Source organism: Allosalinactinospora lopnorensis (assembly GCF_000981225.1).
In the GTDB taxonomy this organism is placed as follows: domain Bacteria; phylum Actinomycetota; class Actinomycetes; order Streptosporangiales; family Streptosporangiaceae; genus Allosalinactinospora; species Allosalinactinospora lopnorensis.
Genome location: NZ_LAJC01000028.1, coordinates 1 through 54633, shown reverse-complemented (window position 1 = coordinate 54633; position 54633 = coordinate 1). Strand labels below are relative to the sequence as shown.

Genomic DNA, 54633 nt, shown 5'->3' with positions numbered 1-54633 from the left:
ACAAGGGCGAAGAGCTCAAGGGCCAGGCCAAGGAAGCCGCCGGCAAGGCCACGGGCAACGAGCAGTGGCAGGCCGAAGGCGCCTACGAGCAGACCAAGAGCAAGCTCAAACAGGCCGGGGAGAAGGTCAAGGAGGCCTTCACCGACGGTGACAAGGAAAGAAAGGACCGGGAGGACCGGTAGCGCTGTCCGCGCCCGGCGCCGTGTGCCCGGATCCTGGTACAGGACTGCCGGGTCGCGCGGCTCCCGGTGCGGCGAAACCCCCGCTCGGCCGCGGTCCGATACGGGCCGGGGCCACCGCTTGTCCGGGTCCTTTCGGGGTATCGACGGGGAAAGGGCCGCGCGGGCACCGAAGGGGGTGGACCTCATGGGCCTGCCGGAACCGGCGCTGCGGTTGACCGTCTACGTCACCGACAGCGACACCTGGCACCACAAGCCTCTGTACACCGAGATCGTCCACCGGGCCCACGCCGCCGGACTGGCCGGGGCCAGTGTGTTCCACGGAGTGGAGGGGTTCGGGACCTCCAACCGGATCCACACCTCGCGGCTGCTGTCGCTCACCCAGGACCTGCCCGTGTCCGTGGTGATCGTGGACGCCCCCGAACGCGTCCGCGCGTTCCTGCCCCAGCTCGAAGAGGTCATCGGCGAGGGACACGCGGTGCTCGACGAGGTGGAGGTCATCCACTACTCGGGCCGCGGCAGCAAGCAGTCGGCCTGACCACCGCCGCCATCGCGGCCGGTACGTGCGGTGCTCCCCGCGCGGGCGGGCGTCTTTCGTGCGAAGCCGGTCGCTGAAGAGGGCTGTCGGTGCGCATCACTAGGATGCACCGCATGATCGTGGTTCTCGACGCACCGTCGAATCTCGGATTGCGACCTCCGGCCCCCGGGCTGGAGCCCGGCTGCCGGAGGATGGCCGACGCCCTGCGGACGTGCGGCCTCCCTGATCGCCTGGAAGCGGAGGACGCCGGGCGGGTCGAGCCGCCGCCGTACTCCCCGGAGCGGGATCCGCGGACCGGTCTGCTCAACGCGGCGGGCATCGCGGAGTACACGGTCACGCTGGCCGACCGGGTGGCGGCCCTGTTGGACGGGCCGAAGCTTCCGGTCCTGCTGGGCGGGGACTGCTCGATCCTGCTGGGTCCCATGCTGGCCATGCGCCGGGCGGGTACGTACGGCCTGGTCGCCATCGACGGCAGCGTGGATTTCCGGCATCCCGGCAACTCCGCCAAGGTCGGCGCGGTCGCCGGGGAGGCGCTGGCGGTCGGCACCGGACGCGGGCACCCGGCGCTCACCGACCTTGAGGGGCGCCGCCCGTACGTCCGCGACGAGCACGTCGTGGCCCTGGGCCACCGCTCCGATCTGCGCGAGTACGCACCCGACATCCCGGACAGCGCCATTACCGAGTACGACGTCTCCGCGATCCGGCGCCTCGGCCCGGAGGCGGTCGCGGCCGGCGCGGTCGGCTACCTGGCGGCCCAGGGGGTGGACGGCTTCTGGCTGCACGTGGACGTGGACAGCCTCGACCCGGCCGTGATGCCCGCCGTCGACGCGCCCGATCCGGACGGGCTCAGCTTCGGGGAGCTCATCTCGATCGTGCAGGTGCTGGTCACCTCGCCGCTGGCCGCCGGCGCGCAGTTCGTGATCTTCGACCCTGACCTGGACCCGGACGGGCGGCTCGCCGCCGAACTGACCGAGGCGATCGCGACCGCGCTGCGTCCCCGGACCGACCGGTGACCACAGGCGTGCCGAAGGCGCGGCCGGCGTGCCCTGCGGTCCGCCCGTTCTCAGGTGGCGACCGAGACGGCGGTCCGGAACGTCGCCTTGTCGTCCACGGTCTCCAGGACGGCGTGGGCGAGGTCGGCGCGCGGGATCTGGAAGCCGCCCCGGACGTTGCCCCCCGTACGGGCCCGGTAGTTCGCGGTCGGCGGCTTGTCGGTGAGCTGGGGCGGGCGCATGATGGTCCAGTCCAGGGAGCTGCGGCTGACCACCTCCTCCATGCCGAGCATGTCGGTGAAGGCGTGCCGGAGGATCCGCCGCAGGATCGGCTTCACCAGGCACGGACGAGGAGTCCGTCGCCGTCGGTGTGCGGCCCGCTGGCACTGACCACGACGAGACGTGAGACGCCGGCCCGTTCCATGGCCCGGACGATCGATCCGGCGCTGTCGGTGCACACGGTGGTGGGGACGTTGCCCGGAGGGCCGATCGCCGACACCACGGCCTCGTGGCCGCTGAATTCGGCGGCGAGCGCTTCCGGATCCATGACATCGGTCCGCACGATCCGCAGTCGCGGATCGGCCGTGCCGTCGAGCTTGGCCGGGTCGCGGACCAGCGCCGTGACCGTGTGACCGCGTTCGAGTGTCTGCTCGACCACATGGCGGCCGGTCCGCCCGGTCGCGCCGAGAATCGCGAGCTTCATCGGTCTCCTCCACTGGGAAGCGCCTCGAAGAATGGGTGAGTAAGTACTCACTCACTCTTACTATGGTGAGTGGACACTCACCTGTCAAGGAAGGCGGAGCCGTGAGCACACGCGACCGGATCCTGGACGCCGCGGCGGAGATCATGCGCACCGATGGCATAGCGCGGGCGACGACCAAGGAGATCGCGGCCCGCGCGGGATACTCCGAGGCAACGTTGTACAAGCACTTCACCGACAAGCCGGAGATCTTCGTCGCGGTCCTGCGGGAACGGCTCCCGCAACTGAGCGAGGTGCTCAGGCTGCTGCACGCGCGGGTCGGTCAGAGCAGCGTCCGGCGCAACCTTGAGGGAGCGGTCGCGGCCGCGCTGGCCTTCTACGATGAGAGCTTCCCCATGGCGGCGGGCGTCTTCTCCGAACGGCGTCTGCTTGAGGCGCACCGAGCGGGGATCCGCCGGCTGGGGACCGGCCCCGAGCACGTGAACCGGGAACTCGGTGCCTACCTGCGCGCCGAGCAGGAGCAGGGGCGGATCAGTCGGGACGCCGACCCCGAGGCCGTGGCGTCCCTGCTGTTCGGGGCGTGCCTGCAGCGCTCGTTCTTGCGCCACTTCTCCGGCGAGCCGGCCCCGGAGGAGTTCGCGACCACCGCGTCGACGCTGGTCCGGATCGTCATCACCGGGATCGAATCCGAACGTTGACCGGCATGACCGACCCCTGCAGGGCTCCCACGCCCGTGTCACAGCCGGCGGGCCCGGCCACGTCTCCCTGGCGAGCGCGGGAGACCGCGCCGAAGAGCCGTACGCGGTCTTCGTCCTGGAGGTGGACCCGGACAGCGGCCGGGTGGAGACGATCCGGCTGATCGGCAACCCGGACGAGCTCACCGGGATCAGCCTGCCGTCCGGCGGGTAGGGAGTTCTCCGGCGCCGCCGGCGACCCGGCTCGCCGTCAGACGGTGCAGGCCGGCGCGAAATCCGGGTCGGCTGGGCCGGTGCGTTCGAGCGCGTTGAGCACCCACTGGTGGACGACCTGGTCGTTGGGGCTCTGATCGTGCTCGACCAGGGTCAGTGGGCAGCGGTCCTGCAGGGTGATGTTCGTGACCCGCTCCGCCGGGCCGGCGAGGAACGAACTCGTGTAGGGCGTGACGACCAGGTCGTACTTCGTAGCGATGACCGTGTAGTCGGGGCCCTCGGGCGCCTCGTCGCCGGCGTTCAGCTCGGTCAGGAAGTCCGAGCCGGCGCGCTGTTCCTCGCAGGCGGGGCAGAGCCCGATGTCGGACCAGGGAAGGTCAGTGATCGGGCTCTCCGTGCCGTGGTTGGACGGGACGATCCCGACCAGGTTCTCGACCTTCGCCTCGCCGCCGAGGAACTTGATGTAGTAGCGGGGCATCATGCCGCCCTGGCTGTGCCCCACGAGGTCGACCTTGTCCGCTCCGGTCGCCCCGCGCACCCGCTCGACGAACGAGGCGAGTTCCCCGGCCGAGTCGGGGATGGAGCCGGTCGCGTTGTTGCCGTAGTCCAGCGCGAAGACGCAGTATCCCCGGCTCCTCAGTCGCGTGCTGAGGGTCGTCCAGCTCTTCGCCATGTTCTCCATCGTCCCGTGGACGAGCACCACCGGGTTGGGGCGCTCGTCCGTGGGGGTGCAGGACCAGTCGTTGGCCCCGGGCGGCGAGATGCCGCTGGTGCCCGCGGTCGCGAGTGGGGGGCCGGCGACGACCACGAGAACGGTGGCCAGGAGCAGCAGCACGAGACGCGGGCGCATGGTCTTCCTCTGGAGCGGGGTCGGGGCCACAGGGCGGTCGAAGCCGGAGGGGGCGACTCTCGGGGCACCGCCCGGCCGGCCGAGCGCAGGGTGTGGCCTGCGGGGGGCTCCGAAACACGATATTACTCGCGAGTACCAGCGAAGAACAGTTTGCGCAGGCGCAACGACTCTGTCAACCCCGCACGCGAGGCGGTGTCCGGATGCGTCGGGCCCATCCGCGACCGGGGACGCTAGCAGGGCGAGTCGCGCTCGACCAGGGCCGCGACCCCGTCGAGTACGCGCCGCAGGCCGAACTCGAAGGCCTGCTCCGGATCGTAGGTGCCCTGGTAGTACTCACTTGAGGCGGCTCCGACCCGAGCGGCCACCGAGTAGCGCTCGGCGTCGAAGACCTTCTCCAGCGACGGGGCGACGGCCGTCCACCACTCGTCGTCGGTCTGGCCGCTGCGCTCCTGGAAGAGCCTCCACTCGACCAGGCCGGCCGCGGCCTCGCGCGCGTAGCCGAGCACCAGCGTCAGCACCTGGTCCATCTCGACGTCGGTGAGCCCGACGCCCTCGACGCTCCGGAGCTCGTAGTCGTACTTCGCCACGATGCCGGGGCCCAGCGGAGGGCGGAAGGAGAAGACCCGCAGCAGCCACGGGTGCCGCTCGTAGAGCCGGCGGTTCTCGCGGGCCACCTGCTCCAGCCGGGCGCGCCAGCCGCCGGGGACGTCGCTCGGCCGGTCGGTCTCGCCGCTGACCCGGTCGACCATCAGGTCCAGCAGTTCGGCCTTGCCCGGCACGTAGCGGTACAGCGACATGGCTCCCACGCCCAGCCGCTCCGCGACCCGGCGCATCGACAGACCCGTGATGCCCTCGGCGTCGGCGAGCCCGACGGCCGCGGTCACGATCCGGTCGACGGTGAGACCGGGCTTGGGCCCGCGGGTGGCGCGTTCGCGGAGGCCCCAGAGCAGCTCGATGCTGCGCGCGGGGTCGCCGCCGCCGGAGTACTCGATGGGCATTGCCTTCTCCCCTCAACTGCGTGTACCGTACCCAGAAATAAATCGAGTACGGCGTACCCATATTGGGGTGATGGGAGTGGCACAGCGACCGTTCCGGGTGAGCCTGCGGGTCGGCGACGTCCAGGCCGCCACGGAGTTCTACCGCGGTCTCGGCTTCGAGGAGGTCGGCCTGGTGCCCGACCCCGGCGGACGGACGGTGTTCGCGATCCTGCAGCGCGGCGACGTGCACCTCTGCGTCGACGCCCTGGTCGGCCTGCCGTTTCCGGACACCGAACGCGAGCAGCGGGTCCGGCAGGGCCCGCGCGGGCTCGGGGTGGTGATCGGGATCGAGGTGGACGACCTGGAGGCGACCTACGCGTACTGCCGGGAGACCGGCTGCGAGATCACCCGCGAACCCATGGACGAGGCGTGGGGGGACCGCGTCTTCGAATGCGTCGACCCCTTCGGTTACGTCTGGGAGTTCTCGCGTCCGATCGCGGAGAAGGCGGGCTGGCCGCTGTCCGGGCGAGCTGGTTCGGCGGCGCCTGAGCGCCCGCGGGCCGCCGCACCGGCCGCGGCGGCCCCAACGTCCCCGCCGGCGCCCCGGAGAGCAAGCTCGCCCAGGCGCTGCGGAACGCGATCGTGCTCGGCGAGTCCAAGGGCGCCCCCCGCCAGGCGGCCAGGATCCTCGACGCGACGCTGGCGCGGCACGGCGATTCGGCGTGCACCGTCGATCGGGTGGAAGCGCTCGTCTACCGGGCCGAGCTCGCTCTCGCGCTGCGCGACGGCGGCCGCGCGGACACGCTCCTGGCCGAGGTGAGCGGTACGACCATGAACGACACCGACCGCGAGCGGCTGGCCGACGCGCTGGCCAACGCGAGCGAACTCGAACGGACCCGCCGCGCCGAAACAGAGGGAGCCTGGCACCGGCGGTCCGCCGGCGCGGGCGGACCGGCCACCGGGAGACGACGCGGGGGCTATGATTCGACGCGTGTCCCAGCCCGATCACGACTGCCTGTTCTGCGCCATCGCCGCGGGCGACCGGCCCGGGCACATCGTCCTCGCCGATGGGGTCGCGGTGGCGTTCCTGGACGTCCGCCCCCTGTTCAAGGGCCATGTCCTGGTGGCCTCCCCCGGACACGTGGAGACGCTCGCCGACCTGCCCGCCGACCAGGTGGGCCCCTTCTTCGGCCGGGTCCAGGCCATGGCGGTGGCCGTCGAGCGGGCCATGGACGCCGCGGGGACCTTCGTGGCGGTGAACAACAAGGTCAGCCAGAGCGTCCCGCACCTGCATGTGCACGTGGTCCCGCGCAACCGCAAGGACGGCCTGCGCGGGTTCTTCTGGCCCCGCACCAGCTACACCGACGAGGCCGAGGCCGCGGACTACGCCGCCCGGATCCGCGACGCCCTGTAGAACGGACCCCCGGGGCCGCCCACCAGCGGGCGCGCCGGGCGGGGCGCGGCTACCTCCGGATCCTGTAGCGCAGCCAGACGAGGCCGTCGTCGAAGGTCTCGCCCGCCAGAAGGTCGAGCGCGCGGGCCATGGCGGGGGCCGATCCGTACCAGTGGCGGTCGGCCCGGGCACCGGCCATGTAGGGATGGACGAGGAGGCTCATCTCGTCCAGCAGTCCCGCGCCCAGCAGCACGCCGATGAGCGAGCCCCCGCTGTCGACGCGCACCACCCCGACTCCGCCGCGCCGGCCGAGGGCGTCCAGCACGGCGGCGAGGTCGACACGCTCAGCGCCGAGAACCAACTCCTCCACGGTCCTGTCCACCGGCCGCGGCGGAGTGGACTCGGCATGCAGGGCGAGGACACCTGACCAGTGCCCGACGTCGCGCAGCGCCTCCCATTGCCGGACGCGTCCCCGCCCGTCGACGACCGCGAGCAGCGGCCCGCTCCGGGCAGGCCCGGGGCGCGGAGCCGCGGCCAGCGCCCGCTCCTGCGCGAGGATCGTATCGGCTCCGGCCAGGGTGACGTCCTCCCGCCAGGTGGCGGCGAGCTCGTAGAAGCGCTCCACGTTCGGCACGAAGCCTGAGGTGGCTCCGTCGATGGAAACGGCCGCGTGCGCCAGTACGTAAGGACGCCGCCTCGGGTTGTGCGCATCTGACGGCATGTTCGCAATCTAGCGCGCGCACCGGAGTGCGGACCGACCGCAACACGGTCCCTTCACGCGGTCCCGGTGCCGCCCGTTCCTGCTACGGCGTGTGTATCCTCCGCCGGAACCGGGGTTTCCGCACTGCCGCCGGCGGCCGCCTCGACCGCGCCCAGCACCCGGGTGAACTCCCGGGTGGACAGCCACAGCTTGTAGACGATCAGCAGCTCGAACGCCATCATCGCCGCCGCCGAAAGCGCGATCACCCACAGCATGGCGTTCACCGACACCGCGCCGACCAGTGGAGCGACGACGAACGTCCCCATTTGGAACTCGATACCGCTCACCAGGTGCGGGCGCACCCGGTGCCGCTGCAGCATGTCCCTGAAGCGGGAGTACCAGGGAAAACGCGAGTTGAACCGGCGCTGCAGCTCGGTGGCCTGCACCTGCCGGGCACGCGCCCGCGGAGTGGGGGCGCCGACCGCGTCGCCCCCCGCGTCCTCCGCCTCATCGCGCTGCTGCAGGTCGCTGCTGAACCGATGGCCGGCTTCCACGGCCAGCGCCGCCTGCTCACATGCCTCCTGCTCCAGGTCGTTCTCCCGGATCGCGCGGACGAGGCTCTTGCGCATCCCGGAGCGGACCTTGGCTATCTGCGGGGCGTTGAGGTAGCGGAACATGTCCGTGAACACGATCCCCAGGGCGAACCAGATGAAGACCTGCTGCCCGCTCGCGGCGTACTGGCCGCCCATCAGCGCGACCGCGCACACCAGCACCCGCAGCCGGTCGAAGACGTAGTCCAGCCAGCTCCCGAAGACCGATCCGTTGCTCTTCAACCGGGCGACCTTGCCGTCCATGCAGTCCAGCACGAAGCTGAGATGGAACAGCAGCGCGCCCGCGACCAGCCACGGCCACGACGCCATCGCGAAGCACAGGGCGGCCCCGAGCCCGAGGCCCAGCGCCGCGAGGGTGAGGTGGTTGGGGGTGATCGAGGTCCGGTTCGCCGTCACCAGCACCAGACGCGCCGCCAGCGGGTCGACGAGATACACCGTCCACCACGAATCCCGCGCCTTGTACGTATGCTCTCGGACATCCTGCAGAGTGAAGACGGACATGTCAGGTACCTCCATGGGGATCGGGGGAAGAGCAGGGCTGTGGAAAGGTCACCCGGCCAAAGGGGCGAACCCGACCAGCGGCTGGTCGGCTCGTGAACGCCGGGCGGCTCAGAGGTGAACCGGAGGTGACTCGTCGCAGCACGTCCCCTAGGACGTCGTCCCGGGCACTCGGGTTGTCCGCGCGTCCGGTCATCCCACTTCGTTAGATACGTTGAGTCTCCTGAAAACAGCACTCAGCGAGCGCAATCGCGGTGATCCGATACTTTCGAAACAGATCCGCCCACCCGAGGAGAAGGAACGCGGACCGGACGCCCCGCCATTGGTCGCATCCGGAATCGCTCGTGCGGGGGAGGCGGCCGATCATCGCCGCTCCCGAGCCGCCGGAACGCCCCGCCCCCCAACACCGGTCTTGAGAGAACGGGGTCAGAATCACAAATAAGATCCCGCTTTCACCGAGACCGACGAAGGCAACGGAGGCACGGTGTACACCGAGCAGACCGCACACGGCGGGGCGCCCCCGGCCCCGGAGCTCCGCCAGGCGACCCGCGAGGACATCCCCGCGCTGACCGCCCTGGTCGAATCGGCCTACAGGGGGGAGCGGTCGCGCGAGGGCTGGACGACCGAGGCCGACCTCCTCGACGGCCAGCGCGTCGACCCCGCCATGCTGGCCGAGACGCTGGAACGCCCCGCCACCGCCGTCGTGGTGGCCGAACGGCACGGCGAACTGCTGGCCTGTTGCGAACTGGAGTGGGGCGGCGGTGACGGCTACTTCGGCATGTTCGCGGTGCGGCCCACCCAGCAGGGCACCGGCCTGGGCGGCCGCATGCTGGACCACGCCGAGCGGCTCGCCGCCGCCCGGGGCTGCCGCCGGATGCGGATGAAGGTGCTGCGCCAGCGCACCGACCTCATCGCCTGGTACGAGCGCCGCGGCTACCGGCCTACCGGAGAGACGTTCCCGTTCCCCTACGGCGACAAGCGGTTCGGCATCCCCAAACGCCCCGACCTGGAGTTCGTCGAACTGGTCGTACCACTGCCCCCTGCCGAGGACGGCGCACACTAGCGCCCCCGGCCCGTGAGGGTGGGGGCGCCTTACTGAGGTCTACAGGTCGTCGGTTTGGAGGTCCGCGAGGAATGCGGACCATTCGACGGGAGGGAATGACAGATGCCCGGCGGCGCGGTTCTGGGTGTCGCGGACCTGCACTTCCGCGTCTGTGGTGCGGAATTCGACGCAGTTAGTTGCGCCACCCTGACTATACGTACTCTTCCGCCACTGGTCGTTGACCATCGTCGAAGTCTCTCCTTATCGCAGCTATAAGCCTGCGTGAGCCGCTCGGGGGCAGTGCGGTAATGCCCAGTTCCCCGAACACCCCCACGTAACCACCCACGACGTCCCGGTCATCGGTCGGGGTACCGCTAACGCGCGTCTCTGTGTAAGCGACAACCCCCTGTTCAGGAACGGTGAACAGCAGGAACGGCCCATCCTGTCCCGGGTGTGTTTCCGTGCTCATCGGGACCACGTACACACCGACGTGAGGCCGGGCGGAGACGTCAAGCAGGTGGTCCAACTGGGCTTTCATCGTGTCGCGACCCCCAATAGGCCGCCGCAGCACGTGTTCCTCTATGACCGCTCGCAACAACGGGGGACGTTCTGCGGTGAGGATGGACTGCCGTTCCACGCGGGCGCGAACTCTCTCGTCCAGCTCTCCCTCGGTAGCTGGTCGGCCTCCCCTGCCGAAGACTGGCACGGGCGTATTCGAGTGTCTGGAGCAGCCCGGGAACGAGCAACGGTGCGTACTCCCGGATCTCGGACGCCTGGCGCTCCACAGCGACCACGCCAGCGAACCAGGACGGGAACCCCCGCCCGTCCTGCTGTAGATCCTCCCATCTCCGAATCAGCGCACCACCGGTGGTAAGAACCTGATCGAATCTTCGTATTTGTGCGGGTGTGGTGCCTTTGTTGCCACGCTCAATAGCGCTTACCTGCGACTGGGATATTGGGATAGCGCGTGCCAGTTTCGGCTGCGACATACCGGCGTGTTCTCGCCATTTGCGAAGCTCGACGCCGAACCGCCGCCGCACATGTTCGGGGGTTATAGCCATGGGATCACTATCTACCTCCGAGTGAACGTTGAGCAATCCCTCCTATCCGGGAGTTTTTCCTATCCAACGCTATCTCTGGTTTCTGTTTTCCAGAGATAGGACGGTAGTGAAGCGAACACGACAAGACCCCCGCGACGCGGCCGGCGTCCGGGGGCGTGGCCACCACTCACCGGAGGAGTGATGACGTTGTCCATCCTGCCAGCACGGCACAACCGCCGTATTCGCCCCTACCTGTTCTGCCTGGAACGCGCCCGGGCCACCCACCAGGCCGCTTTCGGCCGGTCCGCCTCGCCCGCGCTCCGCACCGGCCTGGAGGTGATCCGGTGAGCGACATCCACCCCAGCCTGTACCTCCTGAACGGCGAGGCGGCGAAGAGCCTGAGCCTCCCCCTCCACGATGCGGGCGTGGGCCCGCCAGGGTCGCATCGGCTACCTGACCGCCCCCAACGGCTGGCGCTACTTCCGCGCCGATGACGTCTACGCGCTGCGCGACTCCCTACGGGAGGTGCCGGGCGAGTGACCACCGTCTGCGAGATCCGCCAAGTGCCCGACATGGACACCCTTCGGTACTGGGCGCGCGCCATGGGGGTGACCGTTGAACAGCGCGGGATCACACTGGAGGGCAACGACATCTACGGCGCGACCTACGGCGTGACCACGCTCGTGTGCGTGGTGGTCCCCACGGACCGCCCCCGACGGCCGCCCCTGCACTGGGAATCGCCACTCGAACACATGTGAACCCCACGCCGGACCCGACCACAACCAAGCGGAAGACAGCCCTTACGGGCCACCGCCACCGCGCCCAACCCCGCGCGCCTTCACCGCCCCTCCCACACCCCCGTGAAGGCGCGCGGTCGCCGTGCCCGGGCCCCTCCGAAAACGCCGCGGCCGCGGGGAAAGCGGCGCGGATCCGGGTCGGCGCCCTCTCTATCGCGGAAGGAATCCGACCACAATCCTCCCTATGGTCTGGCACAGGAAAGAATCGGAGCCCGAGAATCACATAGGTCCAAGAAGGGCAGCGCCATGACCCCACCTGCTCCCGCTGCGGCCCGCGGCGCCACCCCCACAGCGGAGCGCAAGCTCGCTCCCGACCTGGCACGGGGGGTGATGCTGCTGCTGATCGCCATGGCTTACGCCGGGGTCTATGCGGGAGTGGCCTTCGGTGTCCCGGCCGCGGAGGCCTCGCCCGTGGACGGCGTGTCCCGGTTCCTGACCGTCCTCTTCCTGGACAACCGCGCCTTCCCGATGTTCGCGATTCTCTACGGTTACGGCATGGGCTGGCTCGTCGTCCGCCAGCTCAGTGCCGGGACCGGCGAGCGCGAGGCGCGGCGACTGCTGCGGCGGCGCAGCCTGTACCTCATCCTGTTCGGCTCAGCGCACACGTTCCTGGTCTTCCCCGGCGAGATTCTGGCCTCCTACGGTCTGGCCGGTCTCATTCTGGGCTGGCTGCTGTTCCGCTCCGACGGCGCGATCAGTCGCGCGATCGCGATCCTCACCCCGATCTACGCACTGACCGTGACACTGGCCATGCTCGGATTCGCGTTCATGGGGGAGGACGACAGCGCCGAGCAGTGGGGGCCGGCCGGCTACACCACGACCGATGACTGGGTGGAGCGCCTGCTCGGTGTGCCGTTCACCCCGCTGTTCATCGCGTTCGCCTACCCGTTGCTGCTGCTCGTCGTGCTCGGGTTCCGGGCCGGTCGCCGCAAGCTGCTGGACGCCCCCGAGGCGCACCGCGGCCTGTTGACCCGCATCGCGGTCGTCGGGATCGCCGTCTCCGTGCTCGGTGCGCTGCCCGCGGCCCTGGTCACCGTGGGCGCACTGTCCCCCGGTGCGGTGTCCACCGGGCTCCTGCTCGCCCTGCAGGTGCTCACCGGTGTGCTCGGCGGCGCCGGCTACGCGGCTCTGTTCGGCCTGCTCAGCATCCGGCTCACCGAACGGCGCGGGCCGGTCGTCCGCGCTGTCGCCGCGGCGGGGCAGCGGTCGCTGACCTTCTACCTGTTCAACTCGGTGCTGGTGGCCGCGATCCTGCACCCGGAACTGGGCGGGCTCGGGGCGCGTGTGGATTCCTTCGGCGCACTGTGCACCGCGTTCGCGGTGTGGCTGCTCGGTGTCGGCATCGCGGCCTGGCTGGACCGCACCGGCCGCCGGGGGCCGGCGGACGCCCTGCTGCGCATGCTCGTCTACCGAGGCGCGACGAAACAGGAGCGTGAAAGGTGAGGTATCCGCTGCCTGCGCACCATCTTCCGCCGCCTCCAGGTGCGCTCCCGTGCCGAGCTGTCCCGGCTGGTCTCCCGGCTTCCCTCCGATCACGGTTGACCCGGCACCCGCTGGTGGGGCCGCCGTTCTCCGTTCCAGGCCGGGCCCGTTCCGGCCGATGTCCCACGCTTTTGCGGGAAACCGAAATCGATGGGATAAACGGGGTTGCCCGCGGCTTGCCCTGGGTGTCCCGTCTCTAGGAGCTCTGCACGATATGGCCGGTTATCCGCCCGTTCCACCGCCCGGACAGCCGGGACCACAGGTCCGTACGGGCCCCAGGGCCCCGCTGGTCCGCCCCCCGGCTACGGCCCTCCCCCTCCGTGGCCGCCTCCGCACGGGTACCCGCCGCAGCCGCCCGGAGCCCCGGGCGGGGGTTTCCCCGGCCCTCCGGGCGGGCCCATGCCGCCGAACCCGTACCAGCAGCCGCAGCCTCCGCGGCGCAACGGGTGGCTCATCGGCGGTCTCGCGGCCGGACTGGTCGTACTGCTCATCGGCGGCGCCATCGTGACGTGGGTCGTTTTCGGCTCCTCGGCCCCCTACGCGTCGTTCGGCGACTGCGAGGAACTGCTGGCCGAGGATGTCCTCGACGGCGTCCCCGGCGCGGAGGGCAGCTCGGTCGAGCAGGCGGACACCATCGACGGGGCCGACATCGACGAGGCGAACTTCCAGGAGGGGCAGGAGTGCCAGGCCGCCGGGGATCTCGACAACCCGTACGGCACCGACGAAACGCTGGTGAACGTGTTCATGTACTGGCACGCCACCGAGACCGAGGAGGAGGACTACTCCAAGGTGCAGCGGGATCTCGGGAGAACCCTCGACGAGTTCGAGGAGACCTTCCAGATCGATTTCGCGGAGGACGGGGGCACCGCGGCCTCCGCCGACACCAACGCCGAGTTCGAGATGCGGGAATCCTCAACTGGGGACGGCGGGCACGTGGTGCTGGCCAACGACCCGGACGACGAACTGGGGTTCCTCCACGAGAACGGCGTGTGGGCCACCTCGGCGTTCACCACCCGGAACCTGGAGGTGTACGTCACGTACTCGGGCACCTCCGATGTCTCCGCTGAGGAGCACCTGGAGATCGCGGCCGACCTCGGGGACGCGGTGCACCGGCAGGTCTCCCGGACGGTCGAGACGGAGTAGTGCCCCCGGGCGCGGATGGCGCCGGTCCGCACCGCGCCTGCACGCCCTCCTCGGTCGGTGACCTCGGTCCTGCCGCGTGAAGCGGGCCGGAGCAAAGGGCGGCCCGTCCCGCCGCATTCACCCGGACCGCGTTTCGGTACATCCCGGGAGGAGCGGCCGGAGCTCTCTCCGTCCGCTCCCGCGCCCTACCCGCCACGGCTCATACGGCGCTTTCGCTCTTAAGGCTCTGGGCGACCTCGGCGAGGCGGTCCATGCTCTCTCGCGCTCCGTGCTCCATGCCGGACTGGACCATGCCGTCCCGGTCCTCGACAGACTGGAAAACGGACAGCTCCGTCAGTCTCGTCCCGCCGTCGGCCATCTCGAAGGTGACCGTCGAGAGGAGCACGTGCCCCGGAGCGCCCTCGAACTCGAAGGTGGAGACGACCCTCTCGGGAGCCACGACGTCGTGGTAGACGCCCTTGAAGGCGTACTCGTTGCCGTCGGCGCCGCGGTTGATGAAGCGCCAGAGGCCGCCGGGCCTGACGTCCATGCGGTCGACCTCGGTGGTGAGCGAATGAGGCCCGCACCAGTTGGGAACGAGCTCGGGGTCGGTGTAGGCCCTGAACACCACCTCGCGCGGGGCGTCGAAGACCCGCGTCATGACGATGTCCTGCCGGCCCGGTTCGATGACGAATTCGGTCTCAGCCATGGTCGTGCCCTCCTGTGCGTGCTTGATCCTCTGGATCTCCTGGTCGAGTCGGTCGAACCGGTCCTTCGCGACCTCCCGGTACCGCTCGATCCATGTGGATGCGGTGTCCAGAGGCGCCGTTTCGAGGCGGCAGGGCCGCCACTGGGCGTCCCGGCCCCGAGTGATCAGGCCGGCTCGTTCGAGCACCTTCAGGTGTTTGGAGATCGCCTGGAGGCTGATGTCGAACGGTTCGGCCAGCTCGTTGACCGTCGCCTCCCCGTCCGCCAGCCGAGTCAGGATCGCCCTGCGCGTCGGGTCGGCCAGCGCCGCGAAAGTGAGGCTGAGCTGATCGTCCGCCATCCCATATTCAACCTTCTCGTTTAACAACCAATAGGTTGATTGTGCGCGCAGCGAGCACCCGAGTCAAGCGCGGACCGATACCCGGGCGGAGAAGAGCAGTGCGCCGCCGAGTACGGCGAAGCCCCGGGACCGCCGCAGGGCGGCTCAACCCGAAGGAGGAGGCGCCGGGGCCCCATTGCCGATAGCGGCGTGGCCGGCGCCCGCCGGCCCCGGCCGCCCGGGCCGGGGCACCACCTAGCCTGCGGGTGGCCGGCGGGCTCGGCCACGGGTGCCTCCCAGTCGATGTGGTGGCCGAACAGCCACCGGTCCGCTTCGCCTCCCTTGCGGGACATGCCCTTGAAGAGGAGCGGCAGCATCAGGTCGCGCAGCACGCGGCCGACCGGCCCGGGGGCCTTCTGGTCGCCGTTGCGTTTGCCATAGGCGACGACGCGCTCCACCCGTTCTCGCCGCCCGCCTTCGAACGCGGCGAAAGCCTCCTCAGCAGTGGGCAGGTCACGCAGGCATTTCGCCATCACCACGGAATCCTCCAGCGCCATCGAGGCCCCCTGACCGGACGCGGGGGACATCGCGTGCACGGCGTCGCCGATCAGGGCCATCCGGCCCCGGTGCCAGATTGGCACCGACGGGAAGTCGTAGGTGTTCCAGCCGGCGAAGATCTCGTCGGTGGCCTTGAGGATCCGCAGCGCGGGCGAGTCGTCCGCGGCCAGCAGGTCCGTCAGCCGGGCCCGCCACTGCTCCGGCGTGGTCGCGGCGAGTTGTTCCCGGGTGGGTTCGGTGGGCTCCGGCGGGTTCGCGAACCACCAGACCGCGCCGTTCGGGTGTTTCGTCCAGCAGAAGAAGCAGCGCCGACCGAAGACCATGTGCATCACACCGGGGTCGCCGGGCACGTCCACCTCGTGAGCGAATCCGCCGGCGTTGCCCAGCCCCAGGTACCGGGCCCGCGGCGCGTCCGGGTCGATGATCTCTCGGGTGCGCGACCGGAGGCCGTCCGCCCCGATCAGCAGGTCCCCTTCCGCCTCGGTGCCGTCGGTGAAGGCGGCCCGCACACCGCCGGGGGTGGCGGCCGCGTCGGCGAGCCGCTTGCCGTACTCGATCCGGACACCGCGGCGCAGCGCCTCCTCGTGGAGTGCGGCGTACAGGTCGGCCCGCTTGACGGTCTGGCTGATCTCCCCGCTGGGTCCGGCACCTGACCGCAGCCCGCCCAGCCGCTTGCCGGTGCCGCTGTAGAACTCCATGGCGGGGGTGTCGAACCCCAGGTGCTGAACGGTGGTGTCGAGATCGAGGGCACGCAGGGCGTCCATACCGTTGACCGCGAAGGTCAGGAACGCGCCGATGCCGTGCGCGGTGCGATCGTGCGCCTCGTGGACCACGGCGTCGATGCCCGCTTTGCGTAGCGCGATCGCGGCCACCGGACCGGCGATTCCTCCTCCGATGATCAGCGCCTTGGCCATCGCCCCCACCTCCACGCTTCATAGTTATATGATGACTATACATACAATGACTATGGAGTCAACCAACTCTCGACGCCCTGGGAGGCGATCCATGACGGCGCGGACGTACCGGCGCTCACCGCTGGCGGTGGTGCTCCTGGTCCTGCTCGCCGAGGAACCGATGCACGCCTACCGGATGCAGCGGTTGATCAGGGAGCGGAACAAGGACCAGATCGTCAATATCGCGCAGCGCAACAGCGTCTACCAGACGCTGGACCGGCTGCTCAGGGCGGGGATGATCGAGGTGCGCGCCACCACCCGGGAGGAGAATCGGCCCGAACGCACCGTCTACCAGATCACCGACGAGGGCCGGCGCACCCTCCGCACGTGGCTGCGCACCATGCTCTCCGCCCCGGCCCGCGAGTTCCCCGAGTTCCCGGTCGCGCTGGCGTCACTGCCGATGCTGCCGCCGCAGGAGGTCGCCGGCCTGCTCGAACAGCGCGCGGCGGCACTGGAGGACAGCCTCGCCGAACTCGACGCCGGCGCGGAAACCGCCGCCCGGATCGGGCTGCCGAGGCTGTTCGTAGTCGAGGACGAGTACCAACGCGCGATCACCGCCGCCGAGCTGCGCTGGGTGCGCTCACTCCTGGACGACCTGCGGGAGGGCCGCCTGGACTGGGACGAGGAGTGGCTGCGCGGCACCGCGGAACGCCTGGAGCGCCCCGAGTAGCCGATTACCGGATATGTCCTCGTGACCCGGATCGAAACATTTCTCTGGCATCCTCGCGCCGCAGGAGAACTTCGGCCGCTCGACCAGGGCAGGAGCTGGGCAGACATGGCAGAGGCAACAGCGTCGCGGTCCCTCATCGACAGGCTCTTCAAGATCAGCGAGCGCGGCTCGACCCCCGGACGCGAGATCCGCGGCGGGCTGGTCACGTTCTTCACGATGGCCTACATCATCGTCCTCAACCCGCTGATCATCGGCACCGTGCCGGACGCCACCGGAACCTACCTCGGCGGCGGCACAGAGCCCGACCTGGCCAAGATCGCCGCGGCGACCGCTCTGGTGGCCGGCGTGGTCACGATCCTGATGGGGGCGATCGCGAACTTCCCGCTGGCGCTCGCGACGGGGCTCGGGCTCAACGCGTTCGTCGCGTTCGGAATCGCCACCCAGATGACCTGGGACGACGCGATGGGGCTGGTGGTCATCGAGGGCTTCATCATGCTGGTGCTCGTGCTCACCGGCTTCCGCAAAGCCGTCTTCAGAGCGGTCCCCCGGGAGCTCAAGACCGGCATCAGTGTCGGGATCGGGCTGTTCATCGCCTTCATCGGCCTGGTCAACGGCGGCTTCATCAGCGCCACGCTGCTGCCCTCCCCGCCCGTCGAACTCGGCGTCGGCGGGACGCTGACGGGATGGCCGGTGCTGGTGTTCTGCATCGGGCTGCTGACCGTGATCGTCCTCTACGCGCTCAGGGTGCGGGGCGCCATCCTCTGGGCGATCGTCGGCACCAGCGTCGTCGCCGTCATCGTCGAGGAGGTCGGCCGGATCGGCCCCCGCGACCCGGAGACCAACCCGACCGGGTGGACGCTGAACGCCCCCGAGATCCCCGAGCGGGTCGCCCAGCTACCGGACCTGTCGCTGCTCGGCCAGTTCACCCTGCTGGGGTCGTGGGAGCACGTCGGCGTCGTCGTGGTCGTCCTGCTCGTCTTCAGCCTGCTGCTCACCGACTTCTTCGACACCATGGGAACGATGGTCGCGGTCGGTTCCGAGGGCGGGCTGCTCGACGAGGAGGGAAACCCGCTGAACTCCCAGCGCATCCTGGTCGTCGACTCGCTCGGCACCCTCGCCGGCGGGGCCGGTTCGGTGTCGACCAACACCTCCTACATCGAGTCCGCCGCCGGGGTGGGGGACGGCGCCCGGACCGGGCTGGCCAGCATCGTGACGGGTGTGTGCTTCCTGCTGGCGACGTTCCTGTCCCCGCTGGTGGCCATGGTGCCGAACGAAGCCGCGGCCCCCGCCCTGGTCATCGTCGGATTCCTGATGATGACCCAGATCCGGGCCATCAGATGGGACGACACCGAGCTCGCCATCCCCGCGTTCCTGACGATCGCGCTGATGCCGTTCGCGTACTCGATCAGCGTCGGGATCGGCGCCGGGTTCGTCTCCTATGTGGTGCTCAAGGCGGTCCGCGGCAAGGCCGGGGAGGTCCACCCGCTGATGTGGCTGGTGGCGGCACTGTTCGCGGTCTACTTCGCGGTCGAGCCGCTCCAGAGGCTGCTCGGCGTCTCCTGACGCCCCGGGCCCGGGAGACGGAGCGGGCCCGTACGGCCGCCCGGCGGTCAGAAAGGGTGCCGCTCGGGTCCGGAGCCGGTGGGGGTTGGTCGTCCGGCCCCACCGCTCTCCCGGCCCGTGTCACCTCTCGCCGGTTTCCCGGCCCTCCCCGGCCTCGTCGTCCTCGGCGAGGATCCGGTACAGCCCGCGCTTGCTCTCGGCCACCAGCTTCCTGGCCCGCTCCAGCTGCTGTTCCGTACCGACCCGAGCCACCTGGTCCGCCGCGGTCGAGAACTGCGCCGCCACCTCCTGGAATCGCGGTGCCGCCTCCCCGGACGGCGCACCCACCTCCCGGAGGTGTCTCGCCGGAGCGTGGACCTTGATCTGCCTGGGCTGAGCCTCTTCGGGCTTTTCGGGCTCTTCGGCGGCCGCGGCCGGGGCCGGGGCCGGAACCGGTGTCTCCCACGGCGGGGCCAGTTCGGCGGCGTGCTCCTCGACGTACCTGCTGCCGGCGTGGGTCAGCTCGAACGGGCGCTGCCTGCTGCCTCCGCCGCCGGCCTCCGAGAGCCGCACCAGCCCCTCGTCGTCCAGTCGGTCCAGCACCGGGTAGATCGTCCCGGACGTGGCACGCCGGCGGCCGTTGCTGCGTTCGGTGACCTCGTTGATGATCTCGTAGCCGCTGAGCGGCCCTTCCGCCAGCAGCATCAGGATCCCGGCCCGGAGGTCGTCGTGCTCCGGGCCGGGATCGTTCACCGATGTCGCTGTCATGTGGCCCTCCTTGGTCTCTGCCGGCCTGCGCGATCCCCACGAGGAACGCTCCGCGCGGGAGCTCCGCACGACGACGGCCCAGTGTTCCAGAGACGCCGCGGAGGACTCGATCGCGCCGATCGTCCGGGACACGGCCGCCGCGCTTCACATCCGCACCACTCCGGGAGATAATCGAACCTGTGATCGATGATCCGCTCGACCTGCTCCGCACCCGGTGCCTGGCGCTGCCCGAGACCAACGAACGGCTGAGCCACGGTGAGCCCGCCTGGTTCGTACGGGACAAGAGGCTGTTCGTCACGTTCGCCGACCACCACCACGACCACCGGGTCGCGTTCTGGTGCGCCGCACCGCTGGGAGTCCAAGAGGAGATGGTGGCCACCGACCCGGAGCGGTTCTTCCGCCCGCCCTACGTCGGTCACCGCGGCTGGCTCGGTGTCCGGCTGGACGTCGATGTGGACTGGGGCGAGATCACCGAGATCGTCACCGACGCCTACCGGACCGTGGCGCCGAAAACCCTGGCAGCGAGGCTGGACAGTCTCTAGTGTGCCGGCGGGCCCGAGGAAATTCCCAGCGTCTCCTACTTCACTGGCACGTGAGCCACCCTCTGTAGTGGCGGAGCCTCCATGCCTACAGGGGACGCACGATAAGCCGGGTGTTCCTGCCGGTTCGCCGAGGCCACACTCGCCGCGCTCGGAATCCACCTGGTATCGAACCCGCACGGCGCCCCGGAATCCCACCACGAGGCCCAACCGGTGTTCGAGACTGCGCCAGCGCCGGCCAGCAGACCGACCACCCGACCTCCATCCACGGTGGCAACGACACCACCCACATGTTCATCGGGAACGGCGCCGAGCAGGCCGGCGCGTCCGTGACGACTGATCCCAAAACGAACCGGCCTCACGGTATGACGACGGCCAGGCCAATCCACACCCGGCCAGTGTCCGCCCAGGTCATATGGGGTATCGACGAGAATGGGCGCGTGCCGGCCCCGCCGGCGCCCCGGCGCCGGTCGACCCGACCCGGCAGGTGGAGAACATGTCCAACGACAACGAAATCCGTCCTTTCCGGCTCGACACGCCGGAAGAAGCGATCGCCGACATGCGTCGCCGGATCGCGGCCACGCGCTGGCCCACCCGAGAGCTGGTCACCGATCGCTCCCAGGGCGTGCAGCTGGCGACGGTCCAGGAGTTGGCCCGCTACTGGACGACCGATCACGACTGGCGCGCGTTCGAGGCGAAGCTGAACGCCCTGCCGCAGTACACGACCGACATCGACGGCGTCGAGATCCACTTCATCCACGTGCGGTCGCAGCACGAGAACGCCCTACCGCTGATCATGACGCACGGCTGGCCAGGCTCGGTCGTCGAACTGCTCGGGGTCGTCGGCCCGCTCACCGACCCGACCGCGCACGGCGGACGGGCCGAGGACGCCTTCCACCTGGTGCTGCCGTCCTTGCCTGGCTACGGTTTCTCGGGCGAGCCGAGCGAGCTCGGCTGGGAGTCCGGCCGCATCGCACGCGCGTGGGCGGAGCTGATGGACCGCCTCGGCTACACGCGCTATGTCGCCCAGGGGGGCGACGTGGGCGCCGCCGTCACGGACGCGATGGGCCGCCAAGCACCCGAGGGGCTGCTCGGCATCCACATCAACCTGCTCGCCGGGGCGATCGGTCTCAAGGACCAACTGCCGGCGGAGTCCGAGCAGGAACGCGCGGCGCACGACGCGGTCAACACGTTCACGACGGACGGCTTCGGCTACTTCCTGGAGCAGTCCACCCGGCCGCAGACAATCGGCTACTCCCTGCTGGATTCACCCGTCGGCCTGGCGGCCTGGATGCTCGACCACGACACGGACAGCTACTACAAGATCTCCCGCGCGTTCGTCGACGGCGAGCCCGTGGGAAATCTCACCCGGGACGACATCGTCGACAACATCACGCTGTACTGGCTGACGGGCACCGGCACCTCGGCCGCCCGGTGGTACTGGGAATTCGGACGGGCCCAGGCCGCAGCCCGTGCGGTCGGCCAGGCTCCTCCGGCGGTCTCGGTTCCGGTCGGCTTCACGACGTTCCCCGGCGAGATCTGGGCTGCGCCGCGCAGTTGGGTCGAGACGGTCTACCCCAACCTCACGTACTTCAACGAGGTCGACAGCGGCGGCCACTTCCCCGCCTGGGAGGAGCCGGAGCTCTTCTCCACCGAGGTGCGGGCCGCGTTCCGGCCGCTGCAGAAATCCTGAAGCCGCTTCGGTTCGCGCGGATCGACTTGATCGCGGCGAGGGTGTTCGCGGCGCTTTTGCGTTCGCGGACGACGTCCCAGAGCTGGTCGTCACCCACGCTGTAGCAGCCGTGGAACTGCCGGACACCGTGCTCTTTGTGGTAGCTCGCGGGCAGCCGGTGCGGATGGTCCGCGGGTGCCCATCCGGCTCCGGCCTGCGGGCGGATGACGAGGGGGCCGAACTCGTCGAACGTGAATACCCGCTGCGGAAAACGCGTGGTGACGTAGTCGATGCGGGCGAGTTTGGCGTCCCGGTCGGGGTCGCTGGATTCTTTCCAGGTCTTGGTCCGCTGGAAGGTGATCCGGTGCAGGATCTGCCGAACCGTGTCCTCGTCCGCCTGCGGCAGACGACCGCGGAGTTCCGGACCGGGCACTGGGGGCGGCTCGGGATGAGCGCCGTCACGGCGACACTGGCCTTCGTCGGCTTCCTGCGTTTCCACCGACACTGCGTCCTGAAGTCCGCTCGGGAGCGATGAGCGGGTGCCCGCGCCTTCCGGGGGCCGGGCCTCGGCACCGCGAGAGCCCGGACCCGGCGCACCGGAGCCCGTTCACACCGGTTCCCGCCTCCAGCACCGGCCGTTCGGCGTGAGCTGCTCCTCGCGCCGGACGGCCCACTCCACCAGCAGTACGGTGGCGTCGTCCTGGAGTCGGCCGTCGTGGTGGTCCAGGATGGTCTGGATCAGCCGGCGCAGGGTCTCCGGGGGCGCCAGCCCATCGGCTTCGCGGCGGATGATGAAGTCGGTGAAGCGCTCCAGGCCGAACAGTTCCCCGACGGGGCTTCGGGCCTCGACGACGCCGTCGGTGTAGAACACCAGCCGGTCGCCGGGTTCGAGCTGGTAGTGGGAGAGCTCCGCCGGGTCCTCCAGCCCGAACCCCATCGGGGAGGAGGGCGCGCTTTCCAGTACGGCCACCTGCCGGCCCTGGCGCAGGACCAGCGGCGGGTGGTGACCGCGGTTGACCCAGGACAGCCGCCCCGTTCGAGTGTCCAGGGAGGCCAGGATACCGGTGGTGAACCGCGGCGGGTCGAACTGCTCGGCGATCGCCTTGTCGATCTTCTCCCCGATGGTGACCAGGCCCTTGCCCTGGCGGCGGTTGTTGCGAGCGGTTCCCATGGCGATGCTGGCGGTCAGGCCCGAGGATATGTCGTGGCCCATGGCGTCGAAGATCGCCAGGTGCAGCACGTCACCGCTGAGGCGTAGTCGTAGGCGTCCCCGCCCACGTCGTAGGCCGGTTCCAGCACGGCGCTGATCATGATCCTGTCGTTGGCCAGGGTCATGGCCGGCATCAGGTTCCAGAGCACCTCGGCGGAGATGGACATCTGGTCGGCGCGCACCAGGCAGGCGTAGGAGTCGCTGGTGCCGCGCTTGCTCACGATCATCAGGGAGACCAGGTCGGCCAGATGTCCGGCCAGCGACTCGGCGTCCTCGTCGGCCTCGGGCACGGTCACCCCGAGCACGCCGACACGTTCCGCGCCGTCCAGCAGCGGTATCCACAGCAGGCACGGTTCCTGGGCCGAGGCGGGGTGCTCGGCCGCGAAAGGCGGATCGGTGGCGCGGGCCCGGACGAGCTCGGTGTTGCGGAAGGCCCGCCCGGCCATGGTGCTGTCGATGCGGATCGGTTCGAGCGGCCGACCGGTGTGGTCGTACTGGCCGGACAGGGGCAGCAGGGACTGGTGCTGCAGATCGGCCACATAGAGCATCGTCTGGGAGAAGCCCGCGCGCGCGGCGCTCTCGGCGACCAGCATCGGCAGGTCCTCCAACGAGATCAGGTGGCTGGCCTGCAGCAGTCCACCCAGCATGCGCTCGCCCCGGCTCTGCACGCGCGTACCCCCTCGATCGGCGGCCCTTCCCGGCCGCTCCGGCTTCGTCACCCGGCCCTCGTCCTCGGCCCGCCTCAGTGACCCCGGCCGTTCCGGACGGACGGGCACGGACGGGAGTGGGCACGGTCGCCGAGCACCCCTCGACCGGCCGGGCGCACCGCCGTCGACCTCGCCCCGCTCTTTCCCGTCGCCTCACCCGGCGGTCAGCGCTTCCGGGCGACACCTCCGTACATGGCGATATCGGCGTCCCTGATCGTGCCGGCCTCCTTGGGGTCGGGACGCCAGTGGTGCACCTGGGTGACCCCGGGAGCGACCGGGTCCATCCCGTCGAAGAAACGCTCCGCCTCGGCCTTGGTGCGCAGCCGCATCGGCATGCCGCGGGCCGCGTACTCGCGCGCGACGCGGTTCACCTCCTCGGGCGCGAAATCGGCGGTGCCGATGGAGACCGCGAGGAAGCTCCCCGGGGCGAGGGGTTCCATCAGCCGGTCGATGATGCCGTAGGCGTCGTCCTCGTCCAGCATGAAGTGCACCATCGCGATCACCGTGAGGGCGACGGGCTGGTCGAGGTCGAGGGTCTCCCGCAGTTCCCCGGCGTTCACGATGCTCGCCGGGTCGCGCATGTCGGCGTCGATGTAGGCCGTCCGGCCCTCGGGGGCGCTCACGAGCAGGGCCTGGGCGTGCACCAGGACGATGGGGTCGTTGTCCACGTAGACGACCCGCGCGTCCGGGGCGACCTTCTGCACGACCTCGTGCAGGTTGGGGCTGGTGGGAAGCCCGGTCCCGATGTCGAGGAACTGCCGGACGCCCTCCTCGGCCGCCAGGTGGTGCCCGACCCGGTGCATGAATTCGCGGTTCGCCCGCATGTGGACCGGGAGTGCGGGCCACTCGCGCATCATCGCCTCGGCCGCTTCGCGGTCCGCGCTGTAGTTGTCCTTGCCGCCCAGCACGTAGTCGTAGACGCGGGCGGAGTGCGCCACATCCGTACGCAGCTGCGGATTCCCGGCTGTCCCGCCTTGTTCTCTCGGCCCCGGCGCCTCGGCATGGTGGATTCCCCTCTCCCCGACACATGGTCGGCCCACCTCGCATATTAGGCGTTTTCCGGCTCGGGGGACATGACCGGGAGCAACGGCGCGAGAGGCGGTGAAGCCGCCGGGAAGGGCGACACACCAATCCGCGTGCCCTCCGACTTTCGTATACAAGTTCAGTGGAAATCGCGCTGACTTGGCAAATATATGCCGATTACCTCTTGTCTGGATCTGACGGCATGACTAGTTTGTACACAATCAGCCAAGGAGGTGATCTGTGTCACAGGCCGCGATCCGCGCTTACCAGGACCTCCGTTCGGAGATCCTGGCGGGCGTGCACCCCGCGGGGCAGCGGCTGCGTGAGGAGCAGCTCGCCGCGACCATGGGACTCAGCCGGACCCCGATCCGGGAGGCGCTGCGCCGGCTGCAGGCCGACGGGCTGGTCGAGTTGGCGCCGCACAAGGGCGCGCACGTGGTCGGCTGGAGCGAGGACGACCTCGAGGAGATCTTCGAGCTGCGGGTCATACTCGAAGGGCAGGCCGCGCGGCGTGCCGCACAGCGCAACGACCTGGACATATCGGCGCTCCGCGTCCTGTGCGACGCGATGGAGGCGCAACTGGAGACGCTCCACGACCACGCCTATGACGAGATCACCCGCCTCAACATGGAGTTCCACCGCGCCATCCACCGAAACGGCGGCAGGCTGCTGCCCGACCTGCTGGCACGTGTGATCGAAGTGCCCATCGTCCGCCGCACCTTCCACGAGTACACCAGCACCGAACTGCACCGCAGCTTCGCCCAGCACCGCGAGCTCGTCGAGGCGATCGCGACCGGCGACAGCGAGTGGGCGCAATCGGTCATGCACGCCCACCTCCGCGCCGGACGCGCGGCGCTGCGGCGCATCGTCGGCGAGCACGGCATGGAAGGAGAGCCCAGCGCATGACCGGAGCGAACCCGAGCGGCCCGCTCTCCGACATCCGGGTGATCGAAGCCGGCTCCCTGATCGCCGGCCCCTTCTGCGGCCAGCTCCTCGCCGATTTCGGCGCGGAGGTCATCAAGGTCGAGGATCCGGACTCGGGCGACCCGATGCGCACCTGGGGACAGGCGACTCCCGGTGGCGTGTCGCTGTCATGGCCGGTCATCGCGCGCAACAAGAAGTCGGTCACCTGCGACCTGCGCACCGGCGAGGGGCAGGAGATCATGCGCGGGCTACTCCGCGACGCCGACGTGCTCGTGGAGAACTTCCGACCCGGGACGCTGGAGCGCTGGGGGCTCGGCTACGACCGGCTCCAGGAGACGAACCCCGGCCTCGTCATGGTGCGGGTGACCGGCTACGGCCAGAACGGGCCCTATGCCCAGCGCGCGGGGTTCGGGGCGATCGGCGAGGCCATGGGCGGCATCCGGTACGTCACCGGCGAAGCCGACCGCCCTTCGAGCCGCGTCGGTGTATCGCTGGGCGACTCGCTCGCCGGAACCTTCTCGGCGCTCGGCGCCGTCATGGCGCTGCACGCCCGGCGGCGCACGGGGCGCGGCCAGGTCGTCGACACCGCGATCTACGAGGCCGTGCTGGCGTTCATGGAGTCCCTGCTGCCGGAATGGGAACTCGCCGGATACCGCAGGGAGCGGACCGGGTCGATCCTGCCGAAGATCGCGCCGAGCAACGCCTACCCCACGGGGGACGGCGCGGAGATCCTCATCGGCGCCAACCGCGACACCGTCTTCGGGCGGCTGTGCGACCTCATGGGCGAGCCCGAGCTCGCGGCGGACGAGCGCTACGCGACCCACAGCGCCCGCGGCCAGCGGCAGCAGGAACTCGACGCCCGCATCGCCGAGTGGACGCGGAGATTCCACTCCGACGACGTGCTGGACAAGCTGCACGATGCCGGCGTTCCCGCGGGCCGGGTCTACCAGGCCGCCGACATGCTCGACGACCCGCACTTCGCGGCCCGCCAGGCCATCGTCCGGTGCCTGCACCCGGAGCTGGGCGAGTTCCCGATGCAGAACGTCGTCCCCCGCATGTCCGACACACCCGGGTCGGTACGCGCGGTGGGCCCGGAACTCGGCGAGCACAACGCCGAGGTCTACCGGAACTCCCTCGGCGCCGACGGTGACCAGCTGGAACGCTGGCGCCGGAAGAGGGTGATATGAGCGAGGACCCGCAGCCCCGGCCCGCCCCTGATCCCTCCCGTGCAGCCCCGGCGGCGTACCAGTGAACGGCCATAAGCACCACTGGTCCCGCGGCGGACGCTGATCACCCACCCCGGCACACGAGCGCCGCGGCACGGGAGAAGCCGCACCCTACCGGCACCGCCCGAATCCCCCGACCGCAATCCCCCAACCCGACACGTGTGCCACCCGGTCACGCGCGCGCTCGCCCGCCCCCTTTTTTCGCCCCCGCGCCGCGCGGGGCGGCCGCCACCGCGGGCGAGACGCCTTCCGCCGACCGCGATCCATCCGGCAGGCGGGCGCCCCGGCCGGGGAGCACACACGGAGGTGACCAATGCAAGAACGACAAGCCCGGCAGAGCCGGATCCGAGAGCCCATACGCACGCCGTGGATATGGGTCGCGATCGTGCTGCTCATCGTCGGCGGCAGCCCACTCTTCTGGCCGACGGGGACCGTGGAACCGCTGCTGTTCGGAATCCCCTCCTGGATACTCGTCTCGGCGGCCTGCACCGCGCTCTTCGCCCTTACCGTCAGCTGGGCCTGCCTGCGCTGCTGGAACATCGAAGAACCCGAGGAGGAGCGGGCCCGCCTGCAGCACGGCGGACGGCCGGCGGCTCCGAAAGCGCACGAGAGCGGTCCCGAGTCCCCCAACAGCCACGGCGGGTGAAACATGGAGAACCTGAATTTCGGCGGGGCCACCGGAGTCGCGGTACTGGGCGGCTACGCGGTCATCATGCTCCTCATCGGCTATTTCGCCGGTCGCGGCCAGCCTGATGTGCACAGGAGTACCCGCAGCCACTACCTGGCGGGCGGCGGTCTCGGATTCGTCGCGCTCTTCTTCACGCTCTACGCCACCCAGTACAGCGGCAACTCGGTCGTCGGGTACGCGCCGCAGGCGTACCGCACCGGATTCACCTGGTGGCACTCGGTACCGTTCATGATCGCCGTCATCGCGGTCTACCTGCTGTTCGCCCCGCGGCTGTACGGGATCGCCAAGCGGAGGGCCTTCGTCACGCCGGCGGACTGGATCCGGCACCGGTTCGGCTCCACGCCGGTGACGGTCCTCGCCATAGTGCTGATGCTCTGGGGGCTCGCGAACTACCTCCTCGAACAGCTCGTGGCGATGGGGCAGGGCATCTCCGGGCTCACCGGCAACACCATCCCCTACCAGGTCGGTGTGGTCGCGTTCGTCGTGGTGATGCTCATCTACTCCTGGATGGGCGGCATGCGCGCGATCGCCTTCACCGACGTGATGCAGGGGATCGCGCTGCTGGTCGGCGTCGGCTTCCTGCTTGTCGGCGCGCTGTACCTGGCGGGGGGCAGTCTGGGCGGCACCACGCAGCACCTCCTGGCGCACGAGCCGGACAAGATCGGGGTTCCCCCGATGGAGGACTCGGTGAACTGGGTGGCGATGATCATCATGATCGGGTTCGGCGCCGCGGTCTACCCGCACGCGATCCAGCGCGTATACGCGGCCCGGAGCGAGCGCACACTCAAGCGGTCCCTGGCGATCATGGCGTGGATGCCGCTGGTCACCACGGCCGTGGTGTTCCTGGTCGGTATCATCGGCATCCAGTTGTTCCCGGGGCTCGCCGAGGGCGAGTCCGAGCAGCTGGTCGGCATGATCGCCAACGAGGTGGCGGGGATCAACCTCTTCTTCTTCGCGATCATGGTCCTGCTCTTCGGCGGGGTCATCGCGGCGATCGTGTCCACCGCCGATTCCGCGCTGCTCAGCTTCTCCTCGGTCGTCTCGCGGGACCTGTACCGGCGCTACCTGAGCCCGCGCTCCTCGGAGACGACGACGCTGCGGGTGGGCAAGGTCGCGGGAGTGGCCGCGGTCGGGCTGCTGCTGGTCATCGCGTGGAATCCGCCCACCACCCTGTACAACATCTTCGTGCTCAAGTTCGAGCTCATCGTCCAGCTCGCTCCGGCGTTCATCCTCGGCCTCTACTGGCAACGCCTTTCGGCCGCCCCGGTGTTCTGGGGGATGGCCGTCGGCGCGCTGTTCGCGGGAGTGCTGACGGTGGCCGGAGTCTCGGACCTGTACGGCGTGCCGGGCGGACTCGTCGGGCTGGGGCTGAACGTTCTCATCTGCGTCGCGGGCTCCCTGCTGCACCCCGCCGCACCCGGCGGTCGGCCGGACGCGGTGGCCGGGGCGGCCGAGAGGCCGGCCGGCGCGACCGCGGAGTCGTCAGAGCCCGGAGGGGCGCACAGCGGTCACGCGTAGCCGGCGGTAGTCCGCCCACCATGCGCCGTCACGGTACAGGAGGGGGCGCAGGCGGCGGCTCAGCTCACTGAGGAAGGCTTCGGTGTCGGCCGCCTCCGCCAGGAGGTGGCCGGCGAACATCCGGATCCAGGTGCTCAGGCCGTCCTCGCCTTCCAGGCGGGTCGGGCGGTCGAAGAGCCACGCCCCCGTGACCTCGAAGCCGCTGTCCTCCAGAACACGCGCGTACCCGGCGACGCTGGGGAAGTACCAGGGCGACGCGGGGCCGGACAGGTCCAGGTCGGCGCGCAGGCGGCGGGCCTGCGTGTCGATCGCGGCGATGTTGCCGGACCCGCCGAGCTCGGCGACGAGCCGGCCGCCGGGCCGCAACGCGGCGAACAGCGTGGCCGCGGCGCGTTCGGCCTCGGGAATCCAGTGCAGTACGGCGTTGCTGAGCACGGCGTCGTATCCGGCCGGGGCGGGTATCGCGTCCCCATCGCGCAGGTCCGCGACGAAGAGGCCGGCGTCGGGGAAGCGTTCCCGCGCCCGCTGCACCATCTCGGGGCTGGCGTCCACACCGACCGCGTCGACACCGCGGGCCCGCAGCTCGGCCACGTGCTCTCCTGTTCCGCAGCCCGCGTCGAGGACGCGCTCCCCCGGCTGGGCGTCCAGGAGCGCCAGCAGTCCGGAGCCGTAGCTTGCGACGAAGGAGTGGTGGGCGTCGTAGAGCTCGGCATCCCATGGTCGCATGCTGGGGACCCTAGCTCGGCGTCTCCGATACTGGAACCCGGCGTCTCACTGAACGAGACGGAACAGCACGCTCGACGCCGCTGCGGCCACCTCTTCCCCTCGCCGCACTGGTAGCTATTTTCGATATAGAGGAATCTATTTCGAATCTATTTCTCTCAAATGGAAGATGTGACACTTTTGGAGGCATGCAGAGACAGGCGCACGACGCCCACGAGCTTCCCGTCGTCATCGTCGGCGGAGGCCCCGTGGGAATGACCGCGGCGGCATGGCTCGTCCAGGAGGGCACGCCCGTGGTCCTCGTCGAGGCCGAGCCGGTGCCGAAGACGGACTGGCGGGCGTCGACGTTCCACGCGGCGACGCTGGAACTGCTGGAGCTGATCGGCATCACGGCCCCGATGCACGACGAGGGCCTGGTCGTGCCCGTCTACCACTTCCGGGACCGGCGTGCCGGACTGGTCGCGGAATTCGACTTCACGCTGCTGTCCGACGAGACGCGCTACCCCTACCGGCTGCAGCTCAACCAGCAGCACCTCGTCCGGATGCTGTACGAGCGCCTGGCGGGCGCCGACGGGGTGGAGCTGCTGTACGGCACCCGCGCGACAGGCGTGGCGGCGGACGGCGACGGGGTCCGGGTCGAGGTGCGCGACACCTCCGGAACCCGGACGCTGCGCGGCTCGCACCTCATCGGCGCGGACGGCCCGGGCAGCACCGTGCGCCAGTCCCTCGGTATCGGATTCGACGGCCACACCTATCCCGAGCGGTTCCTCATCGCGAGCACCACGGTCGATCTCAGCGGCCAGATCCCCGGACTCGCCGATGTCAACTACGTGGCCGATCCGCACCAGTGGCTGTTCATCCTGCGCACGCCGGAGTCCTGGCGGACGGTGTGGCCCGTTCCGGCCGACCAGTCCGCGGAGGAGGCGACGAGGCCGGACCGGTTGCAGGAGCAGTTGCAGGGGCTGGCCCCCTATCCGGGCGGCTACCCCATCGTCGACCACCAGATCTACCGCGTGCACCAGCGCGTGGCGTCGACGTTCCGCCGCGGCAACGTAGCGCTGATCGGCGACGCCGCCCATATCAACAGCCCGATGGGCGGGGTCGGGCTGAACAGCGGCATCCACGACGCGGTGGACATCGCCCGGCGCGTCGTCCGGATCCGCGCCGGCGACGACCCCGAGGCCGAACTCGACGCGTTCGCCGGTATCCGGCGCCAGGTCGCGGTGGAGTACGTCCAGGCCGACACCCAGCGCAACACCGAGCGCCTGAAGGAGACCGACGAGCGCCGCCGCAGGGCGATGCACGACGAGATGCGCTCCATCGCCGCCGACCCCGACCGCTCCCGCGACTACATGCGCCGGGTCTCCCTCCTGGAGAGCGTCCGCCGGTTCGGCGTTGGTCTGCCCCCCGAACAGGACCCGCAGGCAGCGGCGGCCCCGCCGGGATAGCGCGGTCGCCGCGGCCGGCGGTGCGCCAAACACGGCCCGAACAAGGAGATTCCCATGTCGGTTGAGCACAACGCAGTACCGGCGGACGAGGGACAGCAACTGGAAGCGCTCTACCGTGACCTGGACGCCGCGGACCTGCGGCCGCTGTGGAACATCACCGAACAGCTCCTCACCCCGGAGCCGCGGCCGCGGGCCGTGCCATGGCTGTGGCCGGCGACGACGATGCGCCCGCTCGCGGAACGCGCCATCCGGCTGGTCCCGGTGGAGCGCGGCGGTGAACGCCGCGTCCTGTCCCTGACCAACCCCGGCCTGGGCGGCCGCCCCTACGCCGCCGGAACACTGTGGGGGGCGCTGCAGTGCCTGGGACCGCGCGAGTCGGCGCCGGCGCACCGGCACTCCCCCGGCGCCATCCGCTTCGTCCTGGAAGGTGAGGGTGTCTGGACGACAGTCGACGGCGACGCCTGCGACATGCGCCCCGGCGACCTCGTCCTGACGCCGGGAGGCTGCTGGCACGACCACGCCAACGGCGGCGACTCGGCCATGTTCTGGTTCGACGGGCTCGACCTGCCCATGGTCGAAGCGCTCGACGCGATCTTCTTCGAGGCGTACCCGGATCTCCAGCAGCGCGTCGAGGGCCAGCACAACCGCTCCGAGACCGCGCACGCCGGCACACCCGCCGCGGAGAGGTTCACCGCGGGGCAGGTCGAGGAGGCCCTGGACCCGGCGCCCTCGCCGCTGCTGGTCTACCGGTGGAGCGAGACGAGTGCCCGGCTCGCCGAGCTGCTCGCCGAAGGCGGCGGGCCCATGGCCAGCCTGGAGTTCACCAACCCCCGTTCCGGCGCGAGCGTCCTGCCGACACTGGCGTGCGGGGCGCACCGAGTGGCGCGCGGCGGGTCCGTACCCGTGCAGCGCAGCGGCAACACCGTCTACGTCGTCTTCCAGGGCACCGGGACGAGTGTGATCGACGGCCGGCACTTCGACTGGCAGACCGGCGACATGTTCGTGGTGCCGTCGTGGTCGGTGGCCGAACACCACAGCGAGGGTCAGGCCGACCTGTTCAGCCTGAGCGACTCCCCGGTCCTGCGTGCCCTCGGCGTCTACCGCGAACGGGTGCTCGCCGAGCCCCAGGCGGTCACCAGCGTCTTCGGCGCGTCCTGACCCCATCCGCGTAAGGCCGCCGGAGCCTCCGCGGCCCGTTCCCTTCCCGACGAGAAAGGGCCCTGCCATGAAGCTGGCGCTTTTCGGTGAGAACCGGCTCGGCGCCGTCACCCCGGCCGGTGTCGTCGACGTGACACACGCCCTGGAGTGGCCGCACGACCCCGACCCGGTGACGGCGGGCTGGTGGCGCCGCCTCTGCAGGGGCTACCCCGACGTGCGTGCCGCGCTCGAACGCGCGGCGGCCGAGGGGCCCCCGACCCCGGTGGAGAGGGCCGGGCTGCGGGCGCCGGTCCTCAACCCCAGCAAGCTCATCGCCACGGCGTCCAACTATGCCGAGCACGTCTCGGAGATGCACGAGGTGCAGCAGCGCACCCTCGGCGGGGTGGAGTCCTGGATGATGAACTTCGACGTCTTCCTCAAGGCCCCGTCCTCGGTCTCCGGGCCGGAGGACGAGATCGTGCTGCCGAAAGAGGTGGTGGCCGCGGGCCAGGAGATCCACCACGAGTCCGAGCTCGTCGTCGTCGTGGGGCGCGGGGGCAGGGACATCCCGGAGGACACCGCCCTCGACCACGTGTTCGGCTACACACTGGGGCTGGACATCACCGTGCGCAGCGCCGCCGACCGCTCCCGGCGCAAGAGCTACGACACCTTCAGCCCCATAGGTCCGTGGGTGACGACCGCCGACGAGCTCGGGGACCCGGGGGACCTCGACATCCGCCTGCGGGTGAACGGAGCCGACCGGCAACGGGTGAACACGGCCACGATGATCACCGCGGTCCCGGCCATCGTCTCCTACGCCTCCTCGGTGATGTCCCTGCTGCCGGGGGACGTCCTCTTCACCGGCGCCCCTCCGGGGGTGGGCCCGATCCAGCCGGGTGACCGGCTGGAAACCGGTATCACCCGCGTGGGGGAGATGCGCCTCAACGTGCGCTGAGAGCGCGAAATATCCCCGTCATCGGAAACCGGCGCACTACACTTCTTCTATGTCGAATACATGGGGCTCCACCGGATCGAGCTCGGTGGACAACGCCCTCCGGCTCCTGGAGCTCGTCGGAGAACGGCACGCGCTGCGCGTCTCCGACGCGGCCACCCTGCTCGGCGTGGCGCCGTCCACCGCCCACAGGTTGCTGAACTCGCTGCGCAAGCGCGGTTTCGTGCTGCAGGACAAGCCCAACGGCGCCTACCGGCCGGGCCCGGTGCTCAACGAGATCGGCCTGGCGGCGATCGGGCGCATCGACATCCGGCGCGCAGCGCGCCCGGTCCTTGAGGAGCTGCGCGAGCAGACCCAGGAGACGGTCAGCCTCAGCCTGCTGGAAGGGCGCAACGTCCGTTTCGTGGACTGCGTCGAGAGCCCTCGGTCGGTCCGGGTGGGTGATCGCACCGGGGTCGTCCTGCCGGCCCACTGCACCGCGGCCGGAAAGGCGATCCTGGCCGCCCTTCCCGGCCCCGAGCTGGCCCGCCGGTTCGCCGACCGGGAGCTCACCGCGCGCACCAACGCCTCCTTGTCCACCTGGGAGGAACTGGAGGCCGAGCTCGGCGACATCCGCCGGGCCGGTTACGCCTTCAACATCGAAGAGGGGGAGATCGGAATCAGCGCCGTCTCAACGGCGCTGCGCGACCTCACCGAGGCCCCCCTCGCCTCCGTCGCGGTGGTGGTTCCGGCGAGCCGCATGCCGACCCGGAATGCGGGGGAGGCGTTCATCCCGGCCGTGCTGCACGCGCGGGACGCGATCCAGGAGGTGCTGAGGGCGCAGCTTGCGCCCCGCTGAGCGTCACCGGTACCCCGAAACCCGCAGCGCGACTATGACGGAGGCAGGGATGGACGCCTCACGCGACCTTGTGGTGGCCGGCACCGATTCCACGGCCATCACGGTCACCGACCAGGGGCGGGGCCCGGCGGTCCTGCTGGTACACGGCGGATCCGGCGGCCCGGCCGACTGGGCCGGGGTCGCGGCCCCACTGTCCGAGCACTTCCGGGTCCTGCGCTTCCAGCGGTTCACCTACCGCCGCGAACCGCCACCGGCCGGCGCCGACGCGATGGCGGGCGAGGTCGGCGATGTCCTCGCGGTGGCCGATGCGATCGACGGACCGCTGCTGCTGGTCGGGCACTCCTCCGGTGGAGTGGTCGCCTTGGAGAGCGCGCTGGCCGCCCCGTCGCGGTTCGCCGGAATGGTGCTGTACGAGCCCCCGGTCGCGGTCACCGAGCCGCTGGGAGGCGAGGCGCTCCGCCGGGCCCGAAGGGCCCTGGACGCGGGCGGTCCCGATCGGGCGGTCGCTGTCTTCCTTCGCGACATCGTGCAGGTGCCGGCGCCCGCTGTCACCGCCATGCGGCTGCCGCCACCGGTCTGGCGGCGCATGCGCGGCTACGCGCCCGCCCAGATCGCCGACACCGAGGCCATCGAGTCGCTCGGTGTCGGCCTGGACCGCTATTCCGGCCTCGACATGCCCGTACTGCTGCTCGGCGGCGGCCGCCTCAGTCCGGCGCACCTGCGCCCCCGCATGGACGCGCTGGCCGGCGTGCTGCCCCACGTGGACTCCCTCGTCGTCCTACGCCGGCGAGGCCACGGGGCTCACGTCAGCGCCCCCGGCACGGTCGCCCGGACCATCGCCTCCTTCGCCGGCCGCGTGATGGGCTGACCAGGGCCGACCGCCCGGTCGGTGTCAATGGGGCGTTGGCATGGGTAACGAGGGCCACCGAGGGCCTCACCGTCACCGCCTGAAAGCCCCACCGAACGAAAGGCCCGCCGTGAGCGCCAGCATCGCCGAGACCGCCCGCTCCGCGCAAAGACGCATCCTCGCGGTCCTGGTCGCCGCCCAGATCCTCAGCGGCGCCGGGCTGGCCGCCGGCGTCACCGTGGGTGCCCTGCTCGCCCAGGACATGCTCGGTGCCACCGGTCTGGCCGGTCTCCCCAGCGCCCTGTTCACCATCGGCTCGGCCGCCGCCGCCGTCGTGATCGGACGCGCCTCCCAGCGCGGGGGACGCCGCCCCGGGCTGGCCGGCGGGTATACCACCGGGGCGCTGGGGGCCCTGGGCGTGGTCACCGCGGCCGTTACCGACAACGCGATGCTGCTGTTCGCCTCACTGTTCGTCTACGGCGCCGGTACCGCCACCAACCTGCAGGCCCGCTACGCCGGGGCCGACCTGGCCGCGCCCCGGCGACGGGGACAGGCGGTGAGCACCGTGCTGGTGGCCACCACCCTGGGCGCTGTGGCGGGCCCCAACCTCGTCACCCTGACGGGCACTCTGGCCGAGGCCTGGGGCATTCCACCATTGGCCGGCCCGTTCATCCTCGCCGCGGTCGCCTACGCTGCCGCCGCAGCGGTGCTGTGGCTGCTGCTGCGCCCCGACCCGCTGAACTCCGCCCGCGCTCTGGCCGACGACCAAGAAACCCCGGCCGCGCCGGAGGGCCCCGCACAGGCCGGGTCCTCCGGCGGTCCGCGCTACCTGCTGACGGGGGCGGCGGTCATGGTCACGGCCCAGATCGTCATGGTCGCGATCATGACCATGACCCCCATCCACATGGCCCACCACGGCCATCCTGTGAGCGCGACCGGGATCGTCATCGCGGTCCACATCGCCTCGATGTACCTGCCCTCCCCGATCGGCGGCTTCCTGGCCGACCGCTTCGGCCGCCTTCGGGTCGCCGCCGCCTCCGGCCTCACCCTGTTGGCCGCCGGACTGCTGGCCGCCTTCGTCCCGCCGCACTCGGTGGCACTGCTCGCCCTTGCCCTGGGCCTACTGGGCCTGGGGTGGAGCTTCGGTCTGGTCGCCGGCACCGCGATCGTCACCGACGCCGTCCCGCTGGCCACCCGCGCCAAGACCCAGGGGCTGGTGGACGTGGCGGTCGCCCTGGCCGGAGCGGGCGGGGGCCTGGCCTCGGGCCTGGTGGTGGCCGCCGGAAGCTATACGGTGCTGTCCATCGCCGGAGGCGTCCTGGCCCTGGCGGTCCTGCCCGTCGTCGCCTACACCGCACGTCCCCGCCGCCCCGCGCACACGAGCTGACCCCGGTGGATTCGCACGATCGGCCACCCGAAGTCACACGTCGGCCGCTTCGCGGCTCGCCGCGGCTTCGAAAGAACAGGACCTAGTAGAGGAGGACCTCGTCGAAGTCGGGGGCGCCGTCGGTGAGGTCGTACTCGAGCATCGACTCGTGGATGAGCTCGATCGATTCGCGGTCGCTCCGCCCCTGCCAGTCGGGGAGGTTGACCTCCCCGGCCACGTCGGGGTCGAGGTCGGTGATCTCGGGCAGGGCCTCCCGGAAGGAGTCGGGATCCTCGTGGATGGAGTCGGCCGTGGCCTGCACGCCGGCCTGGAACGCCGACACCAACTCCGGGTCCTCGCCGACGAGCTCCTCGGTCATGAGGAACGTGCCGATCTGCAGGTTCGGCTGGAGTTCGGTGTACGGGCGCATCAGGTCCCGCAGCCCCTCCGACCTGCCCATCGTGGCGAAGGGCTCGATGAGGAGGCCCGCGTCCACGTCACCGCGCTCAACGGAGGGCACCATGTCCGGGAAGGGGATCTCGACGAGCTCGACGCCGCCCGGCTCGATGTCGTGCTCGGCCAGCGCCGAGTAGATGACCACGTCGTTGATGTTCTGCAGCGAGTTGACCCCGATCCGGGCGCCCTCGATGTCCTCGACGTCCTCGATCGGGCTGTCCTCGGGCACCATGAGGGAGGAGAAGTCGTCCTCCGACTCCTCGGAGGTGCTCGTTCCCGCGGCCACCATCCGGAGGGGCATGTCCTCGCCCATCGCGATCATGGCGGAGACCAGGTTGGACCCGGCGATGTCGATGTCACCGCTGATGAGGGCGGGGATCACCGTCGCGCCGCCGCCGGACGCCTCGATCTGCAGGTCCAGCCCCTCGGCCTCGAAGTACCCCTCCTGGACGCCGTACTTGAGGAAGGCTGCGGGGGTTCCGGCCGTCTCCGAGACGGTGATCGTGTCCTCCCCGCCCGCGCCGCCGCCTTCGCCGGAGAGGTCCCCGCCGTAGTCGGTGCAGGCCGTGCCGAGCAGTGTCGCCAAGGCGGCAGCGGCGACGGGCCATCTCTTCGCGTGAGTCGTCATCGGTCTCCCCAGTCGGGTTCGAGCGTTCGGCACTCCGGCCGCGGTGCCGGAGCGAATCCTTGGGCAAGGGGGGGCGCCGGTCAGGTCCGCGCCGGGGCGCGTCCGGCGTCCAGGGCGGCGTACAGCTCGGAACGGAGCCGGCCGAACTCGGGGAGCCGCTTGGTCTCCACCTGGTCTCGGGGACGCGGCAGGTCCACGTCCACGGCCAGCCGGACGCTGGCCGGCGGCCGCAGGACCAGGACCCGGTCCGCGAGGTAGACGGCCTCGTCGATGTCGTGCGTCACGAACAGCACGGTGATCTCGTAGCGGCGCCACACATCGAGCAGCAGGTCCTCCAGCCCGGCCCGCGTCTGCGCGTCCACCGAGGCGAAGGGCTCGTCCATGAGCAGGACGCGCGGCTTGTAGGCCAGCGCCCGCGCGATCGCCACCCGCTGCTGCATCCCACCGGAGAGCTGCCACGGGTACTGCCCGCCGCGGCCGGCGAGCCCCACGGCCTCCAGCGCCTCCTCTGTCGCGGCCCTGGCCTCCGTTTTGCCGACGCCCTTGTAGCGCAGTGGGAACGCGACGTTGCGCCGCACGGTCATCCACGGCAGAAGGGAGCGGCTGTAGTCCTGGAAGACGAACGCCATATCCTTGGGCGGGCCCGCGACCGGGGTGCCGCGCAGCAGGACCTCGCCGCTCGTCGCCGGTTCGAGCCCCGAAAGGCAGCGCAGCATGGTCGTCTTGCCGCACCCCGACGAGCCGAGGATGCAGACGAACTCGCGGTCGGCGACCGTGAAGCTGAGGTCGGCGACGGCCGGACCCGCACCGGGATCGGAACCGAAGACCTTGTACAGACGGGATACCTCAAGCACCGGTGACCTCCGGGTGTGACGGTTTCGGCGCGGCGGGGGAGCCCTGGCCGGCGGCCTTGCCGGTCCGGGGGCCGGCCCCTCGGGAAGGAGCCCCTTGGCGCCGCGGTGCCAGAACAGGACCCGGTCCTCGATCCGGAGGAAGATCCAGTTCAGCAGGAAGCCGAGAATGCCGAGCAGCACGATCCCGGTCCACATCTCCGGGATGGCGAAGGCGCGCTGCGACTGCAGCACGAAGTAGCCGAGCCCGTTGCTGCTCGCGACCATCTCCGAGACCACCATCAGGATGAGCGCGATGGCCAGGCTCGTGCGCATGCCCGCGAAGATCCGCGGGCTCGCGGCGGGCAGGATGACGCGCAGGATCCGCGCCGGCAGGGGGATCTGGTAGGAGCGCGCCATGTCGAGCTGCTGCGGTTCCACGCTCCGGACGCCGTCGATGGTGTTGAGCAGGATCGGCCAGACCGCGCCCAGGACGATGACGAACACCTTGGAGCCGTCGCCGGCGCCGAGCAGCAGCAGGGCGAACGGGATCAGCGCGGGCGCGGGGAGCGCGCGCAGGAACTCCACGATGGGCTCGGCCGCGGTGCGCAGCACCCGCGACAACCCGAGCGCCACCCCGGCGGCCACGCCCAGCGCGATCGAGAGCCCGTAGCCGGCCAGCATCCGGGCCAGGCTCGGCACCAGGTCGCTGCCCACGCGGTCGAACAGCCAGAGGTCGGAGAAGTAGGCCAGGATCTCGCCGAGCGGCGGGAAGTAGAAGTTCCCGGCCCGGTGGGACCACAGCCCGTAGCCGATGAGGATCCCCGCGGGGACGACGGTCTGCAGCAGGAGGAGCCCCGGTCGCCGTGTCATCTTCCGTCCTCCCCACGCTGCGATGGGTGCCACCGGAGCAGCCGCTTCTCCGCGGCCTGGAACGCCGAGTTCAGCGCCCACCCCAGCAGGCCGGTGACGATGATCAGCGCGTACATCAGCGTCGTGGCTCCGCTGGACTGCGCGACGACGATGGCCTGCCCCAGTCCGGGCGCGCCGACCACCAGTTCGGCGGTGACCGCGAGGACCAGCGCGATCGCCGAGGCGATCCGCAGGCCGGTGGCGATGTAAGGGGCCGCGCTCGGCAGCGTCATCCGGGTGAAGCGAGCCAGTGGAGGCAGGCCGTAGCAGCGGGCCGTATCGCGTACAACGGGATCGACGTCCTGGACGCCGTAGATGGTCTGCAGCAGGAGGGGCCAGAAGGTGGCGAAGGCGATGAGGAACACCTTCATCTCCAGGCCCGTGCCGTAGACCAGGACCGCCAGGGGGATCAGCGCGACCGAGGGCACCGGGCGGAAGAACTCGATGACCGCCTTCGCCATCTCGAAGGCGATCCGACTCGTCCCCAGCAGGACCCCGAGCGGGACCGCGCACAGCGCCGCCAGGCCCATGCCGATCGCCCAGCCGCTGAGAGTGCGCCCGATCTCCTGCCACAGCGGCCATCCCAGCGCCAGCCGGCCGATCTCCGCGTACATCTCGCTGACGGGCGGGAACCACACGCGCGGCAGGACGCCCGTGCGGGAGCACACGTCCAGGGCGATGAGGACAACGGCGACCCCCGCGAGCTTGGTGCCCAGGTCGCGGGGACGCCGCCTGGTACCGGTCCCGGCGCCGCGCGCCGGGCTCCCGGTCTCGGCGCGCCGCGGCAGGGGGGCCGGTGCGGCCTCCTCTCGCACAGGCGGGACCGCCGGCGCCGTCCTCTCGGTGCTCAACGTTCGGCCGGCCGGCGAGCAGGCGTGGCGGACCGGCGGGGAGAGGCGTCCCGAGGGGTCATACATGCTCCTTCACCGCATCTGGCCCGGTCGGACCGGATAACGTGGCCGAAATCACGGATGCTGGAAAGCTACGCGCTAATTTCACATGGAGCAATAGATTTGATAGCAAATTCCTCTATGTAGAAATAACTCTGAGCAGGGACTTCCCGTTCCCACGGCGCCTTCTCCGCCCTGCTCCTCAGAGGGACCGCGCCCACGCACGCCCCGCACAGCAGTGCGAAATCACCGGGGCGGGCCTGCCGCCCCTCCCAGCTCGCGACCGGCCTGCCGGGCCGTCCGGTGCAGCCGCCGCGCGAACCCCTCGGCCAGGTCAGGGGCGAAACGGGCCGAGGGCACCGCGATCGACAGACCGGCGACGGCCTCCCCCTCGCCATCGCGCACGCAGGCGCCCACCGCGCAGACCCCCTGCTCGGTCTGCTCGTTGTTGAGGCTGTATCCACGGGAGCGGACCCCCTCCAGCTCGCGCAGCAGCCGGTCCCACTCCTCTCGTGACAGCGCCTCCCCATCCGGGGTATCAGCGGGCACGTCCCCGCCGCCGATCCGGTAGAGGTCTCGGAGCCGCCGCTCGCCGAGCTCGGCGAGCAGGACCTTGCCGCCGGAGGTCAGGTGAGCGGGCAGCAGCGTCCCGGTGCGGTCGCCGACGTGCAGCAGCCGCGCCGACTCGACGCTGGCGATGAAACGCACCCGCGTTCCCGTCCGCACCGAGAGGTTGACCGTCTCGCCCACCTGCTCGCAAAGCGTCTCCATGTGCGGCAGCAGCGTCCGGCGGAGCTCACGCGCGGCGCCGTTGCCCGCTCCTCCACCGGCCAGTGATGGGCCGGGCAGGTAGTCGTGGTTGTCGTCCTGCACGGCGAAGTCCCGGTAGACGAGCATCGCGAGCAGGCGGTGTGCGGTGGAGCGGGCGATGCCCAGCTCACGCGCGGCCTCGCTCACCCTGAGCCGCCCCTGGTCCCGGAGCAGGTGCAGCAGGAGCAGCGCGTTGTCGACGGAGCCGAGCGAGTAGGCGGGCTTGTTCTTCATAGCAGAATGTTATTGCTCATCGCAGAATCCCCTCCTTAGCGTTGGGCGCACACGAACGTCCACGCCGCCCGTGGAGTCAGGAGGAAGCCCGGTGAACCCCGCCGAACCATCCGTTCCGGAGCCGACACCGGAGGAGCAGGTCGCGCTGGACCGGCTCTACGCCGACTTCGGCGCGGAGAACCTCATGCCGCTCTGGACCCAACTGGACGGCCTCATGCCCGAACACCCCACACCGGAGGCGCGGGCGCACGTCTGGGAGTGGAAGAGGCTCTACACACTGGCGCAGCGCGCCGGCAGTCTCGTGCCGGTGGGACGGGGCGGGGAACGCCGTGCGATCGCCCTGGCCAATCCGGGGCTCGGCGGGCGCCCCTACGCCACCCCCACGCTGTGGGCGGCGATCCAGTACCTCGGCCCCAGGGAGGTCGCGCCGGAGCACCGGCACTCCCAGAACGCCTTCCGGTTCGTCGTGGAGGGGGAAGGCGTGTGGACGGTGGTCGACGGCGACCCCGTCGCGATGCGGCGCGGCGACTTCCTGCTCACACCGGGCTGGCACTTCCACGGCCACCACAACACCACCGACACAGCGATGGCCTGGCTCGACGGGCTGGACATCCCCTTCGTGCACCACACCGACTCCGCCTTCTTCGAGTTCGGCCCCGATGAGGTGACGGACCGCAGCACCCCCGACCTGTCCCGCTCGGAGCGGCTGTGGGCGCACCCCGGGCTGCGCCCCGTCTCCGCGCTGGAGCGCCGGGCCAACTCGCCGATCGCAGCCTACCGGTGGGAGCACACCGACCGGGCGCTGGCCGAGCAACTCGCGCTGGAGGAGGAGGGCCACCCCGGGACGGTCGGCCCCGGGCACGCGGCGGTGCGCTACACGAACCCCACGACCGGCGGCGACGTGATGCCCACGATCCGCGCCGAGTTCCATCGGCTGCGCCCGGGCGCCGAGACCGCGACCCGCCGCGAGGTCGGTTCCTCGGTCTTCCAGGTGTTCGACGGCGACGGCGCGATCGTCCTCGACGGCGTCGAACACCGGGTGGGCCGCGGCGACCTCGTGGCCGTCCCCTCATGGACGGCGATGCGGCTCCGGGCCGAGTCCGGGTTCGACCTGTTCCGCTTCAGCGACACCCCCGTCTTCGAAGCACTGCACCAGGCCCGCACGGCCATTGAGGAGGAGCCCGCGTGAAACTCGCTACGCTGCGCCTGCGCGACCGGACCGCCGCGGTCCGCGTCGAGGACGACGGCACCGCTGTCGAACTGGACGCCCCCGATGTCGGGGCACTGCTGTCCGATCCGGCGTGGAGCGAGCGCGCCGCGGCCGGCGGAGCACGGCACGCGATCGCCGAGGCCGGCTACGCGCCGCTCGTGCCGCGCCCCGGCAAGATCCTGTGTGTGGGCCTGAACTACCGCAACCACATCCTGGAGATGGGCCGTGAGCTCCCCCCGTACCCCACTCTCTTCGCCAAGTACCCCGAGGCGCTCGTCGGCGCGCACGACGACATCGTGCTGCCCGCCGCCTCCGGCGCCGTCGACTGGGAGGCGGAGCTGGCGGTCGTGATCGGCGCCACCGTGCGCCACGCCGACGCGGACCGGGCCCGGGCGGCGATCGCCGGCTACTCGATCCTGAACGACGTCACCGCGCGCGACTACCAGTACCGCACACGGCAGTGGCTCCAGGGCAAGACGTTCGAGGCCACGTCCCCGTTCGGCCCGGTGCTGGTCACCCCGGACGAGCTGGGCGACGCGAGCCTCACTGTCACCTGCACTCTGGACGGCGAGGTCGTCCAGCGGGGCGAGACCTCGGAACTCGTCTTCGGGCCGGCCGACCTGGTGGCCTATGTGTCCGGCATCCTCACCCTGCGCCCCGGCGACGTCATCGCCACCGGGACGCCCGGCGGCGTCGGGCACGCCCGCACGCCCCCGCGCTACCTGGAGGAGGGCGCGAAGCTCCTCACCCGCATCGAGGGGATCGGTGAACTGGCCAACGTCGCCCGGGCGGAAAGCGGCCAACGATGACCGGCACCGATACGGTCCCGCGGACCACGCTGGGCTGGATGGAGGCGGGCACCTCGCTGCTCTTCGAACGCGTAACGGCGCTCGGCGACGCGGAGCTGGACGGCCCCACCCGGCTGCCGGGCTGGACCCGCCGCCACCTCCTCGCCCATATCGGGGCGAACGCGCATGCCCTGGGCCGGCTCGCGCACTGGGCGCGCACCGGTGAGAGGACGCCCATGTACGCCGGCCCCGAGGCCCGGACGGAGGAGATCGAGCAGGGGGCCGCGCTGGGATCCCGGGAGCTGCGCGCGTTCGTCCGGGACAGCGCCTCGGAGCTCTCCGGCGATCTGCGCTCGCTTCCCGACGACCGATGGGGGGCCGAGGTCACCACGGCCCAGGGGCGCACCGTCCCGGCTCGCGTGATCCCCTGGATGCGCTGCCGCGAAGTATGGGTGCACGCGGTCGACCTGGACAACGGTGCCGCTTTCGGCGACTTCCCGCCCGACCTGCTCGACGCGCTCATCTCCGATGTCACGGGCGAATGGACACGCCGCGGCCAGGGACCCGCGCTCGTGCTGCGCCCGGAGGACCGCGACCGCGAGTGGCCGGTCGAGACCGGCGACCGGCCCGCGGTCGCTGTGACCGGACGGGCGGCCGACCTGGCGTCCTGGCTCACCGGCCGCGGCGCCGGCGGTGTGCGGCCCGCGGAGGAGGCCGCTCCCCTCCCCGCGCTCGGTCGCTGGCTGTAGGCGGCACGGCGGGGCAGCGGTGGCCCTCCCCACTTGCGCCCCAACCGATCGCTCGCCGATCCCCATGCGCAGCCGCTAACATGGGTCGCACGTCCCTCGCCCGCCCCGGACGAGGCGGCACCCGTTCTCCGGCCGGAAGCGCCGGAACCCGGCGTTTCGAACGCCACCGCGGGCGTGCTCCTGCGGTCCGCCGGGAACCCCGGTTCCCGCCGCCCCGGAACAGTGATTCCGCCGCCGCGCCCCGCGTTGTCCCCGGGCACCGCCACCTCCCCGCTTTTGCCCTTCTGACCTGCGAAAAAACCTCTCTAGAGAAGTTCGGCCGCCACCGGCCAGAACCATTGCCCTCAGGGCTCGCCGGAGCGCACGTTGAAGCCATGGGTGCCGCGACCGCCTTCCCCTCTCCCGGCGACGGGCCTTCGCCGCCGTGGTGGGTCCGGTTGTCCCGATGGCTGAACGGGTCCCAGGCCTGCGCGGTGGGCGACTGCATCGAGCTCACCGATCCTGGGGTCCCGCACTGCACTTCGCATCTCCGCGAGTTCCGGACGGCGCTGGGCGAGCGGTGTTGCGCGGTAGCCTCATGCGTAGAGCCCCGCATCGAAGGCGTTGCATTGTGCGCCGGCCATCAGGAAGCCGAGTACATCGCCACGTGCATCACGGCAAGGCCCGGGGATCGGTGGAACGTTTGAGCACCGCGCCGGGACTCGCGTAGACCGTTCGCCCCTTCGGTCCTCCCGTGTGCCCGGCGGCGGCACCGCCCGCGCGGCGGGCGGTGCCGCTTTCTACAACGATCGGCTTTCCGGGCCGACTCATGACCGGATCCGCCCTCCGCGCGGCCTTCTAGCCGATATGGTGCCTTCGGCGGTAGCCGTATCCGTTCCGTGCTCCCAGATTGAGAGGCGTGCTGTGTCCGATTCAGTCCGGCTGAACTGCCCCATGGGCCGCAAGCGTGGGGAGATCTCGGTCGGGATCACACTCGCACTTCTAGGGGGCGCTGTTCTCGCACTCTTTCCCGCGCACTGGGCCGGCCTCACGTTCGGCTCCCTCCTGGTCGCCGCCGGAGCCGCACTGCTCTGGCACGGCGTTCGGCTCAAGTCCCCGGTCCTCGAAGTGGACGACGGCGAGTTCCGGTACAGGCGGGGGAAGTACATCGTCCGGATCCCGTTCACCGAGCTCGGCTCGTACTACGTACTTCCCGGCCGCACCCGCTCCCTGGGGCTGTGCGACGCGACCGGCCGCCCGTGCCACTTCCCCTCGACCGAGGGCCGCCGCGCGAGCCGCCCCTACCTTCCCCTCACCGGCCTGACATCACCGGCCCGGGTGGACGAGTTCATGAGCACAGTGGGCATCCCGCCCCGGGACCGCTCCCTGACCTCGGGCACCAGACGCGACTGAGACGGGCCCCGGCCACTGCCCCGCGCGCGCCACTCCCGCGGCCGCGCCCCCACCGAAACGAATGTGATTTACCCCACACCCGCCGGACGGGCGGCTCGACGCCCGATCCGAAGAACGCGGCAGCTCACGCGGTTACGACACGAGTAGCCCGCTCCGCACCTCCTCAGAGCACGCGGTACCCGCGCCCGCGACAGTCCGGGCGGCGGAGATATGTCTGGCATACAGTCAGAAGAGTGACGCAGTCTCGGTTGGCAGCTCTCATAACCGTCGCCGTCATGACCGCGGCGATGTGGGTGTTCGAGATCCTCGACACCGCCGCCCAGGGGGCATTGGACCACACGTTCGGCCTGCGCGCCTGGGACACCGAGGGACCCTGGACCATCGCGACCGCGCCCTTCATGCACGGCGACTTCGCGCACCTCCTCAGCAACTCGGTGCCTCTACTGGTCCTCGGCGGCCTCGTGGCGCTCAGCGGACTGAACCGCTTCGTCTGGACCACGATCATCGTGATGCTCGTCAGCGGGGTCGGCGTGTGGCTGTTCTCCGCCCCGGGGACGCTCACCGTCGGAGCGAGCGGGCTGATCTTCGGCTACTTCGGCTACACCGTTCTCCGCGGGATCATCGAGCGCAAGACCATCGACATCGTCATCATGATCTGCGTCGTCATCTTCTACGGGACGATGATCTGGGGTGTGCTGCCGCAGCAGGAGGGCATCTCGTGGCAGGCCCACCTGTTCGGGTTCGTCGGCGGGCTCGTCGCCGCCTACGCCCTACCCAAACGCTCCCACCCCCGGGCCGTCAGCGGAGGCTACGGCGAAGGAGGGTACGGCTACGGGATCCCGCGCTACTAGGGAACCCGGCCACGCGGTGGCGCCAGCGGCGGGTCAGACCCTGTCGCGGCTGAAGCTCAGGTACGAACGCGACGGTGTCGGCCCCCGCTGCCCCTGGTACCGCGACCCGTACCGGGCGGATCCGTAAGGGAACTCGGCCGGCGTGGTGAGCCGGAACATGCACAACTGCCCGATCCGCATCCCCGGGTACAGCTTCATCGGCAGGGTCGCCACATTGGACAACTCCAGGGTGACGTGCCCGGAGAACCCGGGGTCGATGAACCCCGCCGTGGAGTGGGTGAGCAGCCCGAGCCGCCCGAGCGAGCTCTTGCCCTCAAGCCTGCTGGCGAGGTCGTCGGGCAGCGTGACGATCTCGTAGGTGGAGGCGAGCACGAACTCGCCGGGGTGCAGTATGAACGGCTCGTCCTCATCCCCTTCGACGAGCCGGGTCAGGTCCGGCTGCTCCACCGAAGGGTCGATGTGCGGGTACTTGTGGTTCTCGAACACCCGGAAGTACCTGTCGAGCCGGACGTCGACGCTCGACGGCTGGACGAGCTTCGGATCATAGGGGTCGATCTTGACCCGCCCGTGCTCGATTTCGGATCTGATGTCGCGATCGGAGAGCAGCACGCTCCAGAACCTACCTGGTGGCGCCATCCAATCGCCGATCCCCGGCGCACCCGCTAACCGTTACCGCCCAAGCCCGCGCTTCGGGTACGATAGCCAGCGTCGGCGGTCGGGAACACTGAACGCCACAACGCGGATGTAGTTCAATGGTAGAACTTCAGCTTCCCAAGCTGATAACGCGGGTTCGATTCCCGTCATCCGCTCCAAAGAGTGAAAGGCCAGGTCAGCCCGAGGAAATCGGGAACCTGGCCTTCGTCGTTTCGGGGTCCGGAGCGGCCCGCGTGCCTGATTCGTGCCAGATTCTCAGGTGGGAGCCCCCACGGTGAGCGGGTCGTCGCCGTCGTCCTGGGCACGCGGCGATCTCGCTCAAACCTCCTCCGAGCAGAGAGGAGACCACTCGCTGGACCTGTTCGAGACCCCCGATAATGTAAGCGCGTCCTTAGACGTCCTGCGAACGCGGGGCAGATGCCGAACGAGAGGCTGCGCGCCGCACTGCTGGAGCGCGGAATAACACCCGCTGAACTCGCCGAGGAAATCGGCGTGGACACCAAGAGTGTCGAACGCTGGATCAGCCTTGCGCGCACCCCGTACCGGAAGCACCGCCGCCAACGCCCCGGTCCTGCACCTGCGCAAGATCGCCGGAGGCAGCATGGTCACCACCTACCTCGACAGCTTCGAGCGCGTCTGGAACCACGCCCGACCACTGCAATGAGAGAAGAACATGGGTAGGCGGATCGACTACTACGACGACCCCAGGCCCCGCCGGCCAACAGCCTCGTCCCCTCGGTGAACGTCATCGTGGTCAACGAGAACGACGAGGTGCTACTGATCCGGCGCACCGACAACGACAACTGGGCCGTACCCGGCGGCGCGATCGACCTCGGCGAATCCGTCCCGGACGCGGCGGTACGTGAGACCCGGGAGGAAAGCGGCATCACCTGCGAGATCACCGGGATATCCGGCATCTACAGCGACCCCCGCCACATCATCTACTACACCAGCGACGGCGAGGCCCGCCAGGAGTTCTCCATGGTGCTCACGGCACGCCCCGTCTCCGGTTCCCCCTCCACCAGCGACGAGCCCCGAGAGGTCCGCTGGGTACCCAAAACCGACCTCGACCGCTACCGCATGGACCGCTCGATGAAGATACGGATCACGCACTTCCTGGAGGAGCGCACAACCCCCTACATCGGATGAGCGAACACGTCCCCGGACGTCAACCGCCGTCGCCGATGCGTGCCTCCACCGAGCGCACGGTCCCGAGCAGATCCGGCTTCAGACGGGTGATCGCCCGGTGCACGAGGTCGTCCGGACCGTAGCGATCCAAGATCTCGGAGATGCGCCGCTCTGCCGACAGGTGAGACCCGTCAGGACCGGTCGTCATGTCGCAGTAGGTCAGCACGTCCAACAGGTCGACGCGCGGCAACACGAACTCACCGGTGAGATCGTCGAACATGCCGCGTTCGTCGGCCTCCACGACCGCGCCGGAGTGGTGGGCAACCAGCGAGCACAAGTGCTCATCCGCCTGTTCCACCGACCGCAGGTAACGGGCACCGTCCAACGGGTGAAAACCGGTTTCGGCCAGGTTGGGCGCGTACCCGATGTCATGCAGCCAGGCCGAGGCCACCACCAGGTCGGCATCCGCGTCGAGAACATCTTTCAGGGATTCGGCCTGCTCGGCCACGCCTTGCGTGTGTGCCCACCGCCGGGGCAACGGTTCTTCGAGGAGGCTTCGCGCGAGATCCCACGCCCACAGAACATGTCCCACATGTCCAAGGCTAACGTTCGGACGGTTCCCCGCCCCGAACGAACCGTCCCTTCCCATGGACGGAGACGACCAACCCCGACCCTTGTGGCGAGGGTTCCGCGCCAAATCCCCCGCCCCGTCAGGGGGATTGTGCACGAGGTCAGGCCGTGGGAGCCGCCGGCCGAAGTCCCGCAGCGTGCGGCCTCGGATGCCCCAGCACCGCATAGGCCAGCGGCCACAGGGCGACGATCGCCGCGACGCTGCCCACGTAGAACGCCGAGAACGACAGGATCGCCAACGCAACGGCTGAAATGACCAGTGCGGCCACGACCACCCTGGCCATCCCCGGGTTCAGTACGCGGCTCCGGACGATACCAACAGCGAACCCGACCGAGCCGAGCAGGAACAAGACCGAACGCGCCACATGCGAGAAGATGAGCCACGGCATCAGCGTTTCCTGCATCGCCTGGACGTCTCCGCCGGTCTCCGCCGCCGCCAGGGGAGCGAACTCCAGCCCCGGCTGGAACGCCATCAGCGCGGCGCTGACGACGATGAGCGGGAACGCCCACAGGCTCCAGCGGTCATCACCCGCGTCGCGGAGGTACGCCCGGATCGCGAGGAAGGCGAGAATCACGAGAGCGGCCACGCCCACCACCGCGATGTGCGCCAGACCCCAGCGGGTCGGGTTGGCCGCCACCGCCGCGGCGAGCGCCGCGGAGTCCGGCGGCGTTCCAGGGAGGTAGGGGTGGTAGATGAAGCTGAGCAGCAAAGCCACGGGGGTGATGACGAGGACGGCGGCCTGCCATCGTGCCCGGTTGACGGCGGACATTGGCCCACCTCCGAGTGATCTGCGGACGGGGCAGCGCCCCCCAGCGCCCCCCTTTGTGGAGCGACGCTACGCCTCGCGCCGTGCCGGAACTAGGGCAGAAATACCCGGCCCATCTGGCATACTTGCCCATCCGCGGCTAGACCAGGCCGTGTTCTTTAGACCCCTTCGGCATTCCTGGACCGGAGCATGGCAACATACCGTTCACGGTTGCGGGGGCACACCGCTACGCTGAACGCGCGTAATCCCGCCGCTGTGGCGGGCCGCCTCCTGCCGTCTGTTGGCCGATCAGGATGGGGAGACTGACAGCAGCAGTGACAGCAACGCCGCCTGACACAGCCCGATCGCGACGGCCTTCACTGAACTCCGATCCCAGCACGGCAGGCGTCTACGGTGGTCCCTGGTCAAGCTGATAAGGATTCGGACCCGTGCCCGTTGTGGCCGCGCCTCACGGGGACCACGGGGAACTAGCGACAGACGGCCGAATCCGCGCAGGTCAGCGTGACCACTGATAGACGACGACCAGCGGCCTTGCCTTCCTAGGCTGATAACGCGGGTTCGATTCCCGTCATCCGCTCCAGCAGGCAAAAGGCCAGTTCAGCCGGAGGATTCCGGGGGCCTGGCCTTCGTCGTGTGCGGCCCGTGACGCGGTTCGCCGTGCCACACACGGAGCACCACCGACTATCGGAAGCGAGAACATCACCCTTAGTTGTTACGTCGGCCGATAGCGCAGGAGCACGATGCCGGACCGGAACGGTCGGGTCTCCACGAGCCGCAGCGTTGGGATCTCGGTCGCGTCGGCGAACAACCGCTCGCCGCGCCCGAGCACGACCGGATACACGAACAGCCGATATTCGTCGACCAGCCCGGCGGCGATGAGACCGTGGACCAGGGTGATGCTGCCGGTCGTGACGATGTCCTTGCCCGGTTTGGACTTCAGCGCCCGGATCTCGTCCCTGAGCGCACCCCGCAGCACGGTGGTGTGCTCCCACTCCGGGTCGCGCATGGTGCTGGAGAAGACGTACTTCGCCACCCTGTTGAGGTAGTGGGCGACACCCGTCGTGTCGTCGGTCTGCTTCGGCCAGTAGCCGCGCATCTCCTCGAACGTCACCCATCCGAAGACGACGGCATCGGCCGCCTCACTCTGCTCACGGAGCGCCGCCACGACGTCGGACTGATCGGCTTCCGCATCGTCGGCCGCGCTGAACCAATTCCCCGTCGCGTCGATGACGCCATCGAGCGTGCTGTTCTCGGTGACGATCAGGTCTCTCATCCTCATCTCTGGGCCTCCAAACATGGTGCTCGTCACTAGGGAGACTGACGTAGCCGATCGAACTCATCGGGCCCCAGTGGCCCACAGGGGTAGGTCGTGGCGAGCGAGCAGCTCAGGAATCCCAGCCACGACCGCCGGGTATCCGTGTTTTCGGCGAACACTCCGCGGCGCTACGAATGATCCTGCTCGCCGCTGCCGGGGAAGGCGTGCGGCGCGGCGAACCGCGCCGGCACGGATGTCATGGCCTGCTGCGTGCGGCGCACTCCAGGGTGTAGCGCTGTGGCGGCAGGCCGATCACCGCGGTGAAGTCGCGGGTCAGGTGGGGCTGGTCGCTGTAGCCCAGGTCTCCGGCCAGTCCCGCCCAGTCCACCCGGGCGCCGTGCCGGACCCGTTCGGCCGCCTCGTAGAGGCGGTAGCGGCGGATGACGGCTTTCGGGCTCACGCCGACGTGGTCGGCGAACCGCCGCTGGAGTCGGCGCACACTGACGCCCTCCTCCGCCGCCAGCGCCTCCACCCGGGCGATGGCGGGATCGGCGGCGACGCGTTCGACCAGCGCGGCCGTGTCCTCGGCGGGGTGGTGCGGCTCGGGTAGGCGTCCGGTCAGGAAGCCGTCGACCGCGGCCGCCCTGTCCTCGGCGGTCGCCGATTGCCTGACCGCGGCGGCGATGTCCGCTGAGGCCGGGCCGAACACCCCGGCCAGGTCGAGCGCGGCATCCCGGATCGTGGCCATGGGGCGGTCCAGCAGCGGACGGAAACCCGCCGGGCGGAACATGACCCCGAGCGCCCACCCCCGGCCCGCCAGCCGTCTGCCGCTCACCCGGGTCGCGACGCCGTGGACCGCGGCTTCCTCGGCGGTGAAGACGACATTGACCACCGGGTGGGCGAACACGCGCTGGGTGTAGGGCTCACTCAGGTCCCAGCTCGCCAGCCAGTACCGGTCCACGAAGCGGGCGACCTGCTCCGAGGGCGCGTACCGGTCCAGCCGGAACCGGACCAGTCCGGCGTCGGGGGCGATGATGCCCCGGGCGTCCTCGTGTGCTCCTCTCACCACCCCAGCAGCCTAACCAGGGGTGGTGTCGCGTTTCTTCAAGACGCCGGCCGCCGATCGGGCCAGGATGGCAGCGCAAGGCGATCATGCGCGGACTGGTAAGGGAGAGCACGATGACCGAGATCTCCGAACGCTACGCACGGCTCGGGGACGGCTTCGCGGCGGCGATCGCCGCCGTGCCCGCCGACCGCTGGGAGAGCGCGTCGCCGTGCGAGGGCTGGACCGCCCGGGACGTGGTGCGGCATGTCATCGAGACCCAGGGCATGTTCCTGGGGCTGGTCGGCCGGGAACTCGGTCCGGTACCGCCGGTGGCCGACGACCCGGCGGCGGCCTGGGACGCCGCGCGCAAGGTCGTCCAGGCCGACCTGGACGACCCGGTCCGCGCCGGCGCGGAGTTCGACGGACTGTGGGGCCGGACCCGGTTCGCCGATGCCGTTGATGCCTTCCTCTGCTTCGACCTGGTCGTGCACCGCTGGGACCTGGCGCGGGCGACCGGACTCGACGAGCGGCTGGACCCGGCCGATGTCCGCTGGGCGGCGGAGCAGACCTCCCGCTTCGGTGACGGCCTGCGCCGCGACGGCGTATGCGGACCGGCGCTCACGCCTCCGGAGGGCGCCGACGAGCAGACCCGGCTGCTGGTGTTCCTGGGACGCCGAGCGTGGTAGACGGCGGCCTCCTCCCACCGCCGGACACCGGGGCACCGTGTCCGGGCGCCCGATTCCCTCCTTCCGGTGGTGGCACGCGCTCCTCACGGCCGGAGAAGCCCCCGCCACCTTGGCGCCGACGGCGCCGCCCATCTCCCTCTTCGGGGTCTCCCCGGGGGAACGCGTGGACGGCCTCGCCGCCAAGATCTCTTCGTCGGGTCGCTCACTCCGGATCCGCCGGTGGCGGTGCCGGTGCGCCGCAGCGGCCCGGGCCGGATGCTCCCCCTTGATCGCTGGACCGTCCGTCATCCAGCGCTTGCGGGTGGGGACCGTACCCGGCTGAGGGGGAAGAACCGCCTGTAAGAGGTAACCATGCCGTCAATGTCGCCATCAGGGAGGTGGACCGCGCACCCGCACCGGCACCGGCCCCCACTTGTGGCAGCTGAAAGCGCAGGTGAAGCCCCTGGAGCCCCGCAACGAGAACAGGCTCCGATGGAAACATCTGATCTCCCCTGCCTGTGTCATGGTGGCCATGGCGAGGAGCGGCGCATCGGCGATCGGACGCGAGGCGTGAGTATTCGCCGCCATCAGCGCCGGGCTCTTCGTGTCCATGGCGGGCGTGGCAAGGCCACATGCTCTACCGGATCTGGAGAGCGCGCCGTCACGACATCGACGACACCGCCCCGGACTCCTCGTAGGACGCGGCCATGGCGCCGATGTCGTCGGCGACGAGGGGCCCGTACGGGACGGCGCTGACTGCGCGCTACGGGCTGTATGAGCCGGGTCCACCTCACCCAGGGCGTGAGGCCAGAGCCTCCGCGGCGTAGCGCACGATGCGGCGGGCGCCCTGGCCGTCCGGGTCGAGCTCGGGGTTGTAGATGGTGATGGACCATCCGGCGCATCCGGGGGTCGAGAGCGCGGCCTTGGTGAGGATGGTCAGTTGTTCCCAGCTCAGCCCGCCCTCCTGGGGGTAGTCGACGGCGGGCAGCGCTTCCGTGGAGAGAACGTCGAGGTCGGTGTGCAGCCACCACGCCGGCGCGTTCCGCCGGATCCGGTCGGTGGCGGCAGTGACAGCGGCCACCAGGTCCGGTGCGCGGCCTCCGCTGTCCGGAGCGGCGAGATCGTCGGCGGTGCGCAGCCACAGGTCCGGATGCGATTCGGGGAGCCGGGGCACGCCGGCCTGCGCGAGCTCGGCCGCGTCGCGCGGGCCGAGGACCACCACCGCCGCGGGATCCAGCAGCGGGAGCATCGCCGCCAGCCGGTCCGGCAGCCCCTGGTAGGCCTCGTCGTTCGGGTCGGCGAGCGCGATCCCGAGCTCTGCGTCGGCCCCCTCGCCGGTGGTCGACGCCTTCGGCGGCCAGGCGTCCTCATGGCCGTCGATGAATAGGAGGCCGACGGGCGACGCCCGCGCGTCACGGGCGGCGGCGAGACCGCCCAGCAGTATCGGGCAGTCCCCGCCCACCAGGAACGGCCTCCGCCCGTGGGAGTGGGCGAGGGCGGCCTCGCGGCGCACGTTGGCGGTCATCTCCACCAGGGCGGCTTCGTTGAGCAGCCCGGAGCGCGGGCTCCTTCGCGGCTCGGGTGTTCCCACCCCGACGTCGCCGGCGTCGTGGACGGTGGACGATCGGCCCAGCGCCTCCGCCAGACCGGCCTCGCGCAGCGCCGCCGGCGCCATCGCCACGCCGCCCGGGGTTCCGGAGGAGTTGAACGGTACACCTGCGAGATGCAGCTCCATCGCGCGTCCTTGTCCGGCCAGCCTGTGCCCCGTCCACTCACCGCGCACAGCCGCCGGCAAACCCCCGGGGAACCACCCGAAAACCGCGAAGCGAAAACGGGCCGCCAGAGGTTAGCCTTATCTAATTTTCGAGGGGCGGGGCGAAGAATTCGGATACCGGAACCCCGCACCCGCGGGGGTTGAGAATTTTTTCGGATTGGTTTGGGTTAATTCCCGGATTTCCTCGGGAACCGGCCCCCAAAGAGCGGACGCGATCAACGGGGGGACCTACCATGGACATGCCTGCCGTCACCAGGTGTACGGCCGAGAGCTGCGCCTACAACCAGGCGCAAACCTGCCACGCGCTCGCCATCACCATCGGCGATCCGCAGCACGCGCAATGCGACACCTTCTACAGCGCCCCGGTCGCCGGCGGCGATCCTTCCGCCGTGGGCCACGTGGGCGCATGCAAGATGTCCGAATGCCAGCACAACGTCAACCTCGAGTGCCAGGCTCCGGAAATACAGGTCGGCGCCCAGGCCGACATAGTGGAATGCCTGACGTACCAGCCGGCCTAGCATTCCGATTCCAGATTCCGCTCCAGACCGGCCGCCGGAGCCGAAAAACGGCCACCGCGTATCCATCGGCGGCTGGGCGCGGCCCGCTTTCTCGGCGGCGGCGCCGATCTGGGATGCCGCCGCGCTCCTCACCCCGCGGTGAGGGGCGGGGCCGCGCCCGGCGGCCTGGCGGACGTACCCGCTCTATCGCGCTGCGCACATGCGCCGAGCCGCGGCGGGGACAAGGCGCCCGGATTCCCGCATTCCGCTCCGCGGGTTCACCACCGGAGTCCCGCGAAGCCG

The 54633-nt window shown here is 70.3% G+C and carries 59 protein-coding genes, 1 tRNA gene and 4 pseudogenes (1 of these 64 only partly in view); 37 read left to right on the top strand and 27 right to left on the bottom strand.

Going from position 1 to position 54633, the window contains the following annotated elements:
* The 3 genes from VS93_RS12395 to VS93_RS12385 all read left to right on the top strand — a co-directional run.
* A protein-coding gene (locus tag VS93_RS12395) for a CsbD family protein (protein WP_046470091.1) crosses the window boundary here: on the top strand, nucleotides 1-182 show its 3' portion. The gene continues 25 nt to the left of window position 1, outside the view; the window shows 182 of its 207 coding nt (coding positions 26-207); its start codon lies off the left edge, out of view; the stop codon is at nucleotides 180-182.
* Between the two features lie 184 nt (nucleotides 183-366).
* Complete coding sequence (locus VS93_RS12390; RefSeq protein ID WP_046470115.1) at nucleotides 367-717, top strand: DUF190 domain-containing protein; 351 nt, start codon at nucleotides 367-369, stop codon at nucleotides 715-717.
* 89 nt (nucleotides 718-806) lie between these two features.
* Nucleotides 807-1730, top strand: a complete 924-nt coding sequence (locus tag VS93_RS12385; protein ID WP_236700510.1) for an arginase family protein — start codon at nucleotides 807-809, stop codon at nucleotides 1728-1730.
* 50 nt (nucleotides 1731-1780) lie between these two features.
* Here the strand turns inward: VS93_RS12385 and VS93_RS32515 are convergent, their stop codons facing one another.
* Both VS93_RS32515 and VS93_RS32510 read right to left on the bottom strand, forming a co-directional pair.
* Nucleotides 1781-2047 (bottom strand): NAD(P)-dependent oxidoreductase, encoded by a 267-nt coding sequence (locus VS93_RS32515; RefSeq protein ID WP_201776622.1) that lies wholly within the window; start codon nucleotides 2045-2047, stop codon nucleotides 1781-1783.
* Entirely contained in the window at nucleotides 2044-2412 is a 369-nt protein-coding gene (locus VS93_RS32510; RefSeq protein ID WP_201776621.1) for an NAD(P)-dependent oxidoreductase, read from the bottom strand. The genes VS93_RS32515 and VS93_RS32510 overlap by 4 nt, the downstream gene beginning before the upstream one ends.
* A gap of 101 nt (nucleotides 2413-2513) precedes the next feature.
* Between VS93_RS32510 and VS93_RS12375 the strand changes: the two genes are divergently transcribed.
* Nucleotides 2514-3107, top strand: a complete 594-nt coding sequence (locus VS93_RS12375) for a TetR/AcrR family transcriptional regulator (protein WP_052745715.1) — start codon at nucleotides 2514-2516, stop codon at nucleotides 3105-3107.
* 247 nt (nucleotides 3108-3354) lie between these two features.
* Here the strand turns inward: VS93_RS12375 and VS93_RS12370 are convergent, their stop codons facing one another.
* Nucleotides 3355-4167, bottom strand: a complete 813-nt coding sequence (locus VS93_RS12370; RefSeq protein ID WP_052745714.1) for an esterase/lipase family protein — start codon at nucleotides 4165-4167, stop codon at nucleotides 3355-3357.
* Between the two features lie 230 nt (nucleotides 4168-4397).
* Nucleotides 4398-5165, bottom strand: coding sequence for a TetR/AcrR family transcriptional regulator (locus VS93_RS12365; RefSeq protein ID WP_046470088.1), 768 nt, complete (start codon nucleotides 5163-5165; stop codon nucleotides 4398-4400).
* Between the two features lie 76 nt (nucleotides 5166-5241).
* Here VS93_RS12365 and VS93_RS26965 point away from each other — a divergent pair, with 76 nt between their 5' ends.
* Together VS93_RS26965 and VS93_RS12355 are read left to right on the top strand one after the other, a co-directional pair.
* A complete protein-coding gene (locus VS93_RS26965) occupies nucleotides 5242-5964 on the top strand; it encodes a VOC family protein (RefSeq protein WP_201776620.1) in 723 nt (240 codons plus the stop codon).
* Nucleotides 5965-6135: 171 nt separating this feature from the next.
* Nucleotides 6136-6558, top strand: coding sequence for an HIT family protein (locus VS93_RS12355; RefSeq protein ID WP_236700509.1), 423 nt, complete (start codon nucleotides 6136-6138; stop codon nucleotides 6556-6558).
* Nucleotides 6559-6607: 49 nt separating this feature from the next.
* On the opposite strand, the gene VS93_RS12350 is transcribed toward VS93_RS12355, so the two are convergent.
* Both VS93_RS12350 and VS93_RS12345 read right to left on the bottom strand, forming a co-directional pair.
* Nucleotides 6608-7258, bottom strand: a complete 651-nt coding sequence (locus VS93_RS12350) for a dihydrofolate reductase family protein (RefSeq protein ID WP_046470086.1) — start codon at nucleotides 7256-7258, stop codon at nucleotides 6608-6610.
* Between the two features lie 53 nt (nucleotides 7259-7311).
* Nucleotides 7312-8349 (bottom strand): CDP-alcohol phosphatidyltransferase family protein, encoded by a 1038-nt coding sequence (locus tag VS93_RS12345; protein ID WP_046470085.1) that lies wholly within the window; start codon nucleotides 8347-8349, stop codon nucleotides 7312-7314.
* Nucleotides 8350-8830: 481 nt separating this feature from the next.
* Between VS93_RS12345 and VS93_RS12340 the strand changes: the two genes are divergently transcribed.
* Nucleotides 8831-9409 carry a GNAT family N-acetyltransferase gene (locus tag VS93_RS12340; RefSeq protein WP_046470084.1) on the top strand — a complete coding sequence of 193 codons (579 nt, stop codon included), beginning with the start codon at nucleotides 8831-8833 and terminating at the stop codon, nucleotides 9407-9409.
* Nucleotides 9410-9448: 39 nt separating this feature from the next.
* Here the strand turns inward: VS93_RS12340 and VS93_RS12335 are convergent, their stop codons facing one another.
* From VS93_RS12335 to VS93_RS33380, 3 genes and pseudogenes are all read right to left on the bottom strand, one after another.
* Nucleotides 9449-9634 (bottom strand): DUF397 domain-containing protein, encoded by a 186-nt coding sequence (locus VS93_RS12335; RefSeq protein WP_046470083.1) that lies wholly within the window; start codon nucleotides 9632-9634, stop codon nucleotides 9449-9451.
* The gene (locus VS93_RS32505; protein ID WP_269082849.1) at nucleotides 9600-10025 is read right to left on the bottom strand and encodes a DUF5753 domain-containing protein; all 426 of its coding nucleotides are present in this window, start codon (nucleotides 10023-10025) and stop codon (nucleotides 9600-9602) included. Before VS93_RS32505 ends, VS93_RS12335 begins: the two co-directional genes overlap by 35 nt.
* Nucleotides 10026-10128: 103 nt before the next feature.
* Nucleotides 10129-10377 (bottom strand): annotated as a pseudogene (locus tag VS93_RS33380) (helix-turn-helix domain-containing protein); the annotation flags it as partial.
* 252 nt (nucleotides 10378-10629) lie between these two features.
* Here VS93_RS33380 and VS93_RS29140 point away from each other — a divergent pair.
* The 5 genes from VS93_RS29140 (at nucleotide 10630) to VS93_RS12315 (ending at nucleotide 13850) form a co-directional block, all read left to right on the top strand.
* Nucleotides 10630-10776: a hypothetical protein gene (locus VS93_RS29140; protein WP_156184804.1), complete on the top strand. Its 147-nt coding sequence runs from the start codon at nucleotides 10630-10632 to the stop codon at nucleotides 10774-10776.
* Between the two features lie 69 nt (nucleotides 10777-10845).
* Nucleotides 10846-10968 (top strand): hypothetical protein, encoded by a 123-nt coding sequence (locus VS93_RS32500; protein WP_269082848.1) that lies wholly within the window; start codon nucleotides 10846-10848, stop codon nucleotides 10966-10968.
* Nucleotides 10965-11186 (top strand): hypothetical protein, encoded by a 222-nt coding sequence (locus VS93_RS12325; protein ID WP_046470082.1) that lies wholly within the window; start codon nucleotides 10965-10967, stop codon nucleotides 11184-11186. The genes VS93_RS32500 and VS93_RS12325 overlap by 4 nt, the downstream gene beginning before the upstream one ends.
* 285 nt (nucleotides 11187-11471) lie before the next feature.
* Nucleotides 11472-12668 carry a DUF418 domain-containing protein gene (locus VS93_RS12320; RefSeq protein ID WP_046470081.1) on the top strand — a complete coding sequence of 399 codons (1197 nt, stop codon included), beginning with the start codon at nucleotides 11472-11474 and terminating at the stop codon, nucleotides 12666-12668.
* Nucleotides 12669-13106: 438 nt separating this feature from the next.
* Complete coding sequence (locus VS93_RS12315) at nucleotides 13107-13850, top strand: hypothetical protein (protein ID WP_046470080.1); 744 nt, start codon at nucleotides 13107-13109, stop codon at nucleotides 13848-13850.
* 199 nt (nucleotides 13851-14049) lie between these two features.
* Here the strand turns inward: VS93_RS12315 and VS93_RS29135 are convergent.
* The 3 genes and pseudogenes from VS93_RS29135 to VS93_RS12305 all read right to left on the bottom strand — a co-directional run.
* Nucleotides 14050-14490: pseudogene (locus tag VS93_RS29135) on the bottom strand (SRPBCC family protein); the annotation flags it as partial.
* Nucleotides 14491-14550: 60 nt separating this feature from the next.
* Nucleotides 14551-14877 (bottom strand): annotated as a pseudogene (locus VS93_RS29130) (ArsR/SmtB family transcription factor); the annotation flags it as partial.
* Between the two features lie 20 nt (nucleotides 14878-14897).
* Nucleotides 14898-16328: an FAD-dependent oxidoreductase gene (locus tag VS93_RS12305; protein ID WP_082126837.1), complete on the bottom strand. Its 1431-nt coding sequence runs from the start codon at nucleotides 16326-16328 to the stop codon at nucleotides 14898-14900.
* A gap of 91 nt (nucleotides 16329-16419) precedes the next feature.
* Between VS93_RS12305 and VS93_RS12300 the strand changes: the two genes are divergently transcribed.
* Both VS93_RS12300 and VS93_RS12295 read left to right on the top strand, forming a co-directional pair.
* Complete coding sequence (locus tag VS93_RS12300) at nucleotides 16420-17037, top strand: PadR family transcriptional regulator (protein WP_046470079.1); 618 nt, start codon at nucleotides 16420-16422, stop codon at nucleotides 17035-17037.
* A gap of 105 nt (nucleotides 17038-17142) precedes the next feature.
* On the top strand, nucleotides 17143-18600 hold the full coding sequence (locus VS93_RS12295) for an NCS2 family permease (protein WP_046470078.1): 1458 nt from the start codon (nucleotides 17143-17145) through the stop codon (nucleotides 18598-18600).
* Between the two features lie 120 nt (nucleotides 18601-18720).
* Here VS93_RS12295 and VS93_RS12290 read toward each other — a convergent pair whose 3' ends face one another.
* The gene (locus tag VS93_RS12290) at nucleotides 18721-19347 is read right to left on the bottom strand and encodes a PadR family transcriptional regulator (RefSeq protein ID WP_046470110.1); all 627 of its coding nucleotides are present in this window, start codon (nucleotides 19345-19347) and stop codon (nucleotides 18721-18723) included.
* A 179-nt stretch (nucleotides 19348-19526) separates the two neighbouring features.
* Between VS93_RS12290 and VS93_RS12285 the strand changes: the two genes are divergently transcribed.
* The 3 genes from VS93_RS12285 to VS93_RS29125 all read left to right on the top strand — a co-directional run bounded on the left by VS93_RS12285 (nucleotide 19527) and on the right by VS93_RS29125 (nucleotide 22093).
* A complete protein-coding gene (locus VS93_RS12285; protein WP_046470077.1) occupies nucleotides 19527-19889 on the top strand; it encodes an MmcQ/YjbR family DNA-binding protein in 363 nt (120 codons plus the stop codon).
* Between the two features lie 493 nt (nucleotides 19890-20382).
* Entirely contained in the window at nucleotides 20383-21579 is a 1197-nt protein-coding gene (locus tag VS93_RS12280; RefSeq protein ID WP_052745711.1) for an epoxide hydrolase family protein, read from the top strand.
* Between the two features lie 343 nt (nucleotides 21580-21922).
* On the top strand, nucleotides 21923-22093 hold the full coding sequence (locus VS93_RS29125) for a hypothetical protein (RefSeq protein WP_156184802.1): 171 nt from the start codon (nucleotides 21923-21925) through the stop codon (nucleotides 22091-22093).
* Between the two features lie 72 nt (nucleotides 22094-22165).
* On the opposite strand, the gene VS93_RS31565 is transcribed toward VS93_RS29125, so the two are convergent.
* The 3 genes from VS93_RS31565 to VS93_RS12265 all read right to left on the bottom strand — a co-directional run bounded on the left by VS93_RS31565 (nucleotide 22166) and on the right by VS93_RS12265 (nucleotide 24515).
* Nucleotides 22166-22798: a PP2C family protein-serine/threonine phosphatase gene (locus VS93_RS31565; protein WP_236700508.1), complete on the bottom strand. Its 633-nt coding sequence runs from the start codon at nucleotides 22796-22798 to the stop codon at nucleotides 22166-22168.
* The gene (locus VS93_RS31560) at nucleotides 22744-23487 is read right to left on the bottom strand and encodes a GAF domain-containing protein (protein ID WP_236700507.1); all 744 of its coding nucleotides are present in this window, start codon (nucleotides 23485-23487) and stop codon (nucleotides 22744-22746) included. Before VS93_RS31560 ends, VS93_RS31565 begins: the two co-directional genes overlap by 55 nt.
* Nucleotides 23488-23639: 152 nt before the next feature.
* Complete coding sequence (locus VS93_RS12265; protein ID WP_394298817.1) at nucleotides 23640-24515, bottom strand: SAM-dependent methyltransferase; 876 nt, start codon at nucleotides 24513-24515, stop codon at nucleotides 23640-23642.
* A gap of 223 nt (nucleotides 24516-24738) precedes the next feature.
* On the opposite strand from VS93_RS12265, the gene VS93_RS12260 reads away from it, so the two are divergent.
* From VS93_RS12260 to VS93_RS12245, 4 genes are all read left to right on the top strand, one after another.
* Nucleotides 24739-25404 carry a GntR family transcriptional regulator gene (locus VS93_RS12260; RefSeq protein ID WP_046470074.1) on the top strand — a complete coding sequence of 222 codons (666 nt, stop codon included), beginning with the start codon at nucleotides 24739-24741 and terminating at the stop codon, nucleotides 25402-25404.
* Nucleotides 25401-26609 (top strand): CaiB/BaiF CoA transferase family protein, encoded by a 1209-nt coding sequence (locus VS93_RS12255; RefSeq protein ID WP_046470073.1) that lies wholly within the window; start codon nucleotides 25401-25403, stop codon nucleotides 26607-26609. Before VS93_RS12260 ends, VS93_RS12255 begins: the two co-directional genes overlap by 4 nt.
* A gap of 352 nt (nucleotides 26610-26961) precedes the next feature.
* Nucleotides 26962-27294, top strand: coding sequence for a hypothetical protein (locus VS93_RS12250; protein WP_046470072.1), 333 nt, complete (start codon nucleotides 26962-26964; stop codon nucleotides 27292-27294).
* Between the two features lie 3 nt (nucleotides 27295-27297).
* Nucleotides 27298-28854 carry a sodium:solute symporter family protein gene (locus VS93_RS12245; RefSeq protein ID WP_082126835.1) on the top strand — a complete coding sequence of 519 codons (1557 nt, stop codon included), beginning with the start codon at nucleotides 27298-27300 and terminating at the stop codon, nucleotides 28852-28854.
* Here VS93_RS12245 and VS93_RS12240 read toward each other — a convergent pair.
* Nucleotides 28819-29580, bottom strand: a complete 762-nt coding sequence (locus tag VS93_RS12240) for a class I SAM-dependent methyltransferase (protein WP_046470071.1) — start codon at nucleotides 29578-29580, stop codon at nucleotides 28819-28821. The two genes, VS93_RS12245 and VS93_RS12240, sit on opposite strands and share 36 nt — an antisense overlap.
* A gap of 185 nt (nucleotides 29581-29765) precedes the next feature.
* Here VS93_RS12240 and VS93_RS12235 point away from each other — a divergent pair, with 185 nt between their 5' ends.
* The 6 genes from VS93_RS12235 to VS93_RS12210 all read left to right on the top strand — a co-directional run bounded on the left by VS93_RS12235 (nucleotide 29766) and on the right by VS93_RS12210 (nucleotide 36186).
* A complete protein-coding gene (locus VS93_RS12235) occupies nucleotides 29766-31025 on the top strand; it encodes an FAD-dependent oxidoreductase (RefSeq protein WP_046470070.1) in 1260 nt (419 codons plus the stop codon).
* Nucleotides 31026-31079: 54 nt separating this feature from the next.
* Nucleotides 31080-32183 (top strand): cupin domain-containing protein, encoded by a 1104-nt coding sequence (locus tag VS93_RS12230; protein WP_046470069.1) that lies wholly within the window; start codon nucleotides 31080-31082, stop codon nucleotides 32181-32183.
* 67 nt (nucleotides 32184-32250) lie between these two features.
* On the top strand, nucleotides 32251-33117 hold the full coding sequence (locus tag VS93_RS12225) for a fumarylacetoacetate hydrolase family protein (RefSeq protein ID WP_046470068.1): 867 nt from the start codon (nucleotides 32251-32253) through the stop codon (nucleotides 33115-33117).
* A gap of 85 nt (nucleotides 33118-33202) precedes the next feature.
* The gene (locus VS93_RS12220; protein ID WP_052745710.1) at nucleotides 33203-33952 is read left to right on the top strand and encodes an IclR family transcriptional regulator; all 750 of its coding nucleotides are present in this window, start codon (nucleotides 33203-33205) and stop codon (nucleotides 33950-33952) included.
* Between the two features lie 49 nt (nucleotides 33953-34001).
* Nucleotides 34002-34820 carry an alpha/beta fold hydrolase gene (locus VS93_RS12215; RefSeq protein WP_082126834.1) on the top strand — a complete coding sequence of 273 codons (819 nt, stop codon included), beginning with the start codon at nucleotides 34002-34004 and terminating at the stop codon, nucleotides 34818-34820.
* 109 nt (nucleotides 34821-34929) lie between these two features.
* Nucleotides 34930-36186 carry an MFS transporter gene (locus VS93_RS12210; RefSeq protein WP_236700505.1) on the top strand — a complete coding sequence of 419 codons (1257 nt, stop codon included), beginning with the start codon at nucleotides 34930-34932 and terminating at the stop codon, nucleotides 36184-36186.
* 82 nt (nucleotides 36187-36268) lie between these two features.
* Here the strand turns inward: VS93_RS12210 and VS93_RS12205 are convergent, their stop codons facing one another.
* From VS93_RS12205 to VS93_RS12185, 4 genes are all read right to left on the bottom strand, one after another.
* Nucleotides 36269-37249, bottom strand: coding sequence for an ABC transporter substrate-binding protein (locus tag VS93_RS12205; protein ID WP_046470066.1), 981 nt, complete (start codon nucleotides 37247-37249; stop codon nucleotides 36269-36271).
* An 80-nt stretch (nucleotides 37250-37329) separates the two neighbouring features.
* Nucleotides 37330-38952, bottom strand: coding sequence for an ATP-binding cassette domain-containing protein (locus VS93_RS32965; protein ID WP_338022727.1), 1623 nt, complete (start codon nucleotides 38950-38952; stop codon nucleotides 37330-37332).
* Nucleotides 38949-39806, bottom strand: a complete 858-nt coding sequence (locus tag VS93_RS12190; RefSeq protein WP_201776619.1) for an ABC transporter permease — start codon at nucleotides 39804-39806, stop codon at nucleotides 38949-38951. The genes VS93_RS32965 and VS93_RS12190 overlap by 4 nt, the downstream gene beginning before the upstream one ends.
* A 321-nt stretch (nucleotides 39807-40127) precedes the next feature.
* Complete coding sequence (locus VS93_RS12185; protein WP_046470065.1) at nucleotides 40128-40925, bottom strand: IclR family transcriptional regulator; 798 nt, start codon at nucleotides 40923-40925, stop codon at nucleotides 40128-40130.
* 91 nt (nucleotides 40926-41016) lie between these two features.
* Between VS93_RS12185 and VS93_RS12180 the strand changes: the two genes are divergently transcribed.
* The 5 genes from VS93_RS12180 (at nucleotide 41017) to VS93_RS12160 (ending at nucleotide 45915) form a co-directional block, all read left to right on the top strand.
* Nucleotides 41017-42114 (top strand): cupin domain-containing protein, encoded by a 1098-nt coding sequence (locus VS93_RS12180; RefSeq protein ID WP_236700504.1) that lies wholly within the window; start codon nucleotides 41017-41019, stop codon nucleotides 42112-42114.
* Nucleotides 42111-42944 carry a fumarylacetoacetate hydrolase family protein gene (locus VS93_RS12175; RefSeq protein WP_046470063.1) on the top strand — a complete coding sequence of 278 codons (834 nt, stop codon included), beginning with the start codon at nucleotides 42111-42113 and terminating at the stop codon, nucleotides 42942-42944. Before VS93_RS12180 ends, VS93_RS12175 begins: the two co-directional genes overlap by 4 nt.
* Complete coding sequence (locus VS93_RS12170; RefSeq protein ID WP_052745709.1) at nucleotides 42941-43672, top strand: maleylpyruvate isomerase family mycothiol-dependent enzyme; 732 nt, start codon at nucleotides 42941-42943, stop codon at nucleotides 43670-43672. Before VS93_RS12175 ends, VS93_RS12170 begins: the two co-directional genes overlap by 4 nt.
* 933 nt (nucleotides 43673-44605) lie before the next feature.
* The gene (locus VS93_RS12165; RefSeq protein WP_046470062.1) at nucleotides 44606-45064 is read left to right on the top strand and encodes a hypothetical protein; all 459 of its coding nucleotides are present in this window, start codon (nucleotides 44606-44608) and stop codon (nucleotides 45062-45064) included.
* Between the two features lie 233 nt (nucleotides 45065-45297).
* Nucleotides 45298-45915 (top strand): rhomboid family intramembrane serine protease, encoded by a 618-nt coding sequence (locus VS93_RS12160; RefSeq protein WP_046470061.1) that lies wholly within the window; start codon nucleotides 45298-45300, stop codon nucleotides 45913-45915.
* A 33-nt stretch (nucleotides 45916-45948) separates the two neighbouring features.
* Here VS93_RS12160 and dcd read toward each other — a convergent pair whose 3' ends face one another.
* On the bottom strand, nucleotides 45949-46524 hold the full coding sequence (dcd, locus tag VS93_RS12155; protein WP_046470060.1) for a dCTP deaminase: 576 nt from the start codon (nucleotides 46522-46524) through the stop codon (nucleotides 45949-45951).
* Between the two features lie 129 nt (nucleotides 46525-46653).
* On the opposite strand from dcd, the gene VS93_RS12150 reads away from it, so the two are divergent.
* The 3 genes and pseudogenes from VS93_RS12150 to VS93_RS12140 all read left to right on the top strand — a co-directional run bounded on the left by VS93_RS12150 (nucleotide 46654) and on the right by VS93_RS12140 (nucleotide 47718).
* A tRNA-Gly gene (locus VS93_RS12150) sits at nucleotides 46654-46727 on the top strand.
* Between the two features lie 368 nt (nucleotides 46728-47095).
* The gene (locus VS93_RS29120; RefSeq protein WP_156184800.1) at nucleotides 47096-47233 is read left to right on the top strand and encodes a hypothetical protein; all 138 of its coding nucleotides are present in this window, start codon (nucleotides 47096-47098) and stop codon (nucleotides 47231-47233) included.
* A 9-nt stretch (nucleotides 47234-47242) separates the two neighbouring features.
* Nucleotides 47243-47718: pseudogene (locus tag VS93_RS12140) on the top strand (NUDIX hydrolase).
* A 19-nt stretch (nucleotides 47719-47737) separates the two neighbouring features.
* On the opposite strand, the gene VS93_RS12135 reads toward VS93_RS12140, so the two are convergent.
* The 4 genes from VS93_RS12135 to VS93_RS12120 form a co-directional block, all read right to left on the bottom strand.
* Complete coding sequence (locus VS93_RS12135; RefSeq protein ID WP_338022729.1) at nucleotides 47738-48289, bottom strand: HD domain-containing protein; 552 nt, start codon at nucleotides 48287-48289, stop codon at nucleotides 47738-47740.
* 139 nt (nucleotides 48290-48428) lie between these two features.
* Entirely contained in the window at nucleotides 48429-49097 is a 669-nt protein-coding gene (locus tag VS93_RS12130) for a hypothetical protein (protein WP_046470100.1), read from the bottom strand.
* Nucleotides 49098-49806: 709 nt separating this feature from the next.
* Nucleotides 49807-50373, bottom strand: a complete 567-nt coding sequence (locus tag VS93_RS12125) for a dihydrofolate reductase family protein (RefSeq protein WP_236700502.1) — start codon at nucleotides 50371-50373, stop codon at nucleotides 49807-49809.
* Between the two features lie 232 nt (nucleotides 50374-50605).
* Nucleotides 50606-51418, bottom strand: a complete 813-nt coding sequence (locus VS93_RS12120; RefSeq protein WP_236700501.1) for a helix-turn-helix domain-containing protein — start codon at nucleotides 51416-51418, stop codon at nucleotides 50606-50608.
* A gap of 110 nt (nucleotides 51419-51528) precedes the next feature.
* Here VS93_RS12120 and VS93_RS12115 point away from each other — a divergent pair, with 110 nt between their 5' ends.
* Complete coding sequence (locus tag VS93_RS12115) at nucleotides 51529-52080, top strand: TIGR03086 family metal-binding protein (RefSeq protein WP_046470059.1); 552 nt, start codon at nucleotides 51529-51531, stop codon at nucleotides 52078-52080.
* A 769-nt stretch (nucleotides 52081-52849) separates the two neighbouring features.
* Here the strand turns inward: VS93_RS12115 and VS93_RS12110 are convergent.
* The gene (locus VS93_RS12110) at nucleotides 52850-53794 is read right to left on the bottom strand and encodes an arginase family protein (RefSeq protein ID WP_046470058.1); all 945 of its coding nucleotides are present in this window, start codon (nucleotides 53792-53794) and stop codon (nucleotides 52850-52852) included.
* Nucleotides 53795-54066: 272 nt separating this feature from the next.
* Between VS93_RS12110 and VS93_RS12105 the strand changes: the two genes are divergently transcribed.
* A complete protein-coding gene (locus tag VS93_RS12105) occupies nucleotides 54067-54351 on the top strand; it encodes a DUF1540 domain-containing protein (protein ID WP_046470057.1) in 285 nt (94 codons plus the stop codon).
* Nucleotides 54352-54633: the final 282 nt, after the last annotated feature.

Bases quoted from the DNA above. Each gene is read 5' to 3' on its own strand.
- VS93_RS12390 (WP_046470115.1), top strand. From the start codon at position 367: ATGGGCCTGCCGGAACCGGCGCTGCGGTTGACCGTCTACGTCACCGAC.
- VS93_RS32510 (WP_201776621.1), bottom strand. From the start codon at position 2,412: ATGAAGCTCGCGATTCTCGGCGCGACCGGGCGGACCGGCCGCCATGTG.
- VS93_RS12370 (WP_052745714.1), bottom strand. From the start codon at position 4,167: ATGCGCCCGCGTCTCGTGCTGCTGCTCCTGGCCACCGTTCTCGTGGTC.
- VS93_RS12365 (WP_046470088.1), bottom strand. From the start codon at position 5,165: ATGCCCATCGAGTACTCCGGCGGCGGCGACCCCGCGCGCAGCATCGAG.
- VS93_RS12350 (WP_046470086.1), bottom strand. From the start codon at position 7,258: ATGCCGTCAGATGCGCACAACCCGAGGCGGCGTCCTTACGTACTGGCG.
- VS93_RS12345 (WP_046470085.1), bottom strand. From the start codon at position 8,349: ATGTCCGTCTTCACTCTGCAGGATGTCCGAGAGCATACGTACAAGGCG.
- VS93_RS12335 (WP_046470083.1), bottom strand. From the start codon at position 9,634: ATGGTCAACGACCAGTGGCGGAAGAGTACGTATAGTCAGGGTGGCGCA.
- VS93_RS29140 (WP_156184804.1), top strand. From the start codon at position 10,630: ATGACGTTGTCCATCCTGCCAGCACGGCACAACCGCCGTATTCGCCCC.
- VS93_RS32500 (WP_269082848.1), top strand. From the start codon at position 10,846: ATGCGGGCGTGGGCCCGCCAGGGTCGCATCGGCTACCTGACCGCCCCC.
- VS93_RS12320 (WP_046470081.1), top strand. From the start codon at position 11,472: ATGACCCCACCTGCTCCCGCTGCGGCCCGCGGCGCCACCCCCACAGCG.
- VS93_RS12315 (WP_046470080.1), top strand. From the start codon at position 13,107: ATGCCGCCGAACCCGTACCAGCAGCCGCAGCCTCCGCGGCGCAACGGG.
- VS93_RS12305 (WP_082126837.1), bottom strand. From the start codon at position 16,328: ATGGCCAAGGCGCTGATCATCGGAGGAGGAATCGCCGGTCCGGTGGCC.
- VS93_RS12300 (WP_046470079.1), top strand. From the start codon at position 16,420: ATGACGGCGCGGACGTACCGGCGCTCACCGCTGGCGGTGGTGCTCCTG.
- VS93_RS12295 (WP_046470078.1), top strand. From the start codon at position 17,143: ATGGCAGAGGCAACAGCGTCGCGGTCCCTCATCGACAGGCTCTTCAAG.
- VS93_RS12290 (WP_046470110.1), bottom strand. From the start codon at position 19,347: ATGACAGCGACATCGGTGAACGATCCCGGCCCGGAGCACGACGACCTC.
- VS93_RS12280 (WP_052745711.1), top strand. From the start codon at position 20,383: ATGTCCAACGACAACGAAATCCGTCCTTTCCGGCTCGACACGCCGGAA.
- VS93_RS12255 (WP_046470073.1), top strand. From the start codon at position 25,401: ATGACCGGAGCGAACCCGAGCGGCCCGCTCTCCGACATCCGGGTGATC.
- VS93_RS12250 (WP_046470072.1), top strand. From the start codon at position 26,962: ATGCAAGAACGACAAGCCCGGCAGAGCCGGATCCGAGAGCCCATACGC.
- VS93_RS12245 (WP_082126835.1), top strand. From the start codon at position 27,298: ATGGAGAACCTGAATTTCGGCGGGGCCACCGGAGTCGCGGTACTGGGC.
- VS93_RS12240 (WP_046470071.1), bottom strand. From the start codon at position 29,580: ATGCGACCATGGGATGCCGAGCTCTACGACGCCCACCACTCCTTCGTC.
- VS93_RS12235 (WP_046470070.1), top strand. From the start codon at position 29,766: ATGCAGAGACAGGCGCACGACGCCCACGAGCTTCCCGTCGTCATCGTC.
- VS93_RS12230 (WP_046470069.1), top strand. From the start codon at position 31,080: ATGTCGGTTGAGCACAACGCAGTACCGGCGGACGAGGGACAGCAACTG.
- VS93_RS12225 (WP_046470068.1), top strand. From the start codon at position 32,251: ATGAAGCTGGCGCTTTTCGGTGAGAACCGGCTCGGCGCCGTCACCCCG.
- VS93_RS12215 (WP_082126834.1), top strand. From the start codon at position 34,002: ATGGACGCCTCACGCGACCTTGTGGTGGCCGGCACCGATTCCACGGCC.
- VS93_RS12205 (WP_046470066.1), bottom strand. From the start codon at position 37,249: ATGACGACTCACGCGAAGAGATGGCCCGTCGCCGCTGCCGCCTTGGCG.
- VS93_RS32965 (WP_338022727.1), bottom strand. From the start codon at position 38,952: ATGACACGGCGACCGGGGCTCCTCCTGCTGCAGACCGTCGTCCCCGCG.
- VS93_RS12185 (WP_046470065.1), bottom strand. From the start codon at position 40,925: ATGAAGAACAAGCCCGCCTACTCGCTCGGCTCCGTCGACAACGCGCTG.
- VS93_RS12170 (WP_052745709.1), top strand. From the start codon at position 42,941: ATGACCGGCACCGATACGGTCCCGCGGACCACGCTGGGCTGGATGGAG.
- VS93_RS12165 (WP_046470062.1), top strand. From the start codon at position 44,606: ATGGGCCGCAAGCGTGGGGAGATCTCGGTCGGGATCACACTCGCACTT.
- VS93_RS12130 (WP_046470100.1), bottom strand. From the start codon at position 49,097: ATGTCCGCCGTCAACCGGGCACGATGGCAGGCCGCCGTCCTCGTCATC.
- VS93_RS12125 (WP_236700502.1), bottom strand. From the start codon at position 50,373: ATGAGGATGAGAGACCTGATCGTCACCGAGAACAGCACGCTCGATGGC.
- VS93_RS12115 (WP_046470059.1), top strand. From the start codon at position 51,529: ATGACCGAGATCTCCGAACGCTACGCACGGCTCGGGGACGGCTTCGCG.
- VS93_RS12110 (WP_046470058.1), bottom strand. From the start codon at position 53,794: ATGGAGCTGCATCTCGCAGGTGTACCGTTCAACTCCTCCGGAACCCCG.
- VS93_RS12105 (WP_046470057.1), top strand. From the start codon at position 54,067: ATGGACATGCCTGCCGTCACCAGGTGTACGGCCGAGAGCTGCGCCTAC.